We start from the raw sequence: 52689 nt of genomic DNA, 5'->3' as shown, positions 1-52689 counted from the left end.
CTCAGCCCAACGCCCCACAGCAGTTGCGGAGCCGGGTGCGCTGCCTGAATGTCATTCCAGAACAAGGCAACAATTCCCCCCAAACCAAGCACGGCCGCGGGCAACAGGCGAAACGGTGGGCGCTGACGGAAAAAGATCCAGCTGTTGAGCGCGTTATACAGCACGGCCATGGAGAAGATGACCGATTCCAGGCCACTGCTGATCCACGCTGCCGCATGATAGAAACAAACGAAGTTGAAGCCAAATACGCAACAGCCTTGCAGTAAGCAGAAAAGGTGATCTTGCTTATCCAGTGCGCGCAGACGTTTAATCAGCTTCAGGATCACTAACATCAACACCGAGGCCAGCAAAAAGCGCCAGAATACCGCTACCAGAACCGGCGTGTTAGCCGCTTCTTGTTGCAGGAAAATCGCAATCCAGGTCGTGCCCCAAATCAACACCACCGCAAGGTACAACATAATGTTCATCGCATTCTCTCCAGCAAAATCATTGCCTGAAGTGTGACGATCATGATGGCCATCTGCTTGCACGCAGTTGCGCGCGAATTGCAAAATCTTGCGCTTTTTACACGGATGTCCTGCGTTGGCCTGTTTTCTGGCCGTGGAGATCCGTAAACTGTGCGTTATTAACCTGTGAGTGGATGCCTTTGATGCCCGATTATCAAACCTTCGACATGCTGCAGCGCCATAAAGCGCAATTGCGCGATAGCGTGCAGCTTTCGGGTGGCATCAAGTTGGCGGCCTGGTTTAATAGTGGCGATCGTGTCACTAATCTTAGCGATCACCATACGCTCAGCCTGTATACCGCTGATGGCTATGACACCTGGCATAAAACTCAGCATGGTTGGCGCAACGGCGGTGGTCCGGATCGCTTCTGCCTGATGCCTTCTGGTATTGAATCCACCTGGGATTTACGCGCCGATTTGTCGTTCGTACATCTCTACTGTACTGACGAGCACTTGCGTCATCTTGGCGAACAGATTTGGGATCGCAGCCCCGCCCAACTTAACCTGCATGAAAAGATCTTTGCCGACGACGATCGTATCACGCAACTTTATCGCCATTTCCTGCTGAGCGTTGACTGGCAGCAACCCGCTAATCAATTGATGCTGAGCAGTGCCTCAACGTTGTTAATGACGCATCTTTTGCAGCGCTACAGTGAAGTGCAGTGGCAGGCGCCACAGGTGCGCGGCGGCATAGCGCCCGCGGTATTGCGGCGTGTGTTGGCTTTTATTGATGCACAGTTGGATCAGCCGTTGACGCTGGCGCAATTAGCTGCAGAAGCTTCATTGAGTGAGTATCACTTTGCTCGCATGTTCCGCAGCAGCGTGGGCGAAGCGCCACATCAGTTCGTGATGCGTCGTCGTATGGATACCGCACTGCAACTGTTGAAGTTCAGTGCACTGCCGTTAACTGAGATCGCGCTGCGTTGCGGTTTCCACTCTTCCAGTCACTTCAGTAACCGTTTCCGCCAGTTGCATGGTGTCACCCCTTCCGCATGGCGCCAAAACGCGCACCAGCTTTGATTCCGCTGTAATTACCTGAAACAGCCAGTTTCTACCTTCGAGAAACGTCTCAGATTCATTCACTCTCATGCTAATTGTGATGAACTTTTCTTAGCCTTAGATACAATGCCATCCATTAACATGTTGTTTTTGATGTGATAATTACATGTTTAGCTTATGCGGAGTGGTAACGATGGAAATGCGCGTTTCAAAGCTTGAAGCCGATGTATTTGAAATGAAGGCAGATATTAAAACGTTGAAAACCGATATGGAAACGGTGAAAACCGACCTGGCGGTGATCAAGTCTAACTACCTAACGAAAGCCGATTTACATCAGGAAATCGCTAAAACTCATGTAGAGATCGCCAAAATTCACATAGAGATGACCAAACAAACCAAATGGATCCTGGGTGGAATAATGAGCGCGGCTGGACTCAGCTTAGGTATAGCGCGCTGGCTGTTTTGAGGGATTAGACCTAAAGCCAATATGAGGGAATGATGAACACTGCAAGCTGCCCTTCGTCACATCCAACGTCCATTCAGATTCGCATGTTTACCAGGAGTAGATTTCTGCCTGGGGATGGCATTGCTTATGATCAGAATTATAGTTACCAGGCTGGAGGAAACATGCTTGAAGTGCGCGTTGTAAAACTTGAATCTGACGTCAGTCATATTAGACGTGACGTTGAAGAGCTAAAGGCCGATGTAAAATCAATCGATAGAAACATGGCTGCCGTGCTTGAAAAACTGGAAGGTCTCAAAGAGTCACTCGCTAAAAAGCCTTTGACAGATGCAGTTGATAAAAAGATCTCTGAAGCGAAGTTGGCTGTTTTACTCGGTGTTCCAGCCTTAATCGCTATTGGCACTACGGCCTACAAGTTGATAGCGCATTTCTATTTCTCATGAAGACCCGTAGCCGTCTTGGTTTAGTTAAACCCACCGCCATTCATCGAAAATCTTTGCGTGCCAATGATTCGGCGATTGCCTGATATAAAGGGGGATGAGGAGGGCAGCGAACGGCGATATGGTGTCCCCTGCAGGAATCGAACCTGCAACTAGCCCTTAGGAGGGGCTCGTTATATCCATTTAACTAAGGAGACCTTGTTTTCTTTACTTCCGGATTAACCGAAGTGGTTTCTATACTACCGTAAAACCTCAGATTTTAACAACCGTTACAGTTCTAACTGTGTGAGTTTGTTTCGATTGTTTCTTAATCAAATCTTGTTCGTTCACTTGTCTTTGAGTACACAATGAGTACAGAATGCAATTAAACCGTGTGTACAGGACATAAATAAGTGGCACTCAGCGATACCAAGCTTCGCAGCATCAACGGCAAGCCATACGATGGCCCTGCAGAAGTCACTGACGGTGATGGTCTCAGCGCGCGCATCACTCCTACCGGAACCATAGCTTTTCAATTCCGCTTTCGCTGGAATGGAAAACCCGTTCGCCTGACTGTTGGCCGCTATCCCACCACTACGCTCAAAGATGCTCGTGTCATCGTTGGCGAGATGCGCGGATTGTACACGAAGGGTATCCACCCTAAAACCTACTTTGCCAGCGGTAAGGGTGAATTAACGCTGAAGGAGTGCCTTGATGAATGGTGGAACAAGTATGTTGATGGACTGAAGGCCAACACAAAAATTCTGTACAAGTCGGTTGTGTACAACACGATGTACACGGAATTTGAGGATATGCCGGTTGCCAACATCCCTGTGTCACAATGGGTGCTGTTCTTCGACAAACACGAAAAGTTAAATAAGAAAAAGGCGCGGGTGCTTCTGCTTCAGCTACGCTCTGTCATCAACTGGTGCATCAGCCGCCAACTGATCCCGTCATGCGAACTGACGAAGTTAAGCGTTAAAAATATCGGCAAGAAACCTGACGTTGGTGATCGCGTCCTCACCTATACCGAACTCGCAAAAATATGGCTGGCGCTGGAAAACAGTAAGATCACCACCTCTAACCGCATCCTCCATCAGCTGCTTTTACTTTGGGGCGCTCGCCTGTCTGAATTACGCCTGGCGACCGCTTCAGAATTCAATATGAGCGACTACATATGGACCACGCCCGCCATCCATTCAAAGATGGGTAATGTTATTCGCCGTCCTATATTTGAGCAGGTAAAGCCCTACATCGAGAGGCTACTTGCTACCGACAATAAAATACTCTTCCCCGGACAGGAACTGGACAAGGCAATAGACAGGTCCTCATCAAACCTCTACATGAGGAAGTTACGCAGCGGAATTGAAATACCAGAATGGCGAACACACGATTTCCGGCGTTCACTGGTCACCAACCTATCCAGTGAGGGAATAATGCCGCATGTCACGGAGAAAATGCTGGGGCATGAGTTAGGCGGGGTAATGGCTGTTTATAACAAACATGACTGGCTTGAGGATCAGCGCAAAGCGTATGAGCTCTACGCTGATAAAATCTTTTGGCATGTTAAACAGCTCGGTTAACGCCACCTGATTCAATCCATCGCTGAACGGCTTTGCGGCTGTAGCGCGCTGGATGAGTCAGAACAGGCGAGGGGAAGCCGTGGCATTTACGCAAGCGCCACAGAGCGGTGCGCGCTTTGCCAATTTCCTGCATAACTTCCTGTTCGCTCATAAAATCAGTATTCATATTTCCTCCACGCTTCCTGCTGCAACAGGCTTGTTGTGCCGTGACATGTCACGGCTTAAGTTTGGTTTCGTGCCACCCAAGGCGGCACCAACACGCATCTTCATCCCTAAAGCAGCAATCCTGCACAGGCAGTGAATCACCGCACTTACCACACTGACGTTTACTCATGGACTTAAAGAGGCTGCGCTTACGAGCATCGTCCTGTCGAATAAGCAGAGAGATGTACTCGGACATATCGTAGGGTTCACGACCTGGACGACGAGCGGCGCAGTTGTGAGCCAGCATTGCGACTTCCTGAGCATCGAGCACCAGTTCAACCTTAGTTTCACCGGCAGCGGCCTGACGTGCCCGCTGCGCTGCTTTGCGTTCTGCAGGTGAGGTCATCATTCAGGCTCCGGTGCTGGTGGATTTCGGTAAAGCGGAATCCATACGCCTGACCGCTTTCTGACATCCTCAATCACGGAGTTTTTTAGCATTGCACCGGTTGTTTGATGAATCCACACGATAGGCTGTGCGAACGACTTACGCAGCGCCAAGAGTTCCGTAATCGCACTGGCAGCATCACCCATAAGTTGGTGATTTTCTGCATCCCAAAAGGCATCGTAATCTTGCTGCCAGCACTTCAGGTCATGATTAATCTTTCTAAGACGCTCATCACTGACCATCTGGTTACTGTTCATTGGTTGGCTCCTCCAAGAATATTGAATGCTGTTGCTGCCACTCGCGGAACTTGTCCATTTCCAAGGGCTTTAAGTCTGTCCATCCCGAAGGCCACATCATTAGCCACTCTGCGTAGTTTGGGCACACATTCAGGCCAGGCACTTCCTCTCCTCCAGCTTCCAGATGCTGCCACCCAAGATAATCCTCCAGGTTGTACCGGTGGTCTCCTGTCCTGGCTCTTATCCACGCAATCCCATGACTTCCCATGCTCGCCCTTGGGGTAGGCAACAAGCCAGATTCGGTCTCTACTATGGGTCGCTCCGCACTCTGATGCTGAAATACAACACCACTCAGCATCAAACCCCACTTTGGCAAGGTCACCGAGGACCATGGCAAGACCTCTTCCCATAAGCAGAGGTGAGTTCTCCAGCAAGACGTATCCGGGTCGAACCTCACCGATGATTCTTGCCATTTGCTTCCAAAGTCCTGATCGCTCGCCGTCGATTCCAGCGCCTTTGCCGGCACCGGAAATGTCCTGGCAGGGAAAGCCGCCAGAAACGACATCAACAATTCCGCGCCATGGCCTTCCGTCAAAACTGCACACGTCAGACCAAATCGGGAAAGGTCGGAGTGCTCCATCGTTTTGTCGTTGCGCCAGAACTTGTGCGGCGTAGGCATCACGCTCAACGGCGCAAACTGTTCTCCAGCCAAGGAGGTGCCCACCGAGTATTCCGCCGCCAGCGCCTGCGAAAAGAGCCAACTCATTCATTGACCCTCCACGCGCTTAAACTCGATCACCCACACCCAAGGGTTAGCCTGCCAGCTTTCCTCTCCGTAGATGGATCGCCACAGGCTACGGAAACCGAGGAAGTGCTTATCACCGATAACGCAACATTCAGTTGGTGCGCCTTCAGCTTTCGCGTCTTCCTCACTGATACCCTGCACCCGCTCCACACGAATGCCGGTAATCTCCAGCGTTATGCGGGAAGCCCAGCGCGGCATGTGGATGGATGGCGTCCAACCAACCATTTCGCTACCTTCCCAAGATGCGCGGTGAATACAATGCTCAGGCTTGCGATATCGCTCAGGTATCATGCTTAGCGGTGAGCCTTTGCAGCCGTAGAACTCAACATCACCCCACGTTCCATCACGCGGAGCGTCAGGCATCCACGTCTCACGCACCCACAGGCGATCACCTACTGCACCAAACGGGCACTTAGCCAGAAACTGCTCTTTGGTATAGTCACACCATGTGCCGCTCTTATTACGCATTGAGAAAACATGATCGCCATACCACTTGTCGCCTGGCTCGCGATAATCGATAACCTTCTGCCCATTGGCCTGCATGTTTTTGGCAGGTGACTGAACGATCCGGCGCGTCTGCGTCTTTCTGCCTTCCAGAACTGCACGAACCATTTCGGCGTTAAAGATGATTGGACGCTCTTTCATGACATCACCTGTAAGTTAGGGCGCGACCGAAGCAAATCCATTTCCATCTGAGAGATGATGTTGATGGCGTGAGAGATGCCGGGCTGCTGGTGGTTGGTCAGGATGGTGAGCATCCGCTTCGCTTCACTGAGCGTTTCACCGCGCATAGTGCGTACCCACTGATCGGAGGCTGGGGTAGCCAGCGCATGATTAATTTCATCGATCAGGTTCACGTCAGCATCAGCTTTCTGAAGCGCTGTAATCACGTCAGGCAGAACGCTATTGATGCGCAGCACTTCACCGGCCATTACGTTTGCACGAGCAGTGGCCACATCAAGACGTTCAGCCAGTTCAACAAAACGCTTTGCCATTTCGATGATTGGCGTATCCATGCTGAGGGCTTTAGCAAAGGTGTAGGTGGCTCTCACCATCTCTTTGTTTGATTGTTGGTTAGTCATGCTGGTGGCCTTACTGAGTAGTGAGTTTCTTGTTAAGCGCTTCTGCTTCGCGCTCGGCCCGGATCGGGTTGCGATACAACTGACCATCAGGTGCTATCCAGCCGCGAAAAAGGCGGTTGTAAACGAAGATGGCAACACCTACCCGAATGTTGTCGTTAGGCTTCTCCATCAGATAGGCCCCGCTTAGCTGCGTCATATTCACTACCAACAATCTCAATGGCACCCGCATCAGCTTTTGGTGTGGCTGAGGTGCTCGCATAGATAGCATCGCCGAAACGGAAGTACTCAAACCCACAGATAAACAACATTCCCCAATCGAACCCGATTGAACGCAACAGACCGTTGCTGTCGACGTGACCAGTTGGGAAATTTTCAGACCAGAGCTTTTTCAGCTCTTTGTGTTGCACGCTCATGCCTTTTGGCGGTCGAGACTTAGGCCAGGATGAATAACCGTTGTCACTTTTCGGCACTGTCCACAGTTCCTTAGCCACATAAAACGGTGCGCTGCCAAACTTAACGCCGAATAAGTAAGTGCGGGTTATGTTCCCTTTAAATACGGGCTTAGCTCCGAACAAAGCAGCCAGAGCCTCACCTTTCTGACGAAGCAGCGCTTCATCTTTTTCGCGTTGGTCCCACGCCGATAACTGCTCAGGCTTATTAAATTTCCAATACGCCATACTTCCTCCACGCTGTTTTTTGGTTGCACGAATCCCTTGCCTTAGATGGCAATAAATCACTGAGGGATTCATAAAATTGGCTGGCAGGTTCTGCAAAACCTGCAGCCGGTTAACTCCACGCTATGAAAGGTATTGCGGTGCCGGGTGCCTCCCGGTGCTCTGGCTGAACTGACAAGGTCCAGAGCGGTGACTTAGACTTGTAGCACCAACTGACCGCATGAAAGTTGGTATCAGTTCACCGCGAGCGCATAGCCGCATTCACCACAATGGAAAAAGAGCGGTCCGCCTCCACCATACTTTGCCTGCCACCATCGGGATTGGTTACTTCGGCAGTCGGAGAATTCAGTTTTTCATGCCCGCGCTCTTTGCATTGTGTGCCGTCTCTCCGGCTGTCACCCTTAGCGTTTCATCCAGTTGCAGGCCTGAGCCACTTACCAGACGGACACCACTCGAACTTTGTGTTGCGGGTTACACCTGTACTACGCGTCGAGTTCGCGCCTTGCAGTTAGCATCTCATGCAAGGAAAGCTGTGTTTACGGCAGTAGGATTGCCAGCCCTGCAGCTAAGTCGAATTCGTGCCGGTCTTTCCCGGCTGTCCGTGGCCCAACTGTTACACCCGTATTTCTCGCGCTCTTCACTGATGCATCAGATTGGCGGATTGCCCGAACTTTTCGGTCACCGGTTAAGGGATGCGCCACCGCAACCCATCAGTTCATCACAACGTTGAGAGCACTTAGCGCTCTAATGGCGCGCCAGAGTACGCCCACCAAATGCTCTCAACGTTGTGAAAAAGAGGCGGTCACCCCGGTCGAACACTATCTTCACTCTCCTGATAAGGGTGAAAGCCCCGGAGAGACCGCCAAAGTAAAACAACATCTCTCATTCCACTACACACAGCCTTTAAAACGGACCCTTAGAGGGCATTTGGACTTCTTCCAGCTCAACACTCAGCACACCAGTATCTGCATCACAGATCAGTTCAGCATTTGGGAAAAGCTTAAGAAACGTAATCAAATCCCCGATGCTTGTAGCCGCCATCTGCTTGACCATCATTGGCAATTTACTCACCTGACACCCCCGCATTAAATTGATTCCGGCTTATTTATGCACGCCCGGCTCGTGCTATCTTGGAAGTTCTCACACAGCCAAGAGACTTCAATTATGATTACTGGTTTCGCACATCTCTATAATCAGACAAGAGAACATGTAGCAAAAGTTAGGTCAGTCCAGACATCTGGTTATGTAGACCAAACTGAGTTGTCTCGCGTTGACAACAGGGCCATCCAACTTTGCCTACTTGACCTCGTACTTGCCGCTCACAGAGTTAAATACGGTAGTAAATTTGAAGGTCTTAGCGGCATCACTGCCTTACATCACAAGCTACTCATCAAATACCAATGGCCTGTCTCTCTAATCAAAGAAATGTCACTCTCTGATTTGCTTATTGCCATTCATGATGAGCTCAATGTTGATGACCTTGATCCTGAAGCTAAGCGCTATTTTCAGGAATTAATTGATAACTCATATCCTGTAACTTTCTCGGACACCATTGAGGAAGAATGGGACCCTAATCTTTCTGCAAAATGTCTAAGGCTGAAGACTCCGTAAGCTCTTTAATCTTTGCATCGATATCTTCCAGCTCGCGTTCCAAACATTTTTTGTGATCGCGGGCTGCACTTAGTTGGCTAGCTAATGAAACCTTCCGACGCATCCATTCTAAAATCTCAGATTGCTCTAAGCCCGGGTTAAGGATTACTGGCTCTATTTGTTGCATTACAACCTCCGCAAAACCACGCTTAAGCGAATCATCCCGATATTCATATGCCTCGGGCGGCTACTTCGTGGGCGTCCTGCCTGTTCGCTGTTGATGGATTAAAAGTACCTTTAGTTACCTTCTCTGTCAATACTATTTGTACCTTTAGTTACATTGAGGGATGAAAAAAAGCCGCGAAGAGCGGCTTAATGTAACTATAGGTTCTGAGTAACTTGAACAACCTTGCCAATTATTCGGCAATTTCCGTCTATTGATATCGGCTTAAACATGGGATTCAAAGGCATCAGGTAGGCGTTCGGGCTATCCCACACCAGCTTTTTAACCGTGGCTTCTGATGAGCCATCCAGAATGGCAACAACAATTTTCCCGTAGAGGTCGTCTATCTGCCCAAAGTTTGGTTCAACGATTACTACAGACCCCTCAGGTATTGAAGGCAGTCCGTTAGGGTTCGTCATCGACTCACCTCTGACGATCAAGCCGAACACTTCATCAGAAACGTCACTGGTAGTATGGGTCCAACTCAACACGTCGCTCAACCTTGAACTTGCATAGCTATCCGTCCAAAGACCAGCCTGGGCAGCAGAAATTATGGGCACACCAATTGGTTTTTTGATGTATGGGGAAATTTTAATGTCATCTTCCTGAGTGGCATCTTTCGAGTATAGAAGCCATTCAGGACTGGTTTGTAGAATCTTAGCCAGCCTGTGGAGATTTTCTCCGTCAGGTTTAGTTGTCCCATTTTCCCATTTTGTGACTGACACGCGACTTATACCAAGCGCCTTTGCCAAAGCATCTTGAGTCAAATTCAGCTGCAGCCTTCTAGATCTTATGCGGTCTTTCATCTCTGTTTTCATGTAACCAATGTTACCCAAAAGCAATGTAACTTTTGTTTGCTTTTGCGTGTACCTTTAGTTACCTTATTATCCATTATGTGAAGGAGGGAAAAATGCTTAAACAAAACGTTGTAGCGCACTTTGGCGGCATATCTAAAACCGCAATTGCCTTAAAAATTTCTCACCCAGCTGTTTGCCGATGGGGAGATGTAATCCCGGAAAAACAAGCCTTCGTTATTGAGCGAATTACGAAAGGCAAACTTAAGTATGACCCAAGCCTATATGCAAAGAATAACGCACCGGCGGCTTGAAAATAACCACAGTAAAAGGGGTATGACAGTGGGTAAACCAGAATCACAAATCGATAAGCAACCAGCCTGGATGGTGGCGGCTATCAAGAAAACCATAACAGAGATGCCTGGCGGCTACGCTGGTGCAGCTGACTGGCTTGGCGTGTCGGAAAACATGCTGTTCAACCGTCTGCGTGTAGATGGCGATCAGATGTTCCCGATTGGATGGGCAATGCTTCTGCAGCAGGCCAGCGGCACAAAGTACATTGCTGACGCCGTATCTCGCAACAGCAACAGCGTCAACGTTCCGCTGGTGGACCTTGATGAAGTTGATAACGCCGATATCAATGATCGTCTGATGGAAACCATCGAATGGATTGGCAAGCACACAGCTTACCTTCGTGAAGCGACCGCAGATGGAGAGATTGATCACTCAGAGCGTGAGCGTATCGAAGAGAACAGCTATCAGGTAATGGCTAAGTGGCAACAGCACCTGACTTTACTGTATCGCACTTTCTGTCAGCCAGAAAAGGCGAACGCCCCGGGTTGCAGCCCAGAGCGTTCTGTCGCGATCAATATCCAGCGTGGAGAACGTGGAGATAAATCAGCATGAGCAATTTAACCAGACATCAGGCGTTTCCGCAAATGCGTTGCCGCCCGTTGCATGGCATCACCGATGTGTACCGGTATGTGAGGATGGTAAACGGGGTGTGGGTTCCAATCAACCACATCAAACCTACTGCAACTGTGGGTGACATCACCAAAGAATTGGGAGAGCAGCCATGCGAGTTCTCGACCGGTGGTTCACCGACAAACGAGGTATACCCGTCCGAGTTATCCGCTGGGAGCCCGAATCAAGCCGGGTTATCTACCTTCGGACCGGTTATGAACATGGTGAGTGCTTCTGCCCTCTCAGCCAGTTCCAGCGCTACTTTCGGGAAATAGAGGCACCACATGAGCTTACTTCTGAAAGTGAAACCGCTGGTGGTTAGTCCAGTACTGGCCTGCCGTATTGGCCTGAATGAAGCCATTGTGCTGCAGCAAATTTGCTACTGGCTGGAGGACACCACATCAGGCGTTGAGCATGAGGGCCGCCGCTGGGTTTACAACACCATTGAAGACTGGAATGAGCAGTTTCCATGGTGGTCATCAGACACGGTTAAGCGTGCTCTGACCTCGCTTAAAAAGAGTGGTCTTATTTACGTTGAGCAGCTTAAAAAGACGCAGCATGACCGGACTAATTTTTACGCAATTAACCACGCAAACCCACTGCTGACCGATGAGGGCAAATTGCACTCATCGAAGGATGCAAATTGCACTCTTCGAGCGGGGCAAGTTGCACCAATCGAGCAGGGCAATCTGCTCTCATCGATAGGGGCAAATTGCACCGATCTTACAGAGAATACAACAGAGAATACTACAGAGATTACAGGTAAAGACTCTTGTCCGGTTTCTGCGAAACCCGACGATGTGCAGGATGAGTTCAGAGTTCTTGAGCATCTGAATCGTGCTGCAGGTCTGCGTTACCAGAAATCTCGTTCATCGCTTGGCCCAATCCGTGGTCGCCTGTCAGAGGATTTTACGGCTGATGAGCTGATCCTAGCCGTGGATTACACCATCGCCAAATGGGCTGATGACGCCAAGATGCGCGACTACGTCCGTCCGGAAACGATATTCCGTCAGGGCAAGTTCCCCGCGTACCTCGGCTCCGCTCAGGCATGGGAGCGCGCTGGCCGTCCGCCTTGCATCAAGGGGAAGTGGCAGCGCGACAACACCCAGGTATCCAGCATGGATTACCAGATTCCTGACGGATTCAAGGGGTCTTAACCATGAGCAACGTAATCAACACTGAATCCCTGATCCTCAGCCACCTGACCAACCACGAAGGGCAAACACCTGGCGAGATTGCTGAAGCGATTGGACGCACTAGCGGCATGGTTCGTAGAACGCTGCAGACCATGACTGAGTTGGGTCAGGTATGGCGCGACGAGTACACCCGTTATTACACATCGATCCCTGATGCTTGCAAAGACCTGAAATTTATTGAGCTGAGCCACAAAGCATACGGCTATCAGGATACCGGCATGTGGAACTGCGCCGCTGATGCCTGGTTAAAAGCGTTCGACTGCACAAAGAACCTGGGATTACGCGAGAAGGCTATCACCTGCCGCAAGGCATGCATCGCAGAAGCGAACCGACGCATTCCCAAGCCAGAGCCTGACCCGCTTCTGGGAAGGAGTTACAGCCGATGAGAGCCATTAAAGCGCACTTCATGCGCAACGCAGAGTTCTACATCGGCGCGCGAATTTCGATTCTGGCGACCATCAGTTTGATTATTTATCTGGCGTGGGAGTTTCACAAAGCATGAGCAATTTAAATCAGGTCTATAAAAACAAAGACGACAGCAACACCGATATCACCGTTCGCAAAACCCATCTGCTGGGCGTTAGTGAGCTGTACATCGAGCCGGGATACAACGTTCGTGAAATCGACCAAGCCCACGTTGAAGAATTCCGTGATGCGTTCATTGCCGGTGAGCATATCCCTCCGCTGACTGTTCAGGTGACAGAGCAGGGCGTGAAGATTATCGACGGGCACCACCGCTGGCATGGCGCGAAGCTGGCACAGGAAGCAGGCCACGATATCCGTCTGGAGTGCAAAGACTTCGTAGGCAACGAAGGCGAGCGCATTGCTTTCATGGTGACCAGCAGTCAGGGGCGACCACTTGAGCCGCTGGAGCGCGCAACAGCTTACCAGCGCCTGATTAATCAGGGCTGGGAGCCTGCTGAAATTGCCAAGAAGGTGAAGCGTTCTCCAGCTGATGTGGATCATCATCTTCAGTTGCTGGCTGCCGGTGATGGGCTGATCGCGATGGTTAAGGCAGGTGAAGTGGCGGCATCAACTGCAGTTGCCATGGTTCGTGAGCACGGCGCGAAAGCTGAGACCGTTGCCAAAACCCAGCTGCAGAAGGCTAAAGCGAGCGGCAAAAAGAAACTGACCCTGAATGATGCGATGCCTCAGTTCAGCGCAGCCAAGATGCGGGAATTGCTGGAGCTGGTGGCGAAACATTGCGAGGTGAATTTCGCAGAAGAGACCTTCGCAATCACCCTGGATTTTTCCAGCGACTTCGAAGCGCTGAAGGCGATGCAGATTATCAGAGAAGCCCGTGAACATTACGCCACAGAAGTTAAATCTGACGATATCGGCATTCATGAAACCGCGTTACCGCTGAGCCGTGATGATATTCAGCAGCAAAGCGGGATTGATGTGCTGGCCTGTGTAATTGCCGCGTTCGGCGATAAGCCGACCTATACGCACGCTGAATCCAAATACGCTCACACATGGGCAGCAGACAGCGTATCAAACCCTGGGTTTCTGGTAATCCCTGCTGAGACAGTCGATAAAGCCATTTCATTCATCAGCAAACACACTGCGCGTGAAGAGATTGCTGAATGGGTTTCGGCGAAGTATCAGGACGACCCACAGCTTGATGACGTTATAGAGCGTTTCGCTGAAGTGCTATCAGAAACCGACATGCCGCTCGATGTGGTTCTGGCACTGCTGGACAGCATCGATCATGAATGTGGTTACAACATCCGGGCATTGCGCCAAGAAGTTAGCTCCCGCCTGTCCTGCGTAGCAGTCCCCAGTGCTGACCAGGAGGTATAAGTGAACATGAAAACCAACAATATGGTGACTTCGTGTCAACTTAATTCAGAAGCCGCCAACAGCACAATGACCAAAAAAGAAGTTGATCACGTTGCATACACGCTTGAAAAGCTAATCGAGTGGGCCAGAAAAGCTACTGAAACTGAAGGCCTCATGTTCCACGGCCTACATCCCGTTGAATCGGCAGAGACTGTGCTGAAGTTTCTGAAAATGAAAGCGAGTGGTGAGTTATGACAATCCAAATCAACGGCGATAATTGCCGTGAAAGTGGAATGGAGCAAACCTACAACAGGAGTGATGAGTGATGTTCGAAGAGAAGTTAACGCACGATCAGCTTTGTGACATCGCTTGCCGCTTCCTGCAGAGCAACGGCTTCAAGGTGGCTTTCCACGATAAGTTTCGTGCATGGACCTCATACGGTGAGCAGCCTGACGCAATCGGCTTCCGTAATGGTGCATCTTGCCTGCTGGAAGCCAAATGCTCACGCAGTGACTTACTGGCTGACCGCAGAAAGCCTTTCCGTATCGATCCTTCAAAAGGTATGGGTGACTGGCGATTCATGATCAGTGAGCCTGGCATTGTCGAAGTTAGCGACCTGCCTGAGGGATGGGGATTACTGCATGTCGTTAAGGGCAGGGTGAAGAAGATTCACGGCTGGCCGGGCAACATGCATTGGGTGATGACTGACTCAAAGCCCTTTCAGGCAAACAAACAGGCTGAGTGCGACATGATGTTCAGCGCGCTGCGCCGTATGGATATTCGCGGACACCTGGTTGAAATCTATGACGGATTACCGGGCAAGCCGGAAGTGCAGGAGGCCATTTGAAACTAACTCTGCCATTCCCTCCATCCGTAAACACCTACTGGAGAAATACCAGGAAGGGAGTATTAATCAGCGCCTCCGGGCGCTCTTTCCGATCCAACGCTATTGGCGCGGTGTATGAGCAACTGAAGCGTAGGCCAAAGGCGATTACAGTGGGCGTAGAGGTATCTGTCATCCTGTACCCCCCATCACGCCAGTCACGCGACCTCGATAACTATCTGAAAGCTCTATTCGACAGCATGACGCACGCAGGAATCTGGTTGGATGACAAGCAGGTGAAGAGATTAACAGTAGAGTGGGGCGAAGTCGTCAAAGGCGGCAGGTCGGAAGTGACGATCAGTGAATATCAGGCGGTGGCCGCATGAGGGCTATATTCACACCTGATGTTGCCATGAAGACCGGCATTGTTCTGCTAAAGCCGGGAAGCGACCTGATTCCAATGTTTCGGGAACGCGTTATGGTCTGCACAATTCCCCGTGACATGTCACACCTACCAGCAGGCTTAATCAACGACAGCAGCCAGCCGTTACTGGATGAGCCAACGCTGAAAAACTTCTTTGCTGACAAGAAGGTGATCGCCGCTGCTGGTGGAATGGATGCACATGATGCGTGGGTGCAAAGAATTGGCACCTGTCAGTTCGACAAAAAGGATATTTACCATCATGCGCATTACACTACCCTGCGGACCGATTCCGGGAGTCTCTGCCTGTGTTATTCCTGCGACAATTACTGTCGTTCCAACGGTCTACCTGGTATCCTGGAATCCGTAGCAGCAGGTAATCTGGCGCGCTGGATTATTGAGTCGGCATGCATTCAGATGGGGTTAGGATCGGACCATCTGATGACATTGCCCGAGCTGTGCTGGTGGGCCTGCCTGAATGGCGTTATTGACCTGATACCGGAGTCACATGCTCGCAGTGTTCTGCGAATGCCGAAGCTGATTGCCGATACCGGGCCAATGCCTGAAGCGATGATTAACCCGGCACCATCGGCGCAGGAGGTGATTCAGGAAGTGGCTGAGGTGGTTAAGCAGGTGTTGACCATCGGCATCGACCCGGAATCACCACAGTCATACATGGCGCGCCCAAAAAGGTTGCGCTGGGCCAATGATAAGTACACGCGGTGGGTTAAAGCGCAGCCATGCGCATGTTGCAATAAGCCAGCAGACGACCCGCACCACATCATCGGACACGGACAAGGGGGGATGGGAACGAAGGCGCATGATTTATTTGTGATACCGCTTTGCAGGGCGCATCACGATGAACTGCACCGGGACATGAGGGAGTTTGAAGAAAAATACGGCAGTCAGTTAGAACTGCTGGTCAGGTTCCTCGATCACTCGATTGCAGTCGGCGTGGTCGGGTAAAGTTAAAGCGTGGAGGAAATTATATGCGTGACATGTCACAGGTATTAGAACGCTGGGCGGGCTGGGCTCGCTCAGACCGTAGCGGCGTTGATTACTCGCCAATCGCAGCAGGATTTAAAGGTTTGCTGCCACAGGATTCAAAGTTAACGCTGTCATGCACTGATGATGATGGACTGGTTATTGAATCATGCCTGGCTAAACTGCGTACCCGCCGTCCCGATGAGCACGAACTGATTGTGCTGCATTACTTCTACAACATATCCAAACGAAAGCTGGCTCAGCGCGCTAAATGCGATGAGAAGATGATCCGCATTCAGGTTCAGATGGCTGAAGGCTTCCTTGAAGGCTGTCTTGCGTGGCTTGATGTGCGGCTCGAAATGGACCCGGAATTAGAGCCGAAAAAAATAACGCAAAAAACATTATCGCGGTCCGCAAAATCATTGGTAATGTGATAAGACTCGGTACTGCGATGTACTGCTTATCTTAAAGAATTCAGTTGCGAAAGCTGTGAATAATTAAAGCGCCCGGAGCCTCACCAGCTTACGGGCGTTTTTATTTGCGCCATTAGCTCAACGGATAGAGCATCGGAGTTCTAATCCGCTGGTTCGGGGTTCGAATCTCCGATGGCGCGTCAAATCTCAAAAACGTGCAGTTTTGCGATCGCGTGAGAATAAGCTCAACCCTGTGCTCGACGGGGCAAGTAACTATCGCGTAATGCGTCAGGGTTTTTATTTACAGAGGGTCGCCATAGAGCGGCCTTCTTTCGTTTTTGCGCCCGCCAATCACTTCGACTCTCACCCTTTCACGCTGTGGCGGCGCGCAATTTTTAATTGTGACTACAGACAGCACCGACCGTAACCACGGAGGTGAAGATGAGTATCAATCATATGAGCAAACTAGCATCAGGAGCGGCTTACGGCGCGGCTGGTTCAGCTGTGGCCAATGGCGTTTTATCGCGACTGAGCCCGGATGAATGGAGTGCGGTCGGTGTGATAGCAGGTATCGTGCTGGCGCTGATGACGTTTGCCATTAATGCCTATTTTAAGCGCAAGGTTTCACTGGCTCAGATCCGAGCACTTGAGCAGCGCGGGTATATCCCGACCGATAAGCTTGGCGAGGAATAACTATGGCTATGTCAGCCAGTCTGCGTAACAAGTTGATTGCCGCAGCAGGCGGTGGGTCAATGCTTATTGCCTCGCTGTTTATCGGTGGCAAGGATGGTGTAGAAGGTCGCGTTTATGAGCCTTATAAGGATGTTGCCGGGGTATGGACCGTTTGTGATGGCCATACTGGCAATGACATCGTTAAGGGCCGCAAGTACACGGACAATGAATGCAATCGACTGCTCTGGAATGACCTACAGCCAGTAAAGAAGGCAGTGGATGGTCTGGTTAAGGTTCCTCTCGGGGAATACCAGCGCGCCGCTCTATATAGCTTCACCTATAACGTTGGCACTTCGGCGTTCTCAAAATCTACTCTGCTGAAAAAGCTAAATTCTGGTGATGAGCTTGGTGCATGTGAAGAGATGCGCCGATGGGTTTATGCAGGCGGCATGAAGTGGAGAGGGTTGCAAAACCGCCGTGACATGGAGCGATCACTTTGTCTTGCGGAAGGTGCAAATGACATTTAGCTTGCGCACTTTACTGCTCGCACTGACAGTGATGATCGTAGCTGCCATTGGCTACGGGCAAATTCGCTATTTGAATGGCTGGTATGCCCACAGCGATAAAGTTAACGCGGAATATGCACTGAAGAAGCAGAAGGCGGAAACCAAGCTGGTTCCCACTGAGCAGAAAGCGGCCGCCGCCAATGCTGATGGCAAAGTCATTTACCGGACCATTACCCGCGATGTGGTGAAATATGTTCAAAATCCGAATCGCACTGTGTGCTACTTTGATGATGTTGCTGTCAGCATGCGGCAGCGAGCAATCGACGCGGCCAACAATATCTCAGGATTTGATGAGCCCGCCGTGCAAAATGAGTTCAGCGGGAAAGGACACTGACACCGACCTGCAATCGGACGTCGAGAACGCGGATTGCGTGAGAACACTTCGCCTGAACACTTACCGGTGGCAGGCTTGGTACAAGGCTGGAGAAATTTAGTCTTACTGTTACATAAAGATTTTCAGGTTCCTGCCGTTAGTAGATTTTGACATCCGCATGCTTAGTCGAGTGGCTTGGAACTGATCCGATGAAACTTGTTTGAACAATGTGGTAAGTGTGTCTATAATGCTGCGCCCTTTGATTTAACCGTAAGCAATACAGAACAAATCTTGTTTTTTCACTGTCTGGTTGCAAAAAAAAATGAAATGCGGTTATAAATAAGTCATCAGGGATGCCGTAGCACTTTAGTAAAGTTGCTTTGCGTGATTCGCGGGGACTGTTCATGAATTTCATCGCCACCTTAGGTTTAGGTCTTGCACCACTGCTTTTGTCTACTCAGGCACAAGCAGCGAACGTTGCTGTACCTATTGCTAGCGCTCAACCAGCTCAAAAGGCCTCTACTTCAAGATCTAGAGGTATAACTCCTGACGCTGCACTGAGACTAAAAACTGAAGTTAGCGACCGCCTTTCTCAACTGTTTTCTGTGCGAGAAAAGCTTGAAAAAGCTATCGTGCGCATCCAGATGTCTTTTGATCGTGGTGAGCACGTTGAGATTCCTAACGAGCTTGAAAGTGCGTTCTTTGCTGCCATTACCGCAGGGGAAAGCGCATTACAAATTGTTGATATTTCATTCTCAAAAATACTTGGTGCAGAGCGAGTAGCATGTAGGCCAGCACTCGAAGCACTTAAAGCCGAAACTATCGGTGGGTTAGTTGCTACAATCGAGACTATGAAAAAGTTACCAGAGCTTTCTAAGCAAATTCAGGAAAAAGAAGCAGCCATCGTTACTTTTGGAAAAGAACGTATGTCTATTGCTTTGAATTCTGATAGGATTGAGATGAAACCGGGATTGTCTCGCGAAGAGAAGAGACGTCTAATTTTATCTCATGCATCTTGATTAAGGCCTGTGGTGAATGTCTCAAAAGTACACCGTTTCATTTGGCAAGCTCTTCGCTAAAGAGTTTGAAAATTTCACAGAGAGTGATCAGGACAAGGTTCTTGATTTTACTGATCTCTTTGAAAAGCATGGTCTCGGTGACTTTTCTCAATTCGTAGGTAAGATTTCACCATCTTGGTCCAATTTAGAATCTGACCACCCAAACTTCACATACGCAATGACCAATAGTCTGTGGCATTACCACATTGGTCTTCCAGAGTATGTTCAAAAGCATCCTAAATATTATACATCGGATTGGGTGGTTCACTTCCAGTGGAAACAGGGAGATTCACATATCCATTTAGTAGATATGTGCTATCACTACACCTCGGACGGCAAGTTTTATTTGCCAGGTGAGCAGTACCTTGAGAAAGCTGGTTAAAAAAACGACTTTAAGAAACCGCCTACGGGCGGTTTTTTTGTTTCTAATCCACCTAAAAGGGATAACGCTTAGCCACGCTGTGAAGCGTTGCGACACTGTGAGATTAATTCGCTTCACTCGGATTAATCCTAGCGATAATGTGTAACCTCCATTTATGAAACGGAGGTTGTATGTTAGAGAGCTATTTCGGAACTACCGGTGCAAAACTTGAGGATAGGCAGCGACTTTTAGCAGTTCAGGCAGCGCTAGAGATTGCTAAAGCATCAGCAGGAGCAAGTGGTGCTAACGCTAGAACTGACAAGGTTGAAGAAGATTTAAAACATGCTTCACAGCAAATTGAAATCCTTGCAGATGCCATCCAGAAAGCGCTAAAGAAATAAAATTTATTCAGAATGAACAAGCCGCCCACGGGCGGTTTTTTATTTTGTGCTGAAAACTGCATTCACTGAGTTCACTTTTCAGCATAAACACAATGAATCATCGGCTGGCTATATGGCATCCAATTCACCCTGGCATAACCTTTACAATTCTAAGCGCTGGTATCGTCTGCGCTATCACCAACTTCAGAAGCAACCGCTGTGCGAGTTTCACCTCAAGCGTAACCAAGTCGTATCCGCATCCATCGTTGACCACGTCACACCGCACAAAGGTGATGATGCTCTGTTCCATGATCCAGAAAACCTCCAGTCTCTATGCAAACGCTGCCATGACTCAGTGAAACAACGCATGGAGAAGGGTGGAACAGTGACTGAGTTTGACGATGAAGGCCGGGTTATCTGGTAATAGGAGCAACCATGAAAGACATGAAGATTGAGTATCGCGATGGAAAGCTTGTCGAGCTTCTCATTGATGGTGTTGATTTCAGCTCAGCCACATCTGCCAGCTTTCATCATGTGGCTGGAGATGGTGTACCAGTATTGACGATTTCATTACCGATTGGGGTTGGTTCATCACACCCAAACTCAAGAGGAACGCGCGAAAACTTTCGAATCATCGAGAAATGATAATCATTATCAATATCAGGATGTGAATTGCTCGATTTTGGTGCGTTTTCATGCATATGAGATGGATTATCATTTGAAATCCACGCTGACAGGGGGGAGGGCAAAACTCTGGCAGCAAATTTTTAGAGACCGCGCCCTCAGTCTTTTTTTTAAAAACGTCCAGAAAAAAAGGAAAAAGTAATGGCACAGCGAGGCAGAAAATCTCTCGCCGCGACTTCTGCTGTCTCGCTTCCGACCATGGCTCAAGGCAGGCTGCAGCCGTCGATTCATCTGACCGATCCAGAGATAGACGTCTGGGTCAGGCTGGTGAATGACAACCCGGCGAACTCATTCACCGAAACGCACCGCGACATGATGGAGATGTACTGCCGTCACATCGTGCAGTCCCGCATCCTCACCATGCAGATAGAAGAGTTTGAACTCAGCTGGCTTTCCCGCGAAGACGGCCTGAAGCGCTACGACAAGTTACTCGGTATGCGCGAGCGGGAAGTTCGATCTGCATCGTCTCTAGCGACCCGCCTGAGGATCACCCGGCAGGCAACCGCCGACCCTAAAACGGTTGGCCGCGCCAACAACAACCTCGCCAGAGATAAAAAGCCCTGGGAAATTGATTAAGGCTGGTTAGCGAATGGCGAAAAAAAAGCTTACAAGGGCTGAGCGCAATATCGCCTGGTGTGAGAAGCACATTCTGATCCCTGAAGGGAAGTACGTAGGTCAGCCTCTGAAGATGGCTCCTTTCATGAAGGATGACTTCAGAGCGATTTTTGATAATGAGCATGGCACCCGCCGTGCAATTATCAGCAGAGGGCGAAAGAACGCCAAGACGGTAGAGACAGCGATAATCATGCTGCTGTATCTGGTTGGTCCCGAATCAGCACCGAACTCACAGCTATATTCTGCGGCCCGATCACGTGATCAGGCCGCGATTCTGTTTAACCTAGCTTCGAAAATGTGTCGTATGAATCCGACACTGATGCAATACGTTGCCATAAAAGACTCAGCCAAAGAAATTCACTGCCCTGAACTGGGCTCGTATTACCGCGCCCTCAGCGCTGAAGCCACCACGGCTTACGGTTTCTCGCCGCGATTTGTCGCCCACGATGAGCTGGGGCAGGTGCGCGGGCCACGTGACCCGCTTTATGAGGCGCTGGAAACAGCGACCGCCGCGCAGGATAACCCGATATCCATCATCATCAGCACTCAGGCACCCGATGCGAGTGACCTGCTGAGCCTGCTGATTGATGACGGGCTTACTGGCGCGGACCCGAGAACAGTCGTCCGCTTGCAGACAGCGCCAGAAGATATTGATGCATTTTCGGTTGAAGCCATTCGGGCCGCTAACCCGGCTTTCGATGTGTTCATGAACCAGAAAGAGGTTCTGGACATGGCGGCAAGCGCAAAGCGACTGCCTTCCCGGCAGGCTGAGTTTGAAAACCTTGTCCTTAACCGCCGCGTTGAGGCAAAGAGCCCTTTCGTCAGCCAGTCGGTCTGGCACATGAACAAAGAGCAACCCGACGATCTTACGGGTGCAACGGTCTGGGGCGGTCTTGACCTGTCCAGTGTGTCCGACCTTACAGCGCTGATACTGACCACCGCTCAGGGTGATGTTCATTCCAAGTTCTGGTTGCCTGAGGATGGACTGGCAGATAAGGCAAGGCATGACCGAGTCCCTTATGACATATGGGCACGGCAGGGTTACCTCAGCACCACGCCCGGCAAAGCCATCGAATACGCCTACATCGCAAAGGTGCTACGAGAAGTTTTCGATACCTGCAACGTCAGGGCAATGGCTTTTGACCGATACAACATGCGTTTTCTCCGCCCACACCTTATTGATGCCGGGTTTACAGAAGCCGAACTTGAACGCTTCGTGGAATTTGGGCAGGGCTTCGTTTCTATGTCTCCCGCTCTGCGTGAGCTTGAAACCAAGCTCCTGGGTGCATCGCTGCGCCACGGCAATCATCCCATCCTGGAGATGTGCGCCAAGAACGCCACGGTAATCACCGATCCAGCCGGGAACAGGAAGTTCGTGAAGGGTAAATCCAGCGGCAGGATAGACGGCATGGTTGCACTGGCCATGTCCATCGGCGCTCAGACAAGCGATGAGATTGAGGACGAGGGTGATGTGAACGACTTCATTTATAACTTTTTGAGCGTTTAAAAATGGCAGATACCGATTACAGCATTGACCTGCGAACGCGATCGCCATTCTGGGCGCGAATGGCTTCCATCCTGACAGGTGGTCGCCTCGTAACACCTGACAGCGGTTCGCAGATGGCAGGTACATCAGCACACGGCGTGGTTGGCGAGTCTGTGGTTACTGACGAACGTAACATGCAGATAAGTACCGTGTGGGCCTGCATTAGACTGATTTCCACCGTGACGGCATCTTTGCCGCTGGATGTGTTCGAAACCGTTAAAGATCAGCGGCAGAAAGTCGGAAACGATAATCCTCTGGCCCGTCTCCTGCGTTTCCGTCCCAACAACTTTATGACGGCGCTTGAGTTTCGCGAAGCCATGACGATGCAACTCTGTGCATATGGCAACGCTTATGCTCACATTGAGAGAAACAGCGTTGGTGATGTGATCAGCATGGTTCCGCTGATGAGCGCCAATATGGATGTACGCCTGAGTGATAACGGCAAAAACGTCATCTATCGCTACAAGCGAGATTCCGAATACGCTGACTTCAAGCCGAAAGAAATTTTTCATCTGAAAGGATTTGGGTTTAACGGGCTGGTGGGCCTGTCACCGCTGGCATTCAGCGCCAAATCTGCAGGCGTGGCAATTGCCATGGAGGACAACCAGCGCGAGTTCTTCGCCAACGGTGCTAAGTCTCCTCAGATTTTGATGACAGATGGCAAGGTGCTTACCAAAGAACAGCGTGGCCAACTGGAAGAAAACTTCAAAGAGATCGCTGGTGGCCCGGTTAAAAAGCGTCTATGGATACTGGAAAGCGGCTTCACCACTCAGGCAATCGGCATCTCGCCTCAGGATGCACAGATGCTAGAAGCCCGTAAGTTTCAGGTGGCAGAACTGGCGCGATTTTATGGCGTTCCACCTCACCTAGTGGGTGATGTTGAGAAAACCACCTCATGGGGCAGCGGTATTGAACAACAGAACCTTGGGTTCCTTCAGTACACGCTGAAGCCTTATCTGGATCGCTGGGAATACAGCATTGAGCGCTGGCTGGTTAAGGAATCTGAGCAAGGCAAGCTTCACGCCGAGCATAATTTAGATGGCCTGCTGCGCGGTGATTCAGCCAGCCGCGCCACGTTCATGCAGACCATGGTGAACACCGGCATTCGTACAGTTAATGAAGTCCGAAGACTGGATAACCTGCCACCTCTTCCCGGTGGCGATGTCGCCACGCGGCAATCTCAAAACATCCCGATCACTGACCTCGGAACAAACGACAAGCCCCGCACTGACGGGGCTTAATTTTTTATGGGGGCTTCAATGCCGGACATTCAGAAAACGCTGTCCTTTAATCAGGCAGAAATTAAGTTTGCAGGCGATGGCAGTCAGGGGATTTTTGAAGGTTACGCCTCTGTGTTTAACAACACAGATTCGGACGGAGACATCATCCTACCTGGCGCTTTCAAAAACACGCTTGCTACGCAAAGCCGCAAGGTAGCGATGTTTTTCAATCACCGCACATTTGAAGTGCCGGTAGGTAAATGGGAAACACTGGAAGAGGATGAAAAGGGCCTTTATGTGAAAGGTCAGTTAACTCCGGGCCTGAGTGCTTCCTCTGATCTGAAAGCAGCCATGCAGCACGGTACCGTTGAAGGCATGTCGGTCGGTTTTTCAGTATCTAAAGACGACTACAGCATTGGTACCACCGGGATGATCTTCAAGAACATCTCTTATCTTCGGGAAATCAGCGTTTGCACCTTCCCGGCCAACGAACTCGCTGGCGTTTCCGCCATGAAGAGTATCGAAACCATCAAAACTATTCGAGACGCAGAAGCTTTCCTGAGGGATTCAGCAGGGCTTTCGCGTGCAGAAGCACAGGCATTTCTTGCCAGTGTTAAGTCCGCAGGTCGGAGTGAGTCCGGTAGCGGCGACATTGACGCGCTTGCACAGCGCATAACTTCCTTTGCCGCTAATCTGCGGAACGCATAACGGAGCATTACATGTCTGAATTAGCCACTCTCGAAAAAGCGATTGAAAATTCACAGAAAGAAGTGAAGCAACTCATCGAAGAGCAGCGTAAGTCTATTGCCGAAAACGGCCAGGTAAACCAGCAACTTCAGGCTGACCTGACCAAGGCGCAGGATGAGCTGAAAACCACCGGTACCCGCCTGTTTGACCTAGAACAGAAGCTTGCAGGTAATTCCCCGGATCAGACTGCTCAGAAGTCTTTTGCTGAGCGTGTATCTGAAGACCTGATTAAAGGCTGGGATGGCACCCGCACCAAAGCGAAAGTGACCAGCTTTGATAAGGCTATCGGTTCTGGCTCCACCTCTGCAGGTGCATTGGTTCAGCCACAGCAGGTGCCGGGCATCCTCATGCCGGGTCTTCGCCGCCTGACTGTACGTGACCTGCTGGCTCAGGGTCGTATCACCAGTAACTCACTGGAATACGTACGTGAAAACGTGTTTACCAACGCCGCGGCTCCTGTACCTGAAGGAACCCTGAAGCCTGAGAGCAACATCACCTTCACCAAAGAAACGGCGAACGTAAAAACCATCGCCCACTGGCTTCAGGCTTCCCGTCAGATTATGGACGATGCGCCAGCGCTTCAGTCATATATCAATGCTCGCATGATGTATGGTCTGGCTCTGGTGGAAGAAAACCAGATGCTGAATGGTGACGGCACTGGCGATAACCTTCAGGGCCTGAACGTAGTGGCGAATGACTACGAGAGTACGCTGAATGCTACAGGTGATACGAGCGCTGACGTTCTGGCACACGCAATATACCAGGTGTCGCTCAGTGAGTTTGAAGCTGATGGCATCATCCTCAACCCGGCAGACTGGCACCGCATCGCTCTGTTGAAAGACGCCAACGGCAACTACATTCTGGGCGGTCCTCAGGCGTTCGCTTCAAAAGTTCTGTGGGGGCTGCCTGTAGTTTCGACCACTGCGCAGACAGCGGGTCAGTTCACTGTTGGTGCGTTCGGTCTGGCCTCGCAGGTATGGGATCGTATGGATGCCACCATTGAGATCAGCAACCAGGACCGCGACAACTTCGTCAAAAACATGTTGACCATCCTGTGTGAAGAGCGTCTGGCTCTGGCGCACTATCGTCCCGCAGCTATCGTGACCGGCTCTGTAGCGGTTGCATCTGGCTCATAACTGAAAGGCGCGGTCAGCAATGGCCGCGATTATCGATATGAAAATTAAAGCACTCCGCATGTTCTCGCATTATCACCTTGGCACTGTCTCTCAGGGCGAAGTCAAAGTGGTAAAAAAAGAAATCGGTGAGGCTCTGGTCGGATTGAGCCTAGCTGAAGCAGTGGAAGAAGAATCGACCGATGATTCGGCCTCTAAATCCGCTAAGAAAGGGGGTAAGGGTGGAACTAAGTCCAGCACAGATGGAGCTGATAAAGAAGCATCTGAGAGTTGATGGCAGTGATGAAGACGACCTGATTGCAGGCTATGCGCAGTCATCAGTCGATTTTGTTGAGCATTACTGCGACGGCACTCTGGTTGTTGAACTCTCCGCTCCCGTTGAAAATGAAGAACCTCCTCGTGAGGTTCTTTTTTCTCCCGGTATCTGGCAGGCGATGCTGCTGCTCATCGGTCAGTATTATGCGAACCGTGAAGCGAGCGGACAGAGTCAGGATGAAATCCCGTTTGGCGTGGAGGCGTTGTTATACCGACACCGTAAGTGGCACTGATGGCGTGCTCAGGATGCCAGAAGCGCCGCGAATGGTTAAAGAGAATGGTGGAACTCGCTAATGAAAGAATTACAGGAAAGCCATCTGGCGACCACTCTGGAGAAACTGGCAGAGAGCCTTCATCAGGTAGCGGAAGGGATGAAAGCGCAGACCGAATCGATAAATCGGCTGGCTGAGTCAAATGAGGCGCTTGCCGCCTTGGTTTATCAGGCAATGATTGATGAATCTGATCCCGATATGCCAGCACCAACGTATCTTAGCGGGGCAGCTAAGGGGTAACTATGCAGGCTGGAAAATTACGCCACCGAGTCTCGCTTCAGGAGCCAGTAAAAACCCAAAATCCCTCTACGGGCGCAGTCGTCAACTCATGGCAGGAAGTAACAAAGCTGTGGGCTGAAGTTGCGCCGCTTTCGGCGAGAGAGTTTGTGGCAGCACAGGCGACCCAGAGTCAGGTCACAACGCGCATCACCATCCGTTTTCGCAGTGATGTAACAGCCAAACACCGCATCGTTTACGGCGGTAAGATTTTCAACATAGAAGGCGTACTGGCTGACGACAAAAGCGGGCGTGATTATCTGACACTGCCTTGCTCGGAGGGAGTTAACGATGGCTGATGGTGTTGATTTCACCCTTACTGGCATGGATTCCTTACTCGGCAAACTGGATGAAATCAGCGATGACCTCCGCCGTAAGGGTGGAAGAGCAGCTTTACGCCGCGCGGGGAATGTCATCGTTGATAAAGCCAAGGCTAATGCCCGCCAACTGGATGACACCTCAACAGGCAGAAGCATTGCCGATAACGTTGCGCTTCGCTGGAACGGCAGGCTGTTTAAGCAAACAGGCAACCTTGGCTTTCGCATTGGCGTAGCGCATGGCGCGGTTCTGCAGAAACACCCTGACAAAAGTGCGAATGCTCCCACACCTCACTGGCGACTACTTGAATTCGGCACCGAGAAGATGAAAGCGCAGCCTTTCATGCGTCCGGCTGCTGAAAGCAGTATTGACCAGGTAGTGACGACATTTGGCACTGAGTACGAACTGGCAATTGACCGGGCAATTAAACGCGCCCGTAAGAAAGGGCATTCACCGTGATAGCACCTATTTTTCCTGTTTGCAGCGCCAGTCCTGAAGTTAATTCACTGATTGGTGGTGACAGCCTGCGCCTGTATCCGTTTGGTCAGCAGGATGATGATGTCAACTATCCCTACGCGGTATGGCAAAACATTAACGGTGAACCTGAGAATTATCTGGGCCAGCGTCCCGATGCCGACTCATTCACGCTGCAGGTGGATGTTTATGCCGATACCCCTGATGAAGCGATTGCTGTCGCTGCAGCGCTACGCGATGCGATTGAGTCACACGCTTACATCACCCGATGGGGAGATCAAACCCGAGATAACGAAACTAAGCGGTACCGCTATTCATTTGATGTCGACTGGATAGTCCCGCGATAACTGAATTATTCACCCACCGGCCATGTGCCGGTTTTTTTATGACCGGAGATAACCATGTCTGTATTGACGCAAGGCACGCAGCTTTTCGTGCTCGCCAGTGGCGCGGTGAGCGAAGTGGAATGCATCACTGCATTCTCACCGGGTAGCAGCCCAGCCGACCAGATTGAAGATACCTGTCTTTCTGAAAAGTTTGACCGTACTTATAAGCGCGGTCTGCGTACTCCCGGAGCAGCCTCACTGACACTGAACGCTGATCCAAAAAATACCAGCCACGTAATGCTTTATAACTTGTCAATTTCTGATGATGAAGGTGATCAAGACCTTACATTCGCCATAGGTTGGGCTGATGGTACCGCATCACCCACTGCTGCTGCAGAAGGCGCAAGTGGTGCTGTTGATGGCCTGGTGCTTCCCGACAGCCGCACCTGGTTTGTTTTCAAAGGCTACGTCTCCGACTTCCCGTTTGATTTCGCGGCCAACACCGTAGTTTCTTCTTCCGCATCTATCCAGCGTTCCGGCTCTGCAGTATGGGTGCCAAAAGCAGTTGCATAATTCAATGGGGCTTAACGGCCCCAAATAAGAGACCATCTTATGAAGTTAACCTTAGAGTCACTGAAAACAGCAGGCGCATTCACCGGGCGTCCAGTTGAGAAAGAAATTAGCTGGAAGCAGGGCGGTGAAGAGATCAAAGCAACAGTCTTTGTACGTCCTATGGGATATCACGCAGCAACTTCTGACGTATTAGCAACTGTTGGTAAAGTAGATGGTGTTGCTGGTCGTATTGCGGCCTCAATTTGTGATGAGGATGGTAAGCCTGTATTTACGCCAGCCGACATTACTGGAGAGGCTGATCCTGACAGAGGCGCATTAGATGGTGCGCTTACCGTAGCGCTACTTGTAGCAATTCAGCAGGTCAATGATCTGGGAAAGAGTTCAAACTCAGTGAAGAAGACGAATTCTGGTGCGAGCTAGTCTTAAATGGCATTGGTGGAAGAACGATAGCTGAGGCCAGAGAAAATCTAAGCTATCGTGAATTCCAATTATGGGCTCGCTACCGCAACCGCGTTGGCAGTTTCAATACAATGATGCGCACTGAGTGGGCGGCAGGATTAATGGCAAGCACCATCGCTAATGTAAACAGGGCCAAAAATTCCCCACCATTCAACATTACTGACTTCACGCCACATTTCAGCGAGAAACCCTCATCAACCAATCCGATCTCTCTAAATGAAGCGATGAAAACTTGGGCATGACGGTTTAAAAATCAGAAAAATAATTTAAGATTCCTCTGAACATTTAATAGGGACTTAATATGAAGCGATTTTTTTTGATTTTGGCATCACTACTCATGCTTTCTGGTTGTGCCAACAGAATTGACTATAACCAAAAGTCACTCGATCTATCTTTGGGTATGTCTAAACAGTCAGTACAGACGGTAATGGGACAGCCTCGCAGAACAGACGTTAATCAGGATCGTGAACGTTGGATTTATTGGAACCCGGTCATGGTTGGTTTTACACCTGTCGATAACGAGCAGTTGGCTCAAGACAGGCTGGTTGTGACCTTCGTTAATGGGAAGGTCACGAAGTGGGGTAAGCAGACCTTGTCTGACGACATAATGGAAAATACCCAAAAGATTTATCAGCAGGGTGTAAAGGCATATACGCCGCCGCCCACCCCGAACTGATTAACTCATTAAACCTCGCTACGGCGGGGTTTTTTATTGCCCGGAGTTTTTATGGCCAGCAAGTCACTCGGCACACTGACTATTGATTTGATCGCCAAAGTGGGCGGCTTCGTTTCTGGGATGGATAAGGCTCAGCGCGCTTCTTCCGACTGGGCAAAGCAAGTGCAAAAAGATGCGGCCGCAAGCGCTTCGGGTCTTCTTGCTGCAGGTGCAGCGGTGCAGACTCTGGCAATTACTGCAGGCACAGCAGGTTTTGCATTACTGAAGTCAACTTCTGAGCAGATTAACGCCACTGATCAGTGGGCAAAATCGCTGAAAATGTCCACGCAAGAATTGCTGGCATGGCAGTTTGCCGCAGAAAAGGCAGGTGTCGCCGGTGACAACATGGCAGACATCTTCAAAGACCTCAGCGACAAGATTGGTGATGCTGTTCTTAATAAGTCTGGTGAAGCAGTTGATGCGCTTAATTCACTCGGATTATCGGCAGAGAAACTATCCAAGGTATCACCTGATAAGCAGATGTTGGCTATCGGCGAAGCCTTAGGGAAGATTGGCACCAACGCAGGCAAAGTAACCATCCTTGAAAGCCTGGGTAATGATCTCTCCAAGCTATTACCACTGTTCGACAACAACAACGCAAAGCTGAACCAGTTCATCCAACTGGCAAAAGATTATGGTGTTGCGCCAGACCCGCAGTCGATTGACGACCTGATTAAGGTGAATGACCTTTTTCAGGATATGGAAGCGCAGGTTAAAGGCCTGAAAATGGAGATTTCGGCAGGTCTCGCTCACGTTGACCTTAGCCCGCTGAATAATTCGCTTTCAGATATCCATGACGTTCTTACCGATCCTCAGGTACTTCAAGGGATAGCAAATCTCGTTAGCGAAGTTGCACAACTTGCTGGGTGGTTGATTAAAGCGGCTGCTGGCGCAGGTAAGCTTGCAGAGTCATCAGGTAACAGAATGGCTGCGCTGGGTAATCGCGTAGACATGAATAATCCAGACCAGATTCAGTCCCGAATTGATTACCTTAGCAGCACAATCAAGGATCGTGGCGATGGTATGTATGACGGGAGCCAGACGTTCCTCGGCTGGATACTTGGCAAAGATGATAGCGTTAAGGCTGTGTCTGATGAAATCTCAGGCCTAACTGAACGCCTCGCGCAGCTAAAAAAGCAATCTAACAATATTCAGGTGCCAGACAACATTAATAGCGGCACGGCATCTTCATTACTGGATTTTGGACTGGCCCCCGGCGAGACAAACGGCAAGCCCACAAAACCAAAAAAAGACACTGATGCCGCCAAGCTTCAGTCTGCATTTAAAGCAACTGAGCGCAGCTATATGCGCCAGATTGAATTAATCGACACCACAGGTAAGAAAGTAAATGTGGTGACGGAGCAGCAGAAGCTTCAGTTCGATATTGCCGACGGCAAGTTGGAGGGGTTAAACGAGACGCAGAAAAAGCGGCTTGAATCCCTTGCAATTGAAATTGACCGCTTGAATGCACTGAAAAAAGCTAATCAAGATAATGCGAAAGTCGCTGCATTCGTAGCAAATCTAAAGGCTGGCAATGATAACGCACGTTCTGATTTAAGCGTTGAAACGCAGGGTGCTGGCCTTGGCGACACTCAGCGTGATCGCCTGAAAGAAATGCTGAACATCCAGAAAGAGTTTTTGGATAAGCAGCGTGATCTCCAAAGCCAGTATCAGTCAGGTGATATTTCTAAATCACTTTACGATCAGGAGACTGAGGCACTTCAAAAGGCATTAGATGAGCGGTTGGAAATTCAGAAGGATTTTTATAAGTCATCTGACGAGCAAAGGGATGATTGGTCCGATGGCATTAGTAATTCACTGGCTAATTTCGTAGATGAGTCATCGAATTATTATCAGCAGGCTGGCGATGCCATGACCTCAATTCTGGGCGGGGCAACTGACTCAATTGCTGAAAATCTTGAAGGGCTGATCTATGGGACAGAATCACTTGGTGATGTGTTCAAAAACGTTTTTTCAGACCTTGGTAAAACAGTCATTGAAACGTTGGTGAAAATGGCTGCTCAGTGGCTGGTATATCAGGCTGTTCAGCTGGTGGTAGGCAAGACCGGGCAAGCGTCAGCAGCATCCATGATGACTGCTAATGCTCAGGCTATGTCACTAATGGCTCAGATCAGTGCCTTTGCTTCCACTGCTGCAATCCCAATTATTGGACCTGCATTGGCTCCTGCTGCTATGGCTACAGCAGCAGCCGTTACAGAACCGCTGGTGGCCGCTGTTTCAGCCTCATCTCTACTCGGTATGGCTCATGATGGTTTAGATGCTGTTCCCGAAACAGGCACCTGGCTTCTGCAAAAAGGCGAGCGTGTCACCACGGCACAAACGAGCGCTAAGCTCGACGCCACACTTGATCGTGTTGCAAATCAATCAACCGGGCCAAGCGTATACAGCCCTCAAATAAGTATCCCCATCAATGGAAATCCATCTGACTCAACTATTGAGTTAGTGAGAAAAGCGGCTGATGAAGGAGCTAAGCGGGGATATCAAATGGCTGTCAATTCAGTTGCGTCTGGTCAGGGCAATCTTCACAAGGCTTTGATGACAAATACCAATGCGGGGAGGAAGGTAAGATAATGCCCAAGCAAACTGACTTGAGTTATCCGCATGAATATCTGAGCTTACCTCTTCAGGACGGGTATGGCTTCCAGCCAATAAGCCCATTACTGAGAACTCAGTTATCTTCCGGGAGAGCCAGACAAAGACGCCAGTACACATCAGTTCCTACTCAGGCCAAGGTGGTCTGGATGTTTGATAACGATGCTCAGTGCCAACTTTATGAGGTGTGGTACCGGGATGTTATTTCAGATGGTGCGGCTTGGTTCAATATGAAGCTTCGCACTCCTCTGGGAATCGAAGTTTATGTGTGCAGATTTGTCGATATCTATGAAGGCCCAACGCTTCAGAGCGGTAACTACTGGCAATACTCAGCAACCTTGGAACTCTGGGAAAGGCCAATACTTCCTCCAGGCTGGGGGGAATTCCCTGATTTGGTTGTTAACCAGAGCATTATTGATTTGGCTATGAACAGGGAGTGGCCCGAAGCATGACTGTACTTGACCGGCTTTATGCTTCATCGGGCGAGGAGGTGATCATTGATACCCTTCAAATCGATGTTGGCGAGCAGACATTCTGGCTGACGAAGGGATTCGATGATATCACTGCGACGCTTGAGGATGGCTCTACTGTTACCTTTATTGCTTGCGGTATCGACCTTGCCCTGCCAGCCAGAAATTCCGACGGCACTCAGGATCTGAAATTCGCCATCAGCAACATCACCGGCATAGTTTCGACCGCTATCCGCAAGGCTTTGCCGGTAATTGAAAGCTCTCAACTGACCTGCCGCTGCTTCACCTCGGATGACCTTAGCGCACCGGCAGAACGCCCGTTCTCGCTCATCATCAAATCAGGCTACTGGACCTCTACGCAGGTGCAGATAACCGCTGGTTACATGAATGTGCTCGATACGGCGTGGCCACGTTATCGATACACCCTCAACTTCTTCCCCGGTCTACGTTACATCGCCTGAGGTTTTTCAATGCTCAACATCGATAGATACCTTTCTGTCATCTGGCAGATGGGCGGTCGCGTGTTTCCGGTGCTCGACTGCTACGGGCTAGTCCATGAAGTTCGGCGTGATCTCGGCCTGTCAGAATGGCCGGCTTTCGAGGGTGTGATCAAAGAGGGGGATAAGATGCACGCTGCCTGCACTGGATTTCGTGAAAATGTCACTCAATGCGAGGCAACGGAAGGCGCTGTGGCGGCGTGCTACCGGGGGAAGATGATTATTCACCTCGGTATCGTCGTGCGCCTCAACGGGCTTTTGCACGTCATTGAATCTAACCCAAAGAAAAACGTAACCATCCTTCCCTTACGGCGTTTTGAGCGGCAATACGCGCGCGTGGAGTATTACCAGTGACGATCCGCATTTATCCATCCCGGCTACCGAGTGAGCCACTCGAAACGCATGAGCATGATCAGCTCACTATTGAGCGCTGGCTTTATGAGAACGTGACCGGGTTTCGAACCGATATTGCTCAGCCAATCACTATCGACGTTGATGGGATTGGCCTGGCGCCAGAGCGATGGGGCAAGTTTGTGATCACCCCAGACAGTAATGTTTGCATCTATCCGGTACCGGGCGAGGGCGTGTCAGCCGCAACCCTGATTGCATGGGCCGCTGTGGCGATCGCGGCGGCAGCTGCGGCTTACTCCATTTACATGGTAAGCACGCTGGATACTGGCAGCTCCAGTCAGGCCACTGGCGATTCTCTCGACCTGAACCCAGCAAAAGCCAACAACGTCAGTTTGGGCGACCCGATCCGTGAGGTATTCGGTAAATACCGCGTCTATCCAGATTACGTGGTTCAGCCAATTTCGCGCTTTGATGCCGATGATCCGGAAGTGTTTCGCACCAGCATGCTTCTTTGCATCGGCGTTGGTAACTTCAACATCCCTGCGTCAGGCATACGCATTGGCGCTACGCCGATTGCAAGTTTTGGCAGTGATGTGAGTTACACCATCTACGCACCTGGTGCCACAGTGTCTGCCGATTCCCGCTCAGAAAACTGGTGGTCATCAACTGAGGTTGGTGGTACCGCGAGCGGTTCCGGTCTGGATACCAACTCAACAGCGCCCGGCAGCGTATATGTCAACTCAGACGCCATTCTGTTTGATGGCAACACAATTACTCTGATTGGCGTAACGGAAGAGAACGGCGACGATGACGACGATGTCAGCGTACCAACTTCATGGGTTGAAGGCACCGTTCTGACGGTGGTTGCGCCAGACAGTTATGTGATCAGCAATGCGAACGGTTATAACGTCATCTATGGTGATTTCACCGAGTTGGTGCCTGTGGTAGGCATGCCGATAACGCTGACCTACAACGACAACAGTTATGACTTGTTCATCGCATCCTATACCGAAGAAGTTGAACCGGTACCCGGTGTAGGCGGCAGTGCTGCAAGCATCACGGCTAATGCTGCGCCATCGACTTACGATTTCACGACAAGCAGCTATACGTTCACTATCACTTGGCAGGGTTTCACATACACGGTGAACCTTGTCACCAATTACGTGAATATGAGTGGCCTTATAGAGGCGATTACCGATGCGCTTACTGGTTCTGGTCTGGTGGCGATCGACAGCTCCGGCAAGGTGGTGATTCAGGAGAAAAGCAGCCCTTATAGCGGTGACACCATCGTTAACTCTACGCTGCCAGTAGCAGTGTTTGGCGACAGCCCGGTTAACGCTCCCGGCACAGCATCGAGCGGGGGCGCGGCAGGCGTACAGGCTCACATCACCCTGGCTTACACCTCGGCTACAGGAAAGGCTTTTACTGGTATTCCGACTGGTACCGAAAGGCTTTCCATCATGTATGGTGCAGGGCAATTCATCATTACCGCGGTCGATGACACCACAATCAGTGTAGGTAGGTTGTTGGCCACAGATGATGGTTCAACCACTGTCGATCCCTCTTGGCCCGGATTTAACAGCCGCACGATACTGGACGCCTCGGTCTCAGGCGATAACGATGCCGAGAACTGGTTGGGCCCATTCCTGGCTTGCCCGGACGGCGAAACCACGACGGTTATCGAAAATAACTTCATCTTCCCTAACGGACACATCCAGTACAAAAACAACGGGGATGGTCAGTCCCATACCGTTCGCTGTCTGGTTCAGTACCGAAATGCATCCACTGGCGGCGCATGGAGTCAGGTAACTTATGACTTCAAAGGGAAGACGGCTAACGGCCATGGATACACAAAGCGAATCAGCGGGCTCACAGATGCGCAGTATGAAGTTCGTGTTCGCCGTACCACTAAAATCGGTGGGTCAAAAACGGTCAACAACCTTTACTGGCAGGCAATGCGCTCTCGGCTGGCTAAGCGTCCTACGTCTTACGCAGGTGTCACCACCATTGCGCTGACAGTCAGAACGGGGAACAGGCTTGCCAGCCAGTCCGATCGCCGCGTCAATGTGGAGGCAACCCGGCTTTATGATGGCTATCCGTCACGATCTATCAGTGGCGCGCTGATGCACACCATGACCAGCCTGGGCATGGACAACATCGACACCGAAACAATCACTGCGCTGGAGAGCACTTACTGGACGCCACGCGGGGAGACATTCGATTTCGAGGCCAACGACAGCAGCACCTCTGCACTGGATATTCTGCAGAAGATAACCAACGCAGGAATGGGGTACTTCTTGTTGTCTGACGGGCTGGCATCTGCTGGGCGTGAGGGCATTAAAGCATGGACTGGCGTAATAACCCCTCAGGAAACCACTGAGGCGCTGCAAACTGCGTTCTCGGTACCGTCTCAGGATGATTACGATGGTGTGGATGTGACCTACATCAACGGCACCACGTGGGCAGAGGAGACTGTGCAATGCCGCATGGAGGGCAACCCGACGCCATCAAAGGTGGAAAGTTACACACTGGATGGCGTTTTGGATCAGGACAGGGCTTATCGCATCGGCATGCGCCGCCTGATGAAGTATCAAAATCAGCGCCTGACGCACACAACCAGCACCGAGATGGATGCGCTTTGCTACAACTACATGGACCGGTTGGTGCTGACCGATGACATACCGGGCAACGACACCATAAGTTGCCTGGTGGTTGATGCTTCGCTTAATGGCTCAGTACTGACGCTGGAAGTGAGCGAACCGCTTGACTGGACATTCAGCAACCCTCGCGTGTTCTTGCGTCTGCAAGATGGAACGGCAACGCAATTACTGACACCAACGCGTGTAGATGATTACACCCTGACGCTGCCACTGGTCAGTGTGCTTAATTATGACGAGTGGATAATGGATGATCCGGCAGTAGAGCCACCGCGCCTGATTTTCTGTTCATCCTCGCGTCATGGTTATGACGCCATCGTCGCAGAAATATCTCCCCAATCTGACGGCACCTGTCAGGTTACCGCCTCCGAATACCAGGATGCATTTTACGCTTACGATGACGCCAATTACCCCGGCGACGTAGCCTGAATTTATAACCCGCCTCGGCGGGTTTTCTCTTTTATGAGGCCCCTATGAGCACTTACAACACAGGCAACCCGCTTGGATCTGCTGCTGCGAAAGATTTATATGACAACGCGCAAGGCCTTGATGATGCTGTAAACGGTACTGAGCATACATGGAAAGACAGGTTTGACAGAACGCGTCGCAGCCTGGCCGGTATCGACTACGATGCAAATCAGTCAATGATCAAGTACGGCTACATAACCGTGCGTTCTTTTGAGCTAGGGGCCACTCTGGAAACTCCTAACTCTGTCCTGCAGTGGGAAAGTAATGGGGAGTTTTACCGTTGGGATGGTGACTGGAGTCAGCCTGTGGTGGTTCCCTCTGGCTCTACACCAGATTCAGCGGGAGGCATTGGTACCGGGAAATGGGTTAGCGTGGGTGACGCAGCGGTGCGTGCCAATCTCGCGAGCTTTGATGCTGCCTTCGGTGATGCCATGTTGGCAGTGCAGGTCTCATTTTCATTCGGTGCACAACGAACCCAGCACCAGAAAAACAATGATGCTATCTCTGCGCTCGACATTAGCGGCATCTCAGCAGATGGGGTGACAGATGACACAGTGCGCTTCGCTGCATTGGAAGCCGAAATCACCGGCCGCGTTATCAACCTTGCAGGTAAGGCGTATTACGTTACAACGCCGCCAGTGGGTAACTCCTATGTGAATGGGCGCTTTATCACACCATCATTAGACACTGGGGCGAACGTCACCCTTGAGCAGCCATCAGGTGGGGATGTTATTGCCTCGACCACTGATACCGGTGCATATGAGGCGAAGTATCAGAACCCACTTACGGGTGATTATCAGATTTCCGGTCGTTCCAACAAATTTCTTTTCGTAAATATCGCCTCACAGAATAGCCGGGCAGCAGGGCCAGCCAGGGCGGTTAACCTTGGTTCAATTTACAGCTATGCCACCGGAAACGTGTCGGGTAACTATTCAGCTCGCCAGTGCCGGGCTACAGTGCCGCAGTCGGTAAATATTGGCTCTGAGGACTGCCGTGTAGATGGTGGTTTTCGTGGCTCAAATATCAGCTCGATCACCTCACATGTAACTGGTGAGACGGGCGTTAACCTTGGAAGCCGTCGGGGTTGGGCCACATCATTCCACTCAGTGAATATTGCCAGCGTTGATGCATACGCAGGTGGTGGTCGCGGAGCCGTCCTGAAAGCGGTGGTAAACAGCGATGGTACGATTGCAGCAGTCACAATCGTATCTGCAGGCACAGGATACAGCAGCGGCGCGGTAGTAGCTTTTTATGACCGCATGAGTGCCCCAACAGTTACCGCCGTTGCAACATGCACGATTGACACTAATGGCGCGATCATCGCCGTCAACGTTACAACCGCTGGTGCTGGCTACAGCACTACAACCAGCGATTTATTCGATGTAGTGCAGGCAACGATCCGTGATGCAGGCAATTACTCTGCAAACATAGCGACAGCGAACGGCTGCGTAACCTATGGGGAAGTGAGTTTTAACCTGGGTACAAATAACTGCGCAGCCAAGGCGAATCGCTCTGGAAACATTGGGTCCAATGCTTCAAACACCTCTGGTCAATACGCGGTAAACATTGGCACAGATACCAGCAGCAACGCTGGAGCGCAGTCTGTGATTTTAGGTGGTGGTGGGAACACAATAACATCCGCGGGCGCAGCCAGCGCGATTCTTGCAGGGAACAACTCTTCTGTTGCGTTAACAGGATGCGTTTTATTTGGACGCCGGGTTTCACCTCGTAATGTAAGAAGCCTTGTATATGGCGATGCAGCAAGCGGATCAGCAGCGACAGCTAATATCAAACTGGAGATGCTGACAAACGGAAACATGAATATCGCTGGCACCCTGACCCAGAACACAACCTTCACCGACTTAGCGAAAATGTTCGAGAACATTGAAGCGGTGGCAATTCCTGTTGGCTCTCTGGTTGCGTGGGAAGGCAGAAATGTTCGGCTAGCGAAAAAAGGTGATGTTGAGTACAGCGCCCACTCGCGGACTTACGCCATTCTCTTTGGTGACTCTCAATTCACTTGGGCCGATCGCTACCAGCGTGATGAATTCGGCGAAATTATCATGGGAGAAGTTAACGACCCTGAATCATCTTGGGACGAAACATTGAATAATGGAGAGGGGGGGTGGGTATCTGCAACCGTCATTAAAGAGCTTGAAAACCCTGACTTTGACGCAACGCAAGAACAAACCCCACGGTCTCAACGCCGCGATGAATGGACGCCTGTAGCGCTAATTGGTGAAGTTCACGTGCGAGTGGATCAGACTGTTGGAGTTGACAGCTATGTTGAACCTTCTGAAACAGCTGGGTTAGGTACTAAATCAGCCTCGCAGACGAAGATGCGCTGCATGGAAATTAGAAGTGAGTATGATGCGACAAAAGGATATGCAGTTGCTCTTTGCCTTATCAGATAATTAATAATCCCCATCAACATCCTTAGCCGCCGACCGGATCACCAGGAAGGCGGCTATCACCACAATCATTACCGCACCAACTACCCACCACATATACACCTCCAAATTTCAATATATCAAATTAAATTGCCGTGATAACTTGCTGATTGTTAAAATGTGACATACAAAAGAACATTTACAACTGAGAAGACAGAATGCAACGTGCGAAAGAAGACGATTTCCTTGATGATATGGTAAGAGAAGGTGTACATGGAATTTTAAGTGCCTCAAAGTATTTAGATAATTTCTCGTCGTGGCTGATGATAGGGGGTGGTGCTGTAATAACAACGCTGATAACCCACGCTGAAGACATTATAAAAAGCTTTACTCATGGTGCTTTTATATCAAGTGTGATTTTGTTAGCCATATCAATTGTGTTCGGTGTTGCTGGTAAGGCTTGTTTCATGCAATCAATCGGAATATTGGCTGCATACAATAATACTATCGAACTACTAGAAAAATACTTTCAAAAAAGAGGTGATGAATACCCAGATGATTTCGACTTTGTTAAGGTTATAAATGAAGGATATTCAGAAAGACTAAGCTCATGCTTCCCTAAATTTTTACGCAAGAAAGTTTTCAAAAAATCTAATGAAGGAGTGAACGAAACCCTTTCAGCGCACCGCATTGCTATGAAATTCTATTGCTTGCAATGGCTCATGTTAATCATTCAACTAGCCTGCTTAATTTCATTCATAGTTGTCGTTGTCTGCTACATACGTTAGAGATGATATTTTATTAAAGTCATTTATTATCACTAGGTTACCAAAATAGCATCACCTTCCGCTTGATCAGTTTCACCGATCAATAATACTGTATGCATATACAGTAACTATCGGAGGGTGCACCATGCCCCGCGACTACGAAATCATGATGGCTTTCAGGCAGGCGATTAAGCGCGATACTGAGGGCCGATTCACCATCAGCACACTCGACTTTGTGAAAGAACTCGACCGTATGAACTGGCACCACACGCTGCGTGCTGCCAATAAGTGGATAGAGACACACACGACCACTTTTCGCGACATCTCAACCTCAGATGGCGATGAACGCGTGTTCCAGGTGTTCAATCCAAACGGTGGGATGTGATGTTCGCTCTGGTTGATGTGAACTCGTTCTATGCCAGCTGTGAGACAGTTTTTCGTCCTGATCTGCGTGGAAAACCGGTTGTCGTCCTGTCGAACAATGATGGCTGCGTGATAGCCCGTTCGGCAGAAGCAAAGGCGCTGGATATCCCTATGGGTGCACCGTACTTCAAGCTAAAGGACGATTTCAGGCGGCATGGCGTGCAGATTTTCAGTTCCAACTATGCGTTGTACGCTGACATGTCGAATCGGGTAATGACAACGCTTGAGGATATGGCGCCATCCGTTGAAATCTATTCGATTGATGAGGCGTTCATGTGCCTCGATGGCATCAGCCGCATTGAGCCACTGGAAGATTTCGGGCGCCGGGTGAGGGCGCGCATTAAGCAGGAAACTCACCTTACTGTGGGCGTGGGTATCGCACCAACTAAGACGCTGGCAAAGCTCGCCAATCACGCAGCGAAGAAGTGGACCAAGACTGGCGGCGTATTGGACCTGTCAAATGTAGATCGGCAGAAGAAACTTATGGCGCTGGTCAAGGTAGAAGATGTCTGGGGCGTTGGCCGACGCATCAGCAAAAAGCTGAACGCTATGGGGATCGTCACGGCCAAAGACCTCTCCGAGCAAAGCACATACATCATCCGCAAGCACTTCAACGTGGTACTGGAAAGAACGGTGCGGGAACTGCGCGGCGAACCCTGCCTTGAGATAGAAGAGTTCGCGCCGACCAAGCAGCAAATTGTGTGCTCGCGCTCCTTTGGATCACGCATCACCGATTACATGGAAATGCGCCAGGCCATTTGCGCTTATGCAGAACGTGCCGCTGAGAAGCTGCGGGGCGAACGCCAGTTCTGCCGCCAGGTGGCTGTGTTTGTCCGTACCAGCCCACACGCGGTGAACGAAATGTATTACGGCAATCAGGCCATGGGTAGTCTACAGACACCATCCAATGACACACGCGACATTATCCGGGTGGCAATGGAGATGCTCGATCGCATCTGGCTGGAAGACCGGCGCTACATGAAAGCCGGTGTCATGCTTGGCGACTTCTTCAGCCAAGGCGTTTCGCAACTCAATCTCTTTGACGAGCATAAACCACAGGCCAACAGCGAGGCGCTGATGCGCGTTGTCGACGGCCTCAACCAAAGCGGTAAGGGGAAATTATGGTTCGCAGGACAGGGCACACAGAAAGCGTGGGCAATGAAGCGGGAAATGTTGTCTCCGGCATACACCACTCGATATTCGGACCTGCCAGTAGCGAGATGACACTGCCGGTTCAAAAGGTCATGGCAACCAGCACGACCTGCTACCTGGTGGAGTGGAAAGGTCGGAGCTGCATAGTTGATGAGAAGCGGCGTCCACAGAACGGCGATACTGTTCTGCTCGACATGTCCGGCCTCTATGAATGGGGTCACGCTTATCTGCACCCTAGCCGGATTATCACGGATGACGGCCTGACGCTGCAAGATGACCTGCTTGAGGATGTGGCCGTTGTGGGAGTCGTTACGCATGAAGTTACTGCAATACATGAACAGGATGGATCACCAATTTGAAGCTTTCAAAAAAGCCCGGAGCAGTGGACACCGGGCGGCAAATGATATGCCTGCAATTGATGGCGTCCCGTGGGGAACGGGAACCGATTGAGCTTAGTATGGTGTTGTGGAATTACCATGCCACGAACAAAAAAAAGCACAGGATGCCCTTGAGTTCAGCCTGTGCGGAGAGTTCAGCGTAATCTTTTATAGTTTTTCTTGGCCTGCCGTGATGCGTCGAGTCACCACGGCATGGGACTCCATTGTGTCTGCATCAAAAAAACAATCACCATAATCAGAGCAGTAGTAAGACCTGGCAGCAGAAGATATCGCATGCTCGCCTCCACGTTTTCCTATGTAGCAGTGAATAATGTAGACCATTGACACAAAAAAGCCCGGTAGTGGTGGCTGACCGGGCTAGGCACAATCCTATGCCAAACATCTCCAATGAGAGCAGGTCAACAACACAGGGAAGTAGAAGTGACAATTAGATGATAGGTTGGCTATCGTGAAAAGCTAGCGAAGCGGCTACGAGTCAGTTAGGGCATAAAAAAAGCAGCCACCTGGGCTGCTTTTCATGCGTCATGTTGAAAACTAGCTTTTCATTTCTTCTTCGATCTGAGCAACTAAATCAATAGCATTTTTCAGGCGGTTCACGCGAGCTTCTGTCCAGCGGAACTGCGAATCACCAGATGGTGCGCAAGCACGGATTGAACCTGATTTGAGAGCCTTCTTGACGGAGTCAGCTTCATGGTGAGCACTCAGGTTCGTTACTGATGAATCGTTAGCTGGCATATTTAAGTTATTAATTTTCATAATCATCCCCCTATCATGGATGGCGGTGATGACACTATTATAGTCATAATTTTCATCATGCAAGTTGTGATGCCCCATAGATATGTCTGAAAACATAACCTGGCCACCACTACATACATCTTGGCTTTTGGCTGTTTCTACAGCAGTCCGGAAGCAACGATTTCTGTCGAAACACTCTGCTGCATAATCCTTTCCGGAGCCAGAGAAAATACCTACGAAACCCTGCGTTTGGGTATCAAGCAAAACCTTTTTTGGGCCCGCATCAAAAAGAATATCTCCAGAAACAGAGATAATCATTACCGAAACGAGTCTAATTTCACTGATCGCAACTTCTGGCATGTTATCGCTGGAGATAGTTGGTTGTTGCCACCATCTTTTCCACTCAGATATTAACTGCCCATCGCCAGCAAGGATCAATGATGCGCCTGGGCGCATTGCAATCTTATGAAAGCCTGTGTCGTCTGCATAAATCAGATAATCGCCATCTTGCAGAGTGCAGACTGCCGACCACCTGGAATCTGAAGCCAGAATGCGTCGATTATAATCGTAAACTGTTGTTGTCATGTATGACGCCCTACCTAGCATCAAGGTTGTGCAACTCTACAGGAACCACAAACCGTTATCTAATTGGTAATACTTATCGGTTGAAGCGTATTTAACTTTAGAGCTAATAACAATCAGCGAGCTATAGAGCAAAAGCTATCTATATATAAAGAAAGAAATCGAGTACGTTTAAGTGTACTCGATTTTGTTTATTTCAATATAAAAAATGATGTATTACATGAAGTTAAATTAAATTCTCACTTAGTCCATTTAACTAAGGAGACGCGGCGCGCAGTATAGCGTACCGACCAGCAGAATTTAACCGTGTAAATCCTGTTTGCTCAATCTATCAACAATGTCGTGCCACAGATCACTGTTGTTTCTTCTGCGCTTTCTCTTTGCGCTTCTGTTCCGCCTTCGCTTTGGCCTTCGCCGCCTCGCTCATATCGTTGCGAATTTGCGCATGGCTAATCAGTGCAAAAATCAACGTGCCGCCGGTGATATTTCCCAGCAGGGTAGGCAGCGCAAACGGCCAGAGAAACTCCTGCCAGGGCAGTGTGCCGGCAAACACCAGATACAGCACTTCTACTGAACCCACCACGATATGCGCCAGATCGCCGAGGGCAACCAGCCAGGTCATCATCACAATCACCACGATTTTGGCCGCGCCCGCGTAAGGGAACATCCAGACCATGGTGGCGATAATCCAACCTGAAATCACGGCATTGGCAAACATTTCGCTGGGGGAGTTGTCCATCACCTTTTCGCTAATCACGGTGAAGGCCTGGCGAGTTGCCTCGTCAAAAATCGGCATATGATTAAACGCCAATGCGCCGAGCGCCGTACCGATCAAATTTCCTGCCAGCACTATGGCCCACAGACGCAATAACAGCATGAAATTACCGCCAGTGGGTTTGTGCATAACCGGTAATACCGCAGTAACTGTGTTTTCAGTGAACAATTGCTGGCGCGCCATAATGACGATGACAAAGCCGAAGGTATAACCCAGATTCTCCAGCAGGAAACCGCCTGGCACATCGGCCAAATGCACATGGAAAATCCCTTTGGCCATCAGCGAAGCGCTCATGGAGAGCCCAGCAGCCACGGCAGACCATAATATGGCCATGCCGTCGCGCTCTAGCTCTTTCTCGCCATCCTGGCGGATCTCTTCATGAATGGCAGCAGCCCGTGAGGGCAGGGCATCTTCATCCACTTCTATCTCTTTCCCCTGGTCCTTTTCGTCGCTCTCGACATCATTGTCATGTTCTGAAATGGATGGTGATTGCTTCATGTTTTCCCCTGGTGATAATGCCAACGCGTAATAAGCGTAGACGGTTTTATCAAGAGCGAAATGTTACGAAGATTCAATTTAAGAGTAACAAGATTTTAACTGAGGCGATTTTTTGCGCAATTCCTTGATCTGATGCGCACGAATACCCCCTTTGGGGGAAGTGAGAGCTACCTCACAGACTTCGGCCCACAGATTCATTGTGGTATTATCCCCGCCTTATTTCACAGCTGCGATTCCCTCTTTCATGCTCGAAGTCATTAATCTCTCATGCGTTCGTGATGAGCGAACCCTGTTTCATGGTCTGAGCTTCCATGTGCAACCGGGTGACATTGTGCAAATTGAAGGCCCTAACGGGGCAGGAAAAACCTCACTGCTGCGTCTGCTGGCTGGATTAAGCCGGGCAGAAGAGGGCGAGGTGATGTGGCAATCGCAGCCGATTCGTCAGCAGCGCGAAATATGGCATCAAAACTTGCTCTATCTTGGCCATCATCCTGGTGTGAAGTCGGTACTCTCACCTCTGGAAAACCTGCATTTCTGGCACGGCGATCGTGATGAAGAAGTGATTTTCGACGCGCTGGAGCAGGTGAACTTGCTGGGATATGAAGAGGTGCCGGTTGCGCAGTTATCCGCAGGGCAGCAACGGCGTGTAGCCCTGGCTCGCCTGTGGCTCAGCCCGGCAAAAATCTGGATTCTGGATGAACCGCTCACGGCCATTGATAAAGGCGGCGTGGAAAAATTAATGGCGCGTTTCGCTGAACATGCCGATAACGGAGGCGCAGTGATTTTGACTACCCATCAGGATTTGCCTGATGAGAGTGAACGCGTGCGCAAAATCCGCCTCATCTCGGAGTGGGCTTGATGTTAGGTCGCGTGATTCAGCGTGAGTTGAAAATTGCATTTCGCAGCGGTGCCGAGGTGATTAACCCGCTGTGGTTTTTCCTGATTGTTATCACGCTGTTTCCGTTAGGTATCGGGCCGGATCCTCAGCAACTGGCGCGCATTGCGCCAGGCGTGGCGTGGGTTGCGGCATTGTTAGCCTCACTGCTGGCGCTTGAGCGACTGTTCCGTGATGATTTTCTGGATGGTTCGCTGGAGCAACTACTTTTGCTGCCGACCCCATTGCCGGTCACCGTGCTGGGAAAAGTGATTGCTCACTGGCTGATTACGGGCTTGCCACTGATTTTACTGTCGCCTCTGGCGGCACTCCTGCTGTCACTGGATTTTGCTGGCTGGCGCGCGATGGCGCTGACGCTTTTACTCGGCACGCCAACCTTGAGTTTTCTTGGTGCGATTGGCACCGGTCTGACCGTTGGGCTGCGGCGTGGCGGCGTACTTCTGAGTTTACTGGTATTGCCGTTGTCGATACCTGTTCTGATCTTTGCCAGCGCGGCCATCGATGCCGCCGGTCAGGGATTGCCGATCGGAGGCTATCTGGCAATTCTTGGCGCGATGCTGGCAGTGAGCGCAACACTTTCGCCGTTCGCAACTGCCGCGGCTTTGCGCATTAGTCTGCATTAATCCGTGCTGCCCCAGAGCCGCCGGTATCCGAATTCTTTTTTATTGTGAGCTATGCAAATGTGGAAATGGTTACACCAGTGGGCAAAGCCTGAGCGGCTTTACCAGCTATGCGGTCGCTTAATTCCGTGGTTCGCCGTGCTTGGCGTGGCAACGCTGCTGCTTGGTTGGGTGTGGGGCTTCGGCTTTGCACCGGCCGATTATCAGCAAGGCAACAGCTTCCGTATTATGTACATTCACGTGCCAGCCGCGATGTGGTCAATGGGCGTTTACGCATCCATGGCGATTGCCGCGTTTATCGGCCTGGTGTGGCAGATGAAGATGGCGGATCTGGTTTCGGCAGCGATGGCGCCTATTGGTGCGGTGTTTACTTTTATCGCGTTAGTGACGGGTTCCGCCTGGGGCAAACCGATGTGGGGCACTTGGTGGATTTGGGATGCCCGCCTGACATCGGAACTGGTGCTGCTGTTCATCTATATGGGCGTGATTGCGCTCTATCACTCGTTTGAGGATCGTCGCACCGCCGGTCGTGCCGCAGGCATTCTGATTCTGGTGGGCGTGGTTAACTTGCCCATCATCCACTTCTCGGTACAGTGGTGGAACACCCTGCATCAGGGATCGTCAGGCATTTTGCAGCAGGCAATTGCGCCGAGTATGCGGACGCCGCTGCGTTGGGCCATTCTCGGTTATCTGCTGGTGTTTGGCGCGCTGACGCTAATGCGCCTGCGTAACCTGATCCTGTTCAGCGAGCGCCATCGTCCATGGGCGATCGATGTGGCTCAGGGAGGGCGCAAAGCATGACACCGGCTTTCTCATCATGGAGCGACTTCTTCGCCATGGGCGGCTATGCCTTCTATGTCTGGCTCGCCGTCATCCTCACGTTAATCCCTTTATTCGGTCTGGTGCTGCATACCCTGTTGTTCCGCCGCCGTTTGCTGGCAGAAATTCGCCAGCGTCAATCCAGGGAGCGCCGCATTCGCGCGGCCAAGTCGAAAAAAGCTGCCAGTGAAGCAGCAGGAGAAACCGTGTGAATATCCGTCGTCGTAACCGCCTGTATGTGGTGGTCGCGATTTTGGTCGGCTTAGGCCTGGCCACATCGCTGGTGATGTATGCGCTGCGTTCCAACATTGACCTGTTTTACACCCCGAGTGAAATTCTGTACGGCAAAGGTGAAGCGCATCAGATGCCGGAAACCGGGCAACGTCTGCGCGTCGGCGGCATGGTGATGCCTGGCAGCGTGAAGCGCGATCCGAAAACGCTGGCTGTCTCTTTCAAGCTGTATGACGCCAACGGCGTGATCAGCGTAAGTTACGAAGGCATCTTGCCGGATCTGTTCCGTGAAGGGCAGGGCGTGGTGGCGCAGGGCGTGCTGGAAAGCGGCAACCTGGTCAATGCCAAAGAAGTGCTGGCAAAACATGACGAAAAATACACCCCGCCAGAAATTGAAGATGCGATGAAGAAAAACCACACAGGACCTGCAGCGACTTATCAGCAGGCAGGTGCTCAATCATGATGCCGGAAATTGGCAGCTTTCTGCTTTGCCTGGCGCTGGGACTCGCGCTGCTATTAAGTATTTATCCGTTGTGGGGCGCAACGCGTCAGGATGCACGTTTGATGGCGATGGCACGTCCGCTGGCGTGGGGCATGTTCGCCTGTATCGTTGCCGCCTTCGTAGTGCTGGTACATGCGTTTATCGTTAACGATTTCAGCGTGGCCTATGTCGCCACCAACTCCAACACCCTACTGCCGGTTTACTACCGCATCGCGGCCACCTGGGGCGCGCATGAAGGTTCACTGCTGCTGTGGGTGCTGTTGCTCAGCACCTGGACGGTAGCCGTCGCGATTTTCAGTCGCGGCATGCCGCAGGATGCACTGGCGCGCGTGTTGTCAGTCATGGGTATGATCAATCTCGGCTTCCTGCTGTTTATTACGCTCACCTCGAATCCGTTTACCCGAACCCTGCCGAACTTCCCGGTTGATGGCAGCGACCTCAATCCGATGCTGCAGGATATCGGGCTGATTTTCCATCCGCCTCTGCTTTACATGGGGTATGTCGGTTTCTCGGTGGCATTTGCGTTTGCAATTGCGTCATTGATGGCAGGACGTCTTGATACCGCATGGGCGCGCTGGTCACGCCCGTGGACCACCGCAGCCTGGGTTTTCCTGACCATTGGTATCGTGCTCGGTTCTGCGTGGGCCTATTACGAACTGGGCTGGGGCGGCTGGTGGTTCTGGGATCCGGTCGAGAATGCTTCGTTCATGCCATGGCTGGCCGGTACGGCGTTGATGCACTCGCTAGCGGTGACAGAAAAACGGGGTAGCTTCAAATCCTGGACGGTGCTGCTGGCGATCACGGCATTCTCATTAAGCCTGCTGGGCACTTTCCTGGTGCGTTCAGGCGTGCTGGTGTCAGTGCACTCATTTGCTTCCGATCCGGCGCGCGGCATGTTCATTCTCGCCTTCCTGGTGATCGTGATTGGTAGCTCGCTGCTACTTTATGCCATCAAAGGTGGCAAGGTGCGCAGCCGCGTGCAGAGCGAAGCCTGGTCACGCGAATCCTTCCTGTTGGGTAATAATGTTCTGTTAATTGCGGCCATGCTGGTGGTGCTGCTGGGCACGTTGTTGCCGTTAGTCCATAAGCAGCTTGGACTGGGCAGTATTTCTGTCGGCGAACCCTTCTTCAACACCATGTTTACCTGGTTGATGGCACCGTTCGCGCTGATGCTCGGCATTGGGCCGCTGGTGCGCTGGCGTCGCGATGAGCCGCAGAAGTTGTGGAAACGCCTGGGTGTCGGTTTGCTGGTCACACTGATCTTGTCGATCGCACTACCGTGGCTGCTGCAGGACCGCATTGAAGCGATGACAGTGATTGGCTTGCTGATGGCGATCTGGGTGATTCTGCTGACGCTGATGGAACTGCACGAGCGCGCTACCCATCGCTACAGCTTCTTCAAAGGCCTGCGTCATTTAACCCGCAGCCATTGGGGCATGGTGCTGGGTCATTTAGGCGTTGCCGTAACGGTGGTGGGTATCGCTTTTAGCACCCAGTACAGCGTTGAGCGCGATGTGCGCATGAAGTCAGGCGATACCGTGGATATCCACAACTATCACTTTATTTTCCGCGACGTACACAATTTGCAGGGACCGAACTACAGCGGCGGTGTCGCCATTATCGATGTGACGCGTGACGGAAAATTTGAAGCGGTACTGCATGCTGAAAAACGGTTCTATACCGCAGCCCGTACCATGATGACCGAAGCGGCAATCAGCGGTGGTTTCACTCGCGATCTCTACGCGGCATTGGGCGAAGAGTTGGATGACGGTTCCTGGGCGGTGCGCATCTATTACAAACCGTTCGTGCGCTGGATTTGGTTCGGCGGCGTGTTTATGGCGGTCGGCGGCCTATTGTGCCTGCTGGACCCACGTTATCGTTCGCGCAAAAAAGCGCAGCAGGAGGAGCTGGCATGAGCAAGAAAATCCTGTTCATCCCGTTAGTGCTGTTTCTGCTGCTGGCGGCCGCGCTGTTGTGGCAGTTGTCTCGCAACGCTAATGGGGATGATCCCACGCGTCTGGAATCGGCGCTGATTGGTAAGCCGGTACCGGTTTTTAAACTGGAAGCGCTCGATAAGCCGGGCAAAATCTACGATCAGCAAGTTCTGACCGACGGCAAACCGATCCTGCTCAATGTCTGGGCCACCTGGTGCCCGACATGCCGTGCTGAGCATCAGTATCTCAACACGCTGGCCGAGAAGGGCATTCGCGTCGTCGGGCTGAACTACAAAGATGATCGCACCAAAGCGGTCACCTGGCTGAACACGCTGGGCAACCCTTACGCGCTGAGCCTGTATGACGGTGACGGCATGTTAGGGCTGGACCTCGGCGTCTACGGTGCACCCGAAACCTTCCTGATCGACGGCCATGGCATTATTCGTTATCGCCACGCGGGCGATATGAATGACCGCGTGTGGAACGAAGAAGTGAAACCGTTGTGGGACAAATACAGTAAAGGGGCGGGCGCGTGAAACGACTGCTTTTGTTAGTCGCGGGCATTCTGCTCAGCACCAGCCTGTGGGCTGCCATTGATACTTACCAGTTCGATTCGGTACAGCAGGAAGAACAATACCGCGATCTCACCGGTTCGCTGCGTTGCCCTAAGTGTCAGAACAACAGCATTGCCGACTCCAATGCGATGATTGCCGCAGACATGCGTCTGAAAGTGTATGAGCTGATGAAGCAGGGCCAAAGTCGCCAGCAGATCATCGATTATATGGTGGCGCGCTACGGCAACTTCGTCACTTATGAACCACCGGTTACCCCTTCAACGTTGATTTTGTGGGTGGGGCCGGCGCTGTTTGTGGTGCTGGGCGGCTTGATTATTATTCTGCGCAATCGCCGGGGGAAAACCCGTAGCGATCTCGATGACGATGAACAACAGCGCCTTGCGGCGATTCTAAAGCGTGACGGGAAGCCGTAATGACTGGATTCTGGATTACCCTGATTATTTTGCTGGTGGCGGCCTCGGCGCTGTTTCTCAGTGCAGGCTGGCGTCAACGTCAAGCCACTAGCGGCGATCGCGATCGTCTGAATACCGATTTCTACCAGCAGCGCCTGCGCGAATTAGCGCGTGATGAAGAGGAAGGCGTGGTTGCCGAGCGCCCGGAGATGGTGCGTGAACTGCAACAAACGCTGCTCACCGATGTGCCGAACGAGCACGCCGCGCGCATCCATAGCAGTAGCCGTTGGGTGCTATTGCCGGGACTGATTGTGTTGTTGCTGGTGTCGGTTGGCTTTTACCTGAAGACAGGTGGACTGGCGCAACTGGCCGGTTGGGTTAGCGTGCAGCAGGAATACCCCCAGTTGCGCGCCCGTGTGATGGATCCCAAAGCGGCGCCCTTAACCATGGAAGAGTTGGCTCGCCTACAATTAGGGTTGCGCACCGCTTTGCAAGACGATCCGCAAAACCTCAATGACTGGACGATGCTGGGCCGCCTGGGCATGGTGCTGAATAACGCGACGAATGCCAGCCAGGCCTTCCAGCGTGCATTGCAACTGGCACCTGATAATCTGGAACTGCAGCAGGATTATGCCGAAGTCCTGACGCGCTCCAGCGATCCGCAGGACAACCGCCAGGCCAATGTAATGCTGAAAGATCTGCTAAAACGCGACCATAGCAACGTGCGCACCCTAAGCTTGTTGGCATTTAATGCTTTTGAGCAGCAGCAATATGATCAAGCGATTGGTGCCTGGCAGGTGATGCTGAAGCTTCTGCCCGCGGGTGACAAGCGCATTACCATGATAGAGCGCAGCATTGAACAAGCGAAAACTGATGCGGGACAGCAAAATAGTCACCTGGCATTGACGGTGAGTTTAACTCCGCAGGCAGAAAAAATGTTACCGCAAGGCGGAGTGTTGTATATTTCTGTGTCTGACGGTGTTTCACCGGTGCCTGTGGCTGTGAAGCGTTTACCGCTGAGCCATTTCCCGTTATCGCTCACGCTGGATGACAGCAACGCCATGATGCCCGATCGCCTGCTTTCGGCGCAGCATCAGGTGCAGGTCAGGGTGCGTATTTCGCGCGATGGTAGCGCCAATCCTCAGTCGGGAGACTGGTTTGGCTTAAGCGCGATCACCCCCTGGGATGGTCATCAGCAACTGGCTGTGGAGATTAATCAACAGCAGCCCTGAAGCGATACATTATTCAACCGCACAGGGAGATAAGAATGAATAACCGCCTGACCGGTCTGGCGCTGGCCAGCTTGCTGCTGGTGGGATGTGCCAGTTCCAAACCGGCCGATCCAACGCAGCCTGCCCAGCGTAGCGATCCGCTCGAAGGCTTTAACCGCACCATGTTTAACTTCAACATGAACGTGCTGGATCCTTATGTGGTGCGCCCGGTTGCGGTTGCCTGGCGCGATTACGTGCCGGTGCCTGCGCGCAGTGGTATGAGTAATTTCCTCGGCAACCTGGACGAACCGGCCAGCATGCTGAACTCGATTCTGGTGGGTGAACCGCGCCAGGCAGGAATCCACTTCACGCGTTTCTTCCTCAATACCGTATTGGGCTTGGGCGGATTTATCGATGTGGCGGGCAAAGCGAATCCTGAACTGGCGCGAGAAGTTCCGCACCACTTCGGTAGCACGCTGGGTCGTTACGGTGTGGGCTACGGTCCTTATGTGGTTCTGCCGGGTTATGGCAGCTTCACGGTGCGTCAGGATGGCGGCGACTATGTCGATACACTTTATCCGGTACTGAGTTGGCTGACCTGGCCGATGTCGATTGGTAAATGGACACTGGAAGGTGTGGAAACACGTGCACAGCTGTTGGATTCCGATGCCATCCTGAAACAGCAGCAGGATCCGTATGCGTTTATCCGCAACGCCTACTTCCAGCGTAATGATTTCCTCGCCAACGGTGGCAAGTTGAAACCGGAAGAGAATCCGAACGCCAGTGCGATTCAGGATGATTTGAAGGACATTGATTCGCAGTAAAATTGAATGGCGGCTTTCTCAGCCGCCATTGTTTTATCCCTGCCTGACAGGCTGCTTTAGCAAAATCCCCACCACGATTGCGCATCCGAATGTGATGGCTGCCAGGCCATAAAGTAGTATCTGATACGCATGCTGCACGTTGAGTATCAGCAGCGATGCGGAAATCTGCGGCAGTAATTCCTGTGCTTGATGAATATGACTTCCGGATAACCACACGGCAGCGTTGTCACGCGTGACGCCATCCACGTCAGGTAAGCGCTGCAGTAAACCAAAGCGATTGAGCAGTGCCAGCAGAGCCATGACGATCGCTAAAGCAATGCCTTCTCCGGCCACGCGCACCGTA

General features: G+C 51.1%; 73 protein-coding genes and 2 tRNA genes (2 of these 75 running past the window's edge). 60 read left to right on the top strand and 15 right to left on the bottom strand.

Features of this window, described 5'->3' with window-relative positions; all coding sequences use genetic code 11:
- A protein-coding gene (locus tag AC1MDE_RS18420; protein ID WP_480344964.1) for a DMT family transporter crosses the window boundary here: on the bottom strand, window positions 1–467 show its 5' portion. The gene continues 433 nt to the left of window position 1, outside the view; the window shows 467 of its 900 coding nt (coding positions 1–467); the start codon lies at window positions 465–467; its stop codon lies beyond the left edge, outside the window.
- Window positions 468–649: 182 nt separating this feature from the next.
- Between AC1MDE_RS18420 and AC1MDE_RS18415 the strand changes: the two genes are divergently transcribed.
- The 3 genes from AC1MDE_RS18415 to AC1MDE_RS18405 all read left to right on the top strand — a co-directional run bounded on the left by AC1MDE_RS18415 (window position 650) and on the right by AC1MDE_RS18405 (window position 2410).
- Entirely contained in the window at window positions 650–1525 is an 876-nt protein-coding gene (locus tag AC1MDE_RS18415) for a helix-turn-helix domain-containing protein (RefSeq protein WP_480344963.1), read from the top strand.
- A gap of 172 nt (window positions 1526–1697) precedes the next feature.
- The gene (locus tag AC1MDE_RS18410) at window positions 1698–1970 is read left to right on the top strand and encodes a hypothetical protein (RefSeq protein WP_058959040.1); all 273 of its coding nucleotides are present in this window, start codon (window positions 1698–1700) and stop codon (window positions 1968–1970) included.
- Between the two features lie 161 nt (window positions 1971–2131).
- Window positions 2132–2410, top strand: coding sequence for a hypothetical protein (locus tag AC1MDE_RS18405; protein WP_034825194.1), 279 nt, complete (start codon window positions 2132–2134; stop codon window positions 2408–2410).
- A gap of 119 nt (window positions 2411–2529) precedes the next feature.
- Here the strand turns inward: AC1MDE_RS18405 and AC1MDE_RS18400 are convergent.
- Window positions 2530–2604: transfer RNA gene (locus AC1MDE_RS18400), tRNA-Arg, on the bottom strand.
- A gap of 195 nt (window positions 2605–2799) precedes the next feature.
- Here AC1MDE_RS18400 and AC1MDE_RS18395 point away from each other — a divergent pair.
- On the top strand, window positions 2800–3969 hold the full coding sequence (locus AC1MDE_RS18395) for a tyrosine-type recombinase/integrase (protein ID WP_480344962.1): 1170 nt from the start codon (window positions 2800–2802) through the stop codon (window positions 3967–3969).
- Here AC1MDE_RS18395 and AC1MDE_RS18390 read toward each other — a convergent pair.
- The 9 genes from AC1MDE_RS18390 to AC1MDE_RS18350 form a co-directional block, all read right to left on the bottom strand.
- On the bottom strand, window positions 3953–4135 hold the full coding sequence (locus AC1MDE_RS18390) for a helix-turn-helix transcriptional regulator (RefSeq protein ID WP_039332520.1): 183 nt from the start codon (window positions 4133–4135) through the stop codon (window positions 3953–3955). The genes AC1MDE_RS18395 and AC1MDE_RS18390 overlap by 17 nt on opposite strands.
- Window positions 4136–4183: 48 nt before the next feature.
- Window positions 4184–4522, bottom strand: a complete 339-nt coding sequence (locus AC1MDE_RS18385) for a hypothetical protein (protein WP_480344961.1) — start codon at window positions 4520–4522, stop codon at window positions 4184–4186.
- Window positions 4519–4815, bottom strand: coding sequence for a hypothetical protein (locus tag AC1MDE_RS18380; RefSeq protein ID WP_480344960.1), 297 nt, complete (start codon window positions 4813–4815; stop codon window positions 4519–4521). Before AC1MDE_RS18380 ends, AC1MDE_RS18385 begins: the two co-directional genes overlap by 4 nt.
- Window positions 4812–5564 (bottom strand): DNA cytosine methyltransferase, encoded by a 753-nt coding sequence (locus AC1MDE_RS18375; RefSeq protein ID WP_480344959.1) that lies wholly within the window; start codon window positions 5562–5564, stop codon window positions 4812–4814. The genes AC1MDE_RS18380 and AC1MDE_RS18375 overlap by 4 nt, the downstream gene beginning before the upstream one ends.
- A complete protein-coding gene (locus AC1MDE_RS18370; protein WP_480344958.1) occupies window positions 5561–6244 on the bottom strand; it encodes a hypothetical protein in 684 nt (227 codons plus the stop codon). Before AC1MDE_RS18370 ends, AC1MDE_RS18375 begins: the two co-directional genes overlap by 4 nt.
- A complete protein-coding gene (locus tag AC1MDE_RS18365) occupies window positions 6241–6681 on the bottom strand; it encodes a hypothetical protein (protein ID WP_480344957.1) in 441 nt (146 codons plus the stop codon). Before AC1MDE_RS18365 ends, AC1MDE_RS18370 begins: the two co-directional genes overlap by 4 nt.
- Window positions 6682–6691: 10 nt before the next feature.
- Entirely contained in the window at window positions 6692–6850 is a 159-nt protein-coding gene (locus AC1MDE_RS18360) for a DUF1317 family protein (RefSeq protein ID WP_480344956.1), read from the bottom strand.
- Window positions 6837–7358 (bottom strand): hypothetical protein, encoded by a 522-nt coding sequence (locus AC1MDE_RS18355; RefSeq protein ID WP_480344955.1) that lies wholly within the window; start codon window positions 7356–7358, stop codon window positions 6837–6839. Before AC1MDE_RS18355 ends, AC1MDE_RS18360 begins: the two co-directional genes overlap by 14 nt.
- 900 nt (window positions 7359–8258) lie before the next feature.
- Window positions 8259–8426 (bottom strand): hypothetical protein, encoded by a 168-nt coding sequence (locus AC1MDE_RS18350; RefSeq protein ID WP_156138065.1) that lies wholly within the window; start codon window positions 8424–8426, stop codon window positions 8259–8261.
- 93 nt (window positions 8427–8519) lie between these two features.
- Here AC1MDE_RS18350 and AC1MDE_RS18345 point away from each other — a divergent pair, with 93 nt between their 5' ends.
- Window positions 8520–8966 carry an ECs1072 family phage-associated protein gene (locus tag AC1MDE_RS18345; RefSeq protein WP_480344954.1) on the top strand — a complete coding sequence of 149 codons (447 nt, stop codon included), beginning with the start codon at window positions 8520–8522 and terminating at the stop codon, window positions 8964–8966.
- Window positions 8967–9326: 360 nt separating this feature from the next.
- Here AC1MDE_RS18345 and AC1MDE_RS18340 read toward each other — a convergent pair whose 3' ends face one another.
- On the bottom strand, window positions 9327–9986 hold the full coding sequence (locus AC1MDE_RS18340) for a LexA family protein (RefSeq protein WP_480344953.1): 660 nt from the start codon (window positions 9984–9986) through the stop codon (window positions 9327–9329).
- 92 nt (window positions 9987–10078) lie between these two features.
- Between AC1MDE_RS18340 and AC1MDE_RS18335 the strand changes: the two genes are divergently transcribed.
- The 45 genes from AC1MDE_RS18335 (at window position 10079) to AC1MDE_RS18115 (ending at window position 41714) form a co-directional block, all read left to right on the top strand.
- Complete coding sequence (locus AC1MDE_RS18335; protein WP_480344952.1) at window positions 10079–10276, top strand: Cro/CI family transcriptional regulator; 198 nt, start codon at window positions 10079–10081, stop codon at window positions 10274–10276.
- A 70-nt stretch (window positions 10277–10346) separates the two neighbouring features.
- Window positions 10347–10868 (top strand): YmfL family putative regulatory protein, encoded by a 522-nt coding sequence (locus tag AC1MDE_RS18330; protein ID WP_480344970.1) that lies wholly within the window; start codon window positions 10347–10349, stop codon window positions 10866–10868.
- Window positions 10869–11037: 169 nt separating this feature from the next.
- Window positions 11038–11247 (top strand): DUF4222 domain-containing protein, encoded by a 210-nt coding sequence (locus tag AC1MDE_RS18325; RefSeq protein ID WP_480344951.1) that lies wholly within the window; start codon window positions 11038–11040, stop codon window positions 11245–11247.
- A complete protein-coding gene (locus tag AC1MDE_RS18320) occupies window positions 11210–12082 on the top strand; it encodes a conserved phage C-terminal domain-containing protein (RefSeq protein WP_480344950.1) in 873 nt (290 codons plus the stop codon). The genes AC1MDE_RS18325 and AC1MDE_RS18320 overlap by 38 nt, the downstream gene beginning before the upstream one ends.
- Window positions 12083–12084: 2 nt before the next feature.
- Entirely contained in the window at window positions 12085–12507 is a 423-nt protein-coding gene (locus AC1MDE_RS18315; RefSeq protein ID WP_480344949.1) for a helix-turn-helix domain-containing protein, read from the top strand.
- 112 nt (window positions 12508–12619) lie between these two features.
- Entirely contained in the window at window positions 12620–13924 is a 1305-nt protein-coding gene (locus AC1MDE_RS18310; RefSeq protein ID WP_480344948.1) for a ParB/RepB/Spo0J family partition protein, read from the top strand.
- A 6-nt stretch (window positions 13925–13930) separates the two neighbouring features.
- Window positions 13931–14158, top strand: a complete 228-nt coding sequence (locus AC1MDE_RS18305; protein ID WP_480344947.1) for a hypothetical protein — start codon at window positions 13931–13933, stop codon at window positions 14156–14158.
- A 70-nt stretch (window positions 14159–14228) separates the two neighbouring features.
- Window positions 14229–14750, top strand: a complete 522-nt coding sequence (locus tag AC1MDE_RS18300) for a hypothetical protein (RefSeq protein ID WP_480344969.1) — start codon at window positions 14229–14231, stop codon at window positions 14748–14750.
- On the top strand, window positions 14747–15112 hold the full coding sequence (locus tag AC1MDE_RS18295; protein WP_480344946.1) for a RusA family crossover junction endodeoxyribonuclease: 366 nt from the start codon (window positions 14747–14749) through the stop codon (window positions 15110–15112). The genes AC1MDE_RS18300 and AC1MDE_RS18295 overlap by 4 nt, the downstream gene beginning before the upstream one ends.
- Window positions 15109–16113, top strand: coding sequence for a DUF968 domain-containing protein (locus tag AC1MDE_RS18290; protein ID WP_480344945.1), 1005 nt, complete (start codon window positions 15109–15111; stop codon window positions 16111–16113). The genes AC1MDE_RS18295 and AC1MDE_RS18290 overlap by 4 nt, the downstream gene beginning before the upstream one ends.
- A gap of 23 nt (window positions 16114–16136) precedes the next feature.
- On the top strand, window positions 16137–16565 hold the full coding sequence (locus AC1MDE_RS18285) for an antiterminator Q family protein (RefSeq protein WP_039332474.1): 429 nt from the start codon (window positions 16137–16139) through the stop codon (window positions 16563–16565).
- Between the two features lie 106 nt (window positions 16566–16671).
- Window positions 16672–16744 (top strand) — tRNA-Arg (locus tag AC1MDE_RS18280).
- Window positions 16745–16985: 241 nt separating this feature from the next.
- Window positions 16986–17237, top strand: a complete 252-nt coding sequence (locus AC1MDE_RS18275; protein ID WP_245840263.1) for a phage holin — start codon at window positions 16986–16988, stop codon at window positions 17235–17237.
- Window positions 17238–17239: 2 nt separating this feature from the next.
- A complete protein-coding gene (locus AC1MDE_RS18270) occupies window positions 17240–17743 on the top strand; it encodes a lysozyme (RefSeq protein ID WP_480344944.1) in 504 nt (167 codons plus the stop codon).
- Window positions 17733–18116, top strand: a complete 384-nt coding sequence (locus AC1MDE_RS18265; protein WP_480344943.1) for a hypothetical protein — start codon at window positions 17733–17735, stop codon at window positions 18114–18116. Before AC1MDE_RS18270 ends, AC1MDE_RS18265 begins: the two co-directional genes overlap by 11 nt.
- A gap of 383 nt (window positions 18117–18499) precedes the next feature.
- Entirely contained in the window at window positions 18500–19114 is a 615-nt protein-coding gene (locus AC1MDE_RS18260; protein WP_480344942.1) for a hypothetical protein, read from the top strand.
- 16 nt (window positions 19115–19130) lie between these two features.
- Complete coding sequence (locus AC1MDE_RS18255) at window positions 19131–19535, top strand: hypothetical protein (protein ID WP_480344941.1); 405 nt, start codon at window positions 19131–19133, stop codon at window positions 19533–19535.
- A 170-nt stretch (window positions 19536–19705) separates the two neighbouring features.
- Window positions 19706–19915, top strand: a complete 210-nt coding sequence (locus AC1MDE_RS18250) for a hypothetical protein (protein ID WP_480344940.1) — start codon at window positions 19706–19708, stop codon at window positions 19913–19915.
- 46 nt (window positions 19916–19961) lie between these two features.
- Window positions 19962–20318, top strand: a complete 357-nt coding sequence (locus AC1MDE_RS18245; protein WP_480344939.1) for an HNH endonuclease — start codon at window positions 19962–19964, stop codon at window positions 20316–20318.
- Window positions 20319–20329: 11 nt separating this feature from the next.
- Window positions 20330–20539: a serine acetyltransferase gene (locus AC1MDE_RS18240; RefSeq protein WP_480344938.1), complete on the top strand. Its 210-nt coding sequence runs from the start codon at window positions 20330–20332 to the stop codon at window positions 20537–20539.
- 180 nt (window positions 20540–20719) lie between these two features.
- A complete protein-coding gene (locus AC1MDE_RS18235; RefSeq protein WP_479400829.1) occupies window positions 20720–21154 on the top strand; it encodes a hypothetical protein in 435 nt (144 codons plus the stop codon).
- A gap of 13 nt (window positions 21155–21167) precedes the next feature.
- Window positions 21168–22700, top strand: coding sequence for a terminase large subunit (locus AC1MDE_RS18230; protein WP_480344937.1), 1533 nt, complete (start codon window positions 21168–21170; stop codon window positions 22698–22700).
- A 2-nt stretch (window positions 22701–22702) separates the two neighbouring features.
- Entirely contained in the window at window positions 22703–23980 is a 1278-nt protein-coding gene (locus AC1MDE_RS18225) for a phage portal protein (protein WP_480344936.1), read from the top strand.
- Between the two features lie 18 nt (window positions 23981–23998).
- The gene (locus AC1MDE_RS18220) at window positions 23999–24667 is read left to right on the top strand and encodes an HK97 family phage prohead protease (RefSeq protein ID WP_480344935.1); all 669 of its coding nucleotides are present in this window, start codon (window positions 23999–24001) and stop codon (window positions 24665–24667) included.
- Window positions 24668–24678: 11 nt separating this feature from the next.
- Window positions 24679–25842 carry a phage major capsid protein gene (locus tag AC1MDE_RS18215; protein WP_479400833.1) on the top strand — a complete coding sequence of 388 codons (1164 nt, stop codon included), beginning with the start codon at window positions 24679–24681 and terminating at the stop codon, window positions 25840–25842.
- A 19-nt stretch (window positions 25843–25861) separates the two neighbouring features.
- Window positions 25862–26113: a hypothetical protein gene (locus AC1MDE_RS18210; RefSeq protein WP_479400834.1), complete on the top strand. Its 252-nt coding sequence runs from the start codon at window positions 25862–25864 to the stop codon at window positions 26111–26113.
- Window positions 26061–26387, top strand: coding sequence for a head-tail connector protein (locus AC1MDE_RS18205; RefSeq protein ID WP_479400835.1), 327 nt, complete (start codon window positions 26061–26063; stop codon window positions 26385–26387). The genes AC1MDE_RS18210 and AC1MDE_RS18205 overlap by 53 nt, the downstream gene beginning before the upstream one ends.
- 60 nt (window positions 26388–26447) lie before the next feature.
- Window positions 26448–26666 carry a hypothetical protein gene (locus tag AC1MDE_RS18200; RefSeq protein ID WP_480344934.1) on the top strand — a complete coding sequence of 73 codons (219 nt, stop codon included), beginning with the start codon at window positions 26448–26450 and terminating at the stop codon, window positions 26664–26666.
- A 2-nt stretch (window positions 26667–26668) separates the two neighbouring features.
- Complete coding sequence (locus AC1MDE_RS18195; protein WP_479400837.1) at window positions 26669–27001, top strand: phage head closure protein; 333 nt, start codon at window positions 26669–26671, stop codon at window positions 26999–27001.
- Window positions 26994–27479 (top strand): HK97-gp10 family putative phage morphogenesis protein, encoded by a 486-nt coding sequence (locus AC1MDE_RS18190; protein WP_480344933.1) that lies wholly within the window; start codon window positions 26994–26996, stop codon window positions 27477–27479. The genes AC1MDE_RS18195 and AC1MDE_RS18190 overlap by 8 nt, the downstream gene beginning before the upstream one ends.
- Entirely contained in the window at window positions 27476–27841 is a 366-nt protein-coding gene (locus AC1MDE_RS18185; RefSeq protein ID WP_480344932.1) for a DUF3168 domain-containing protein, read from the top strand. Before AC1MDE_RS18190 ends, AC1MDE_RS18185 begins: the two co-directional genes overlap by 4 nt.
- A gap of 54 nt (window positions 27842–27895) precedes the next feature.
- On the top strand, window positions 27896–28393 hold the full coding sequence (locus tag AC1MDE_RS18180; protein ID WP_479400840.1) for a phage tail tube protein: 498 nt from the start codon (window positions 27896–27898) through the stop codon (window positions 28391–28393).
- A 39-nt stretch (window positions 28394–28432) separates the two neighbouring features.
- Window positions 28433–28813 carry a phage tail assembly chaperone family protein, TAC gene (locus AC1MDE_RS18175; RefSeq protein ID WP_479400841.1) on the top strand — a complete coding sequence of 127 codons (381 nt, stop codon included), beginning with the start codon at window positions 28433–28435 and terminating at the stop codon, window positions 28811–28813.
- Between the two features lie 11 nt (window positions 28814–28824).
- Window positions 28825–29094 (top strand): phage tail assembly protein T, encoded by a 270-nt coding sequence (locus tag AC1MDE_RS18170; RefSeq protein ID WP_480344968.1) that lies wholly within the window; start codon window positions 28825–28827, stop codon window positions 29092–29094.
- A gap of 59 nt (window positions 29095–29153) precedes the next feature.
- Window positions 29154–29528, top strand: a complete 375-nt coding sequence (bamE, locus tag AC1MDE_RS18165) for an outer membrane protein assembly factor BamE domain-containing protein (protein WP_480344931.1) — start codon at window positions 29154–29156, stop codon at window positions 29526–29528.
- A 51-nt stretch (window positions 29529–29579) separates the two neighbouring features.
- Window positions 29580–32159: a phage tail tape measure protein gene (locus AC1MDE_RS18160; RefSeq protein WP_480344930.1), complete on the top strand. Its 2580-nt coding sequence runs from the start codon at window positions 29580–29582 to the stop codon at window positions 32157–32159.
- Window positions 32159–32632, top strand: a complete 474-nt coding sequence (locus AC1MDE_RS18155; protein ID WP_480344929.1) for a hypothetical protein — start codon at window positions 32159–32161, stop codon at window positions 32630–32632. Before AC1MDE_RS18160 ends, AC1MDE_RS18155 begins: the two co-directional genes overlap by 1 nt.
- Window positions 32629–33111 (top strand): DUF1833 family protein, encoded by a 483-nt coding sequence (locus AC1MDE_RS18150; RefSeq protein ID WP_480344928.1) that lies wholly within the window; start codon window positions 32629–32631, stop codon window positions 33109–33111. Before AC1MDE_RS18155 ends, AC1MDE_RS18150 begins: the two co-directional genes overlap by 4 nt.
- A gap of 9 nt (window positions 33112–33120) precedes the next feature.
- Complete coding sequence (locus AC1MDE_RS18145; protein WP_480344927.1) at window positions 33121–33501, top strand: nitrite transporter; 381 nt, start codon at window positions 33121–33123, stop codon at window positions 33499–33501.
- Window positions 33498–36584, top strand: coding sequence for a host specificity factor TipJ family phage tail protein (locus tag AC1MDE_RS18140; protein WP_480344926.1), 3087 nt, complete (start codon window positions 33498–33500; stop codon window positions 36582–36584). Before AC1MDE_RS18145 ends, AC1MDE_RS18140 begins: the two co-directional genes overlap by 4 nt.
- A 44-nt stretch (window positions 36585–36628) precedes the next feature.
- Complete coding sequence (locus tag AC1MDE_RS18135) at window positions 36629–39037, top strand: peptidase G2 autoproteolytic cleavage domain-containing protein (RefSeq protein ID WP_480344925.1); 2409 nt, start codon at window positions 36629–36631, stop codon at window positions 39035–39037.
- 194 nt (window positions 39038–39231) lie between these two features.
- The gene (locus AC1MDE_RS18130) at window positions 39232–39801 is read left to right on the top strand and encodes a hypothetical protein (RefSeq protein ID WP_480344924.1); all 570 of its coding nucleotides are present in this window, start codon (window positions 39232–39234) and stop codon (window positions 39799–39801) included.
- Between the two features lie 124 nt (window positions 39802–39925).
- Window positions 39926–40165 carry a DNA polymerase V gene (locus AC1MDE_RS18125; protein WP_480344923.1) on the top strand — a complete coding sequence of 80 codons (240 nt, stop codon included), beginning with the start codon at window positions 39926–39928 and terminating at the stop codon, window positions 40163–40165.
- The gene (umuC, locus tag AC1MDE_RS18120; protein WP_480344922.1) at window positions 40165–41427 is read left to right on the top strand and encodes a translesion error-prone DNA polymerase V subunit UmuC; all 1263 of its coding nucleotides are present in this window, start codon (window positions 40165–40167) and stop codon (window positions 41425–41427) included. The genes AC1MDE_RS18125 and umuC overlap by 1 nt, the downstream gene beginning before the upstream one ends.
- Entirely contained in the window at window positions 41424–41714 is a 291-nt protein-coding gene (locus tag AC1MDE_RS18115) for a hypothetical protein (RefSeq protein WP_480344921.1), read from the top strand. Before umuC ends, AC1MDE_RS18115 begins: the two co-directional genes overlap by 4 nt.
- Before the next feature lie 573 nt (window positions 41715–42287).
- Here AC1MDE_RS18115 and AC1MDE_RS18110 read toward each other — a convergent pair.
- Together AC1MDE_RS18110 and AC1MDE_RS18105 are read right to left on the bottom strand one after the other, a co-directional pair.
- Window positions 42288–43073: a hypothetical protein gene (locus tag AC1MDE_RS18110; RefSeq protein WP_309786683.1), complete on the bottom strand. Its 786-nt coding sequence runs from the start codon at window positions 43071–43073 to the stop codon at window positions 42288–42290.
- Between the two features lie 349 nt (window positions 43074–43422).
- The gene (locus AC1MDE_RS18105) at window positions 43423–44343 is read right to left on the bottom strand and encodes a formate/nitrite transporter family protein (protein WP_480344920.1); all 921 of its coding nucleotides are present in this window, start codon (window positions 44341–44343) and stop codon (window positions 43423–43425) included.
- Between the two features lie 244 nt (window positions 44344–44587).
- Between AC1MDE_RS18105 and ccmA the strand changes: the two genes are divergently transcribed.
- Genes ccmA through mlaA form a run of 10 tightly spaced genes read left to right on the top strand, consistent with a single transcriptional unit; the run spans window position 44588 to window position 52346 of the window.
- Entirely contained in the window at window positions 44588–45202 is a 615-nt protein-coding gene (gene ccmA, locus AC1MDE_RS18100; RefSeq protein WP_034825191.1) for a cytochrome c biogenesis heme-transporting ATPase CcmA, read from the top strand.
- A complete protein-coding gene (ccmB, locus tag AC1MDE_RS18095; RefSeq protein WP_038649973.1) occupies window positions 45202–45861 on the top strand; it encodes a heme exporter protein CcmB in 660 nt (219 codons plus the stop codon). The genes ccmA and ccmB overlap by 1 nt, the downstream gene beginning before the upstream one ends.
- Before the next feature lie 57 nt (window positions 45862–45918).
- On the top strand, window positions 45919–46659 hold the full coding sequence (locus tag AC1MDE_RS18090; protein ID WP_034825278.1) for a heme ABC transporter permease: 741 nt from the start codon (window positions 45919–45921) through the stop codon (window positions 46657–46659).
- Window positions 46656–46889, top strand: a complete 234-nt coding sequence (gene ccmD, locus AC1MDE_RS18085; protein WP_034825187.1) for a heme exporter protein CcmD — start codon at window positions 46656–46658, stop codon at window positions 46887–46889. Before AC1MDE_RS18090 ends, ccmD begins: the two co-directional genes overlap by 4 nt.
- Complete coding sequence (gene ccmE, locus AC1MDE_RS18080) at window positions 46886–47371, top strand: cytochrome c maturation protein CcmE (protein ID WP_034825185.1); 486 nt, start codon at window positions 46886–46888, stop codon at window positions 47369–47371. Before ccmD ends, ccmE begins: the two co-directional genes overlap by 4 nt.
- On the top strand, window positions 47368–49326 hold the full coding sequence (locus tag AC1MDE_RS18075; protein WP_479400666.1) for a heme lyase CcmF/NrfE family subunit: 1959 nt from the start codon (window positions 47368–47370) through the stop codon (window positions 49324–49326). Before ccmE ends, AC1MDE_RS18075 begins: the two co-directional genes overlap by 4 nt.
- Window positions 49323–49880 carry a DsbE family thiol:disulfide interchange protein gene (locus tag AC1MDE_RS18070; RefSeq protein WP_038645648.1) on the top strand — a complete coding sequence of 186 codons (558 nt, stop codon included), beginning with the start codon at window positions 49323–49325 and terminating at the stop codon, window positions 49878–49880. The genes AC1MDE_RS18075 and AC1MDE_RS18070 overlap by 4 nt, the downstream gene beginning before the upstream one ends.
- Window positions 49877–50332 (top strand): cytochrome c-type biogenesis protein, encoded by a 456-nt coding sequence (locus AC1MDE_RS18065; RefSeq protein WP_058959034.1) that lies wholly within the window; start codon window positions 49877–49879, stop codon window positions 50330–50332. The genes AC1MDE_RS18070 and AC1MDE_RS18065 overlap by 4 nt, the downstream gene beginning before the upstream one ends.
- Entirely contained in the window at window positions 50332–51543 is a 1212-nt protein-coding gene (ccmI, locus tag AC1MDE_RS18060) for a c-type cytochrome biogenesis protein CcmI (protein ID WP_097116547.1), read from the top strand. Before AC1MDE_RS18065 ends, ccmI begins: the two co-directional genes overlap by 1 nt.
- Window positions 51544–51578: 35 nt before the next feature.
- Window positions 51579–52346, top strand: coding sequence for a phospholipid-binding lipoprotein MlaA (mlaA, locus tag AC1MDE_RS18055; RefSeq protein WP_045813678.1), 768 nt, complete (start codon window positions 51579–51581; stop codon window positions 52344–52346).
- 33 nt (window positions 52347–52379) lie between these two features.
- On the opposite strand, the gene AC1MDE_RS18050 is transcribed toward mlaA, so the two are convergent.
- On the bottom strand, window positions 52380–52689 hold the final stretch of the coding sequence (locus AC1MDE_RS18050; protein WP_480344919.1) for an MFS transporter. The gene runs 1202 nt beyond the window's last position; 310 of the gene's 1512 nt are visible here — the last part of the coding sequence; its start codon lies off the right edge, out of view — the gene reads right to left on this strand; it ends in the stop codon at window positions 52380–52382.

This window comes from Pantoea folii (assembly GCF_056678875.1).
This window is presented reverse-complemented; position numbering and strand designations above follow the sequence as displayed.

What these genes read in the sequence shown, in the direction of transcription:
- AC1MDE_RS18415 (WP_480344963.1), top strand. Translation starts at nt 650, where the DNA reads ATGCCCGATTATCAAACCTTCGACATGCTGCAGCGCCATAAAGCGCAA.
- AC1MDE_RS18410 (WP_058959040.1), top strand. Translation starts at nt 1,698, where the DNA reads ATGGAAATGCGCGTTTCAAAGCTTGAAGCCGATGTATTTGAAATGAAG.
- AC1MDE_RS18405 (WP_034825194.1), top strand. Translation starts at nt 2,132, where the DNA reads ATGCTTGAAGTGCGCGTTGTAAAACTTGAATCTGACGTCAGTCATATT.
- AC1MDE_RS18390 (WP_039332520.1), bottom strand. Translation starts at nt 4,135, where the DNA reads ATGAATACTGATTTTATGAGCGAACAGGAAGTTATGCAGGAAATTGGC.
- AC1MDE_RS18385 (WP_480344961.1), bottom strand. Translation starts at nt 4,522, where the DNA reads ATGATGACCTCACCTGCAGAACGCAAAGCAGCGCAGCGGGCACGTCAG.
- AC1MDE_RS18380 (WP_480344960.1), bottom strand. Translation starts at nt 4,815, where the DNA reads ATGAACAGTAACCAGATGGTCAGTGATGAGCGTCTTAGAAAGATTAAT.
- AC1MDE_RS18375 (WP_480344959.1), bottom strand. Translation starts at nt 5,564, where the DNA reads ATGAATGAGTTGGCTCTTTTCGCAGGCGCTGGCGGCGGAATACTCGGT.
- AC1MDE_RS18370 (WP_480344958.1), bottom strand. Translation starts at nt 6,244, where the DNA reads ATGAAAGAGCGTCCAATCATCTTTAACGCCGAAATGGTTCGTGCAGTT.
- AC1MDE_RS18365 (WP_480344957.1), bottom strand. Translation starts at nt 6,681, where the DNA reads ATGACTAACCAACAATCAAACAAAGAGATGGTGAGAGCCACCTACACC.
- AC1MDE_RS18360 (WP_480344956.1), bottom strand. Translation starts at nt 6,850, where the DNA reads ATGGAGAAGCCTAACGACAACATTCGGGTAGGTGTTGCCATCTTCGTT.
- AC1MDE_RS18355 (WP_480344955.1), bottom strand. Translation starts at nt 7,358, where the DNA reads ATGGCGTATTGGAAATTTAATAAGCCTGAGCAGTTATCGGCGTGGGAC.
- AC1MDE_RS18345 (WP_480344954.1), top strand. Translation starts at nt 8,520, where the DNA reads ATGATTACTGGTTTCGCACATCTCTATAATCAGACAAGAGAACATGTA.
- AC1MDE_RS18340 (WP_480344953.1), bottom strand. Translation starts at nt 9,986, where the DNA reads ATGAAAACAGAGATGAAAGACCGCATAAGATCTAGAAGGCTGCAGCTG.
- AC1MDE_RS18335 (WP_480344952.1), top strand. Translation starts at nt 10,079, where the DNA reads ATGCTTAAACAAAACGTTGTAGCGCACTTTGGCGGCATATCTAAAACC.
- AC1MDE_RS18330 (WP_480344970.1), top strand. Translation starts at nt 10,347, where the DNA reads ATGGTGGCGGCTATCAAGAAAACCATAACAGAGATGCCTGGCGGCTAC.
- AC1MDE_RS18325 (WP_480344951.1), top strand. Translation starts at nt 11,038, where the DNA reads ATGCGAGTTCTCGACCGGTGGTTCACCGACAAACGAGGTATACCCGTC.
- AC1MDE_RS18320 (WP_480344950.1), top strand. Translation starts at nt 11,210, where the DNA reads ATGAGCTTACTTCTGAAAGTGAAACCGCTGGTGGTTAGTCCAGTACTG.
- AC1MDE_RS18315 (WP_480344949.1), top strand. Translation starts at nt 12,085, where the DNA reads ATGAGCAACGTAATCAACACTGAATCCCTGATCCTCAGCCACCTGACC.
- AC1MDE_RS18310 (WP_480344948.1), top strand. Translation starts at nt 12,620, where the DNA reads ATGAGCAATTTAAATCAGGTCTATAAAAACAAAGACGACAGCAACACC.
- AC1MDE_RS18305 (WP_480344947.1), top strand. Translation starts at nt 13,931, where the DNA reads ATGAAAACCAACAATATGGTGACTTCGTGTCAACTTAATTCAGAAGCC.
- AC1MDE_RS18300 (WP_480344969.1), top strand. Translation starts at nt 14,229, where the DNA reads ATGTTCGAAGAGAAGTTAACGCACGATCAGCTTTGTGACATCGCTTGC.
- AC1MDE_RS18290 (WP_480344945.1), top strand. Translation starts at nt 15,109, where the DNA reads ATGAGGGCTATATTCACACCTGATGTTGCCATGAAGACCGGCATTGTT.
- AC1MDE_RS18285 (WP_039332474.1), top strand. Translation starts at nt 16,137, where the DNA reads ATGCGTGACATGTCACAGGTATTAGAACGCTGGGCGGGCTGGGCTCGC.
- AC1MDE_RS18275 (WP_245840263.1), top strand. Translation starts at nt 16,986, where the DNA reads ATGAGTATCAATCATATGAGCAAACTAGCATCAGGAGCGGCTTACGGC.
- AC1MDE_RS18270 (WP_480344944.1), top strand. Translation starts at nt 17,240, where the DNA reads ATGGCTATGTCAGCCAGTCTGCGTAACAAGTTGATTGCCGCAGCAGGC.
- AC1MDE_RS18265 (WP_480344943.1), top strand. Translation starts at nt 17,733, where the DNA reads ATGACATTTAGCTTGCGCACTTTACTGCTCGCACTGACAGTGATGATC.
- AC1MDE_RS18260 (WP_480344942.1), top strand. Translation starts at nt 18,500, where the DNA reads ATGAATTTCATCGCCACCTTAGGTTTAGGTCTTGCACCACTGCTTTTG.
- AC1MDE_RS18255 (WP_480344941.1), top strand. Translation starts at nt 19,131, where the DNA reads ATGTCTCAAAAGTACACCGTTTCATTTGGCAAGCTCTTCGCTAAAGAG.
- AC1MDE_RS18250 (WP_480344940.1), top strand. Translation starts at nt 19,706, where the DNA reads ATGTTAGAGAGCTATTTCGGAACTACCGGTGCAAAACTTGAGGATAGG.
- AC1MDE_RS18240 (WP_480344938.1), top strand. Translation starts at nt 20,330, where the DNA reads ATGAAAGACATGAAGATTGAGTATCGCGATGGAAAGCTTGTCGAGCTT.
- AC1MDE_RS18235 (WP_479400829.1), top strand. Translation starts at nt 20,720, where the DNA reads ATGGCACAGCGAGGCAGAAAATCTCTCGCCGCGACTTCTGCTGTCTCG.
- AC1MDE_RS18230 (WP_480344937.1), top strand. Translation starts at nt 21,168, where the DNA reads ATGGCGAAAAAAAAGCTTACAAGGGCTGAGCGCAATATCGCCTGGTGT.
- AC1MDE_RS18225 (WP_480344936.1), top strand. Translation starts at nt 22,703, where the DNA reads ATGGCAGATACCGATTACAGCATTGACCTGCGAACGCGATCGCCATTC.
- AC1MDE_RS18220 (WP_480344935.1), top strand. Translation starts at nt 23,999, where the DNA reads ATGCCGGACATTCAGAAAACGCTGTCCTTTAATCAGGCAGAAATTAAG.
- AC1MDE_RS18215 (WP_479400833.1), top strand. Translation starts at nt 24,679, where the DNA reads ATGTCTGAATTAGCCACTCTCGAAAAAGCGATTGAAAATTCACAGAAA.
- AC1MDE_RS18210 (WP_479400834.1), top strand. Translation starts at nt 25,862, where the DNA reads ATGGCCGCGATTATCGATATGAAAATTAAAGCACTCCGCATGTTCTCG.
- AC1MDE_RS18200 (WP_480344934.1), top strand. Translation starts at nt 26,448, where the DNA reads ATGAAAGAATTACAGGAAAGCCATCTGGCGACCACTCTGGAGAAACTG.
- AC1MDE_RS18195 (WP_479400837.1), top strand. Translation starts at nt 26,669, where the DNA reads ATGCAGGCTGGAAAATTACGCCACCGAGTCTCGCTTCAGGAGCCAGTA.
- AC1MDE_RS18190 (WP_480344933.1), top strand. Translation starts at nt 26,994, where the DNA reads ATGGCTGATGGTGTTGATTTCACCCTTACTGGCATGGATTCCTTACTC.
- AC1MDE_RS18180 (WP_479400840.1), top strand. Translation starts at nt 27,896, where the DNA reads ATGTCTGTATTGACGCAAGGCACGCAGCTTTTCGTGCTCGCCAGTGGC.
- AC1MDE_RS18175 (WP_479400841.1), top strand. Translation starts at nt 28,433, where the DNA reads ATGAAGTTAACCTTAGAGTCACTGAAAACAGCAGGCGCATTCACCGGG.
- bamE (WP_480344931.1), top strand. Translation starts at nt 29,154, where the DNA reads ATGAAGCGATTTTTTTTGATTTTGGCATCACTACTCATGCTTTCTGGT.
- AC1MDE_RS18160 (WP_480344930.1), top strand. Translation starts at nt 29,580, where the DNA reads ATGGCCAGCAAGTCACTCGGCACACTGACTATTGATTTGATCGCCAAA.
- AC1MDE_RS18155 (WP_480344929.1), top strand. Translation starts at nt 32,159, where the DNA reads ATGCCCAAGCAAACTGACTTGAGTTATCCGCATGAATATCTGAGCTTA.
- AC1MDE_RS18150 (WP_480344928.1), top strand. Translation starts at nt 32,629, where the DNA reads ATGACTGTACTTGACCGGCTTTATGCTTCATCGGGCGAGGAGGTGATC.
- AC1MDE_RS18145 (WP_480344927.1), top strand. Translation starts at nt 33,121, where the DNA reads ATGCTCAACATCGATAGATACCTTTCTGTCATCTGGCAGATGGGCGGT.
- AC1MDE_RS18135 (WP_480344925.1), top strand. Translation starts at nt 36,629, where the DNA reads ATGAGCACTTACAACACAGGCAACCCGCTTGGATCTGCTGCTGCGAAA.
- AC1MDE_RS18130 (WP_480344924.1), top strand. Translation starts at nt 39,232, where the DNA reads ATGCAACGTGCGAAAGAAGACGATTTCCTTGATGATATGGTAAGAGAA.
- AC1MDE_RS18125 (WP_480344923.1), top strand. Translation starts at nt 39,926, where the DNA reads ATGCCCCGCGACTACGAAATCATGATGGCTTTCAGGCAGGCGATTAAG.
- umuC (WP_480344922.1), top strand. Translation starts at nt 40,165, where the DNA reads ATGTTCGCTCTGGTTGATGTGAACTCGTTCTATGCCAGCTGTGAGACA.
- AC1MDE_RS18115 (WP_480344921.1), top strand. Translation starts at nt 41,424, where the DNA reads ATGACACTGCCGGTTCAAAAGGTCATGGCAACCAGCACGACCTGCTAC.
- AC1MDE_RS18110 (WP_309786683.1), bottom strand. Translation starts at nt 43,073, where the DNA reads ATGACAACAACAGTTTACGATTATAATCGACGCATTCTGGCTTCAGAT.
- AC1MDE_RS18105 (WP_480344920.1), bottom strand. Translation starts at nt 44,343, where the DNA reads ATGAAGCAATCACCATCCATTTCAGAACATGACAATGATGTCGAGAGC.
- ccmA (WP_034825191.1), top strand. Translation starts at nt 44,588, where the DNA reads ATGCTCGAAGTCATTAATCTCTCATGCGTTCGTGATGAGCGAACCCTG.
- ccmB (WP_038649973.1), top strand. Translation starts at nt 45,202, where the DNA reads ATGTTAGGTCGCGTGATTCAGCGTGAGTTGAAAATTGCATTTCGCAGC.
- AC1MDE_RS18090 (WP_034825278.1), top strand. Translation starts at nt 45,919, where the DNA reads ATGTGGAAATGGTTACACCAGTGGGCAAAGCCTGAGCGGCTTTACCAG.
- ccmD (WP_034825187.1), top strand. Translation starts at nt 46,656, where the DNA reads ATGACACCGGCTTTCTCATCATGGAGCGACTTCTTCGCCATGGGCGGC.
- AC1MDE_RS18075 (WP_479400666.1), top strand. Translation starts at nt 47,368, where the DNA reads ATGATGCCGGAAATTGGCAGCTTTCTGCTTTGCCTGGCGCTGGGACTC.
- AC1MDE_RS18070 (WP_038645648.1), top strand. Translation starts at nt 49,323, where the DNA reads ATGAGCAAGAAAATCCTGTTCATCCCGTTAGTGCTGTTTCTGCTGCTG.
- ccmI (WP_097116547.1), top strand. Translation starts at nt 50,332, where the DNA reads ATGACTGGATTCTGGATTACCCTGATTATTTTGCTGGTGGCGGCCTCG.
- mlaA (WP_045813678.1), top strand. Translation starts at nt 51,579, where the DNA reads ATGAATAACCGCCTGACCGGTCTGGCGCTGGCCAGCTTGCTGCTGGTG.